This window comes from Actinacidiphila sp. bgisy145, from assembly GCF_057708125.1.
The window spans coordinates 1-57,671 of record NZ_JBYIRL010000009.1; the positions used below are offsets into that span (position 1 = coordinate 1).

Sequence of the window (57,671 nt, forward strand, 5' to 3'; positions counted from 1 at the left end):
TCACCTTGTCCCCGGCCGTCATGGCGTGCTGCACCGGTGCGGCGCCGCGCCAGGCGGGCAGCAGCGAGAAGTGCAGGTTGACCCAGCCGCGCGCGGGCACGTCGAGGGCCGCCTTGGGCAGCAGCGCGCCGTAGGCGACGACGGGGCAGCAGTCCGGGCCGATCTCCCGCAGCCGGGCGAGGAAGTCCTCGTCGCGCGGCCGGGCCGGCTTGAGCACCTCGATCCCGGCCTCCTCGGCGCGCTGCGCGACCGGGCTGGCGACCAGCTTGCGGCCGCGCCCGGCGACGGCGTCGGGCCGGGTGACGACGGCGACGACCTCGTGCCGGTCGGAGGCGATCAGGGCGTCGAGTGCGGGCACGGCGACCTCGGGGGTGCCGGCGAAGACGAGCTTCATCGTGCGGGGGGTACCTCTCGGTGGCAGGCGGTCACAGGGCGCGGCCGAACGTGTCGTGCGGCGAGACCTTCACCTGCGGCGCGCCCTGCGCGCCCCAGTCGGCCTCGCGGATCGCCTTCATCGCGGCCTTGCGCGCCTCGGCGTCGAGCCGGTCGACGAAGATGATGCCGTCGAGGTGGTCGGTCTCGTGTTGGATGCAGCGGGCCATCCGCTGGGTGCCTTCGAGGGTGACCGGGTCGCCGTACATGTTGAAGCCCCGGGCCACGACGCCGTACGCGCGCTCGCAGTCGAAGGTCAGGCCCGGCAGCGACAGGCAGCCCTCGGGGCCGTCCTGCCGCTCGTCGCTGAGGGTCAGCTCGGGGTTGATCAGGTGGCCCAGCTCGCCGTCCACGTTGTAGGTGAACACCCGCAGGGACACGCCCAGTTGGGGGGCGGCCAGGCCCGCGCCGGGGGCCTGGAGCATGGTGTCGGTCAGGTCCTTGACGAGGGTGCGCAGTTCGAGGTCGAAGGTGGTGACCGGCTGCGCCGTCATGCGCAGCACCGGGTCGCCGAACAGGCGGATGGGCTTGACGGACACGGGCGGGGGCTCCTGAACGGTCGGACGGCCCGCGGGCGGGTCTCGGGTCTGCGGGCGCGGGCGGGTCTGCGGGCGGAGGTCAAGTCTAGGGCGGGCGGGGGGCGGACGGTGCACGCGGACGGGGAGTGCGCGCGGACGGCGCGCGCCCCCGAGGGGGTGGCCGCGCCGGTCGGGCGTGACTCGATGGGGCGGTGGCGCGTTGGTCAAGAGAGTGTGACCGAAATCGGCCCCGCCCGCGGCTGGAGCGTGCGGCCCGATCCTTGTCGTCGTCGGTTGGAGAGGCTTGTTGATGCCCGACCACGCAACGCCCGATGCCCAGGCACGGGCCAGCCTGCACCTGCTGGTGCGGGACATCGAACGGGTCCGTCGGCAGGTCGACGCGTTGCGCACGCTGACCGCCCAGCTCGGAAACGTCTACCGGCCGCGGCGCGGCGGGCCCTCCGCGGGGTTCGTGGTGTACGGGCGGGCCCCGGCGCCCACGGTGCGGCTGGCCCAGGAGTTGCGGGACAGCGTGGAGACGCTGGTGACGGCGGCGGTGGAGTTCGACCGCTCGCTCGGGTTCTCCTGGGACGCGGTGGGCTCCGCGCTGGGGGTCACGAAACAGGCGGTGCACCGCCGCTACGGTTCCCGCCGGGCTCCCGCGGAGGCCGCCGCGCCGACCGTGCCCGCGGCCCGCTCCATGGAGGTGGAGCGCGCCGCGCAGGTGCCCCCGCCCGCACCGGCCTTCCCGAGCCCCCGCAACCCGTAGCCGTCGCCGTAGCCCGCCGCCCGGTCAGGGCTCAGCCGATGTCGGGCGGGTCCATGCGGATCTGGAGGGGCGTGGCGGGGCCGGTGCGGGTGGCGCGGGTGACCCGGGCCTGCTTGAGGGCCGCCGCCAGCGCCGCACCGGAGCCCGGCGGCACCCGGAAGAGGATGCGCTCCCAGGGGTCGGTGCCCGCGGGGCGCCGGACAGGGACCGGCCCGAGCAGGTCCGTGTCCGCGGGGAGCCGGGCGAGGTCGACGAACTCGGCCACCGCGGACGGCGGCCCGGACACCGCGGCCATCCGGGCCACCGGCGGGAAGCGCAGCTCGGCCCGCTCGGCCAGCTCCCGCAGGGCGTGCCCGGCCGGGTCCCACCGCACCAGCGCCTGCACCGGCCGCAGCGTCGGCTCGGCCAGCACCACCACGGTGCCGCCCGCCCCCGCCGGGCGGACCAGGGACGCGGCCAGCGCCCACCGCCGCAACGCCTCCTCGGCCGCGCGCAGGTCCGGGCGGCCCAGCAGCGCCCAGCCGTCCAGCAGCAGCGCGGCCGCGTAGCCCTCCTCCGCGACCGGCTCGGCCCCGGGCGTGGCGATCACCAGCGCGGGGGCGGCCCCGACCGTCGCCAGCACGGTGTCGCGCCCCGACGTCCGCACCGGCACCCGGGGGAAGGCCCGCCCCAGCTCCTCCGCGGTGCGCCGCGCCCCCACCACCCGCGCCCGCAGCCGGAACCCCCCGCACTCCTGGCAGTGCCAGTCCGCCGCCGGCCGCGCGCACCACCCGCACGCCGGGGTGCCGCCCTCCTCGCGCACCTCCAGCGGCCCGGCGCAGGCCGCGCACCGGGCCGGCGCCCGGCAGGTGTCGCAGCCGAGCCGGGGTACGTATCCGCGCCGCGGCACCTGCACCAGCACCGGCCCACGGGCCAGCGCGTCCCGGGTGACCTGCCAGGCCAGCGACGGCAGCCGGGCCGCGCGGGCCGCCTCGTCGCGCGCCTGGTCCAGGTCGCCGACCGTACGCACCAGCGGCGCCGCGGCCCGTACCTGGTCGCGGGACGCGGCCAGCGGCAGCGCCCACCCGCTGTCGACGAGCTGGGCGCCCTCGACGGTGGTGGTGACGCCGCCGAGCAGGAAGGCGGTGCGCTCCTCGCGGGCGCGCAGCAGCAGCACGTCGCGGGCGTGCGGCTGCGGGGCGTGCGGCTCGGCGTGGCTGGAGTCGCCGTCGTCCCACAGGGCGACCAGCCCGAGGTCGGCGACGGGCGCGAACATCGCCGCACGGGTGCCGACGACGACCTTGACGCTGCCGCGGCTGACCGCGAGCCAGCGCCGGTAGCGCTCCTGCGGCCCGGCGTCGGCGGTGAGCAGGACGTGGTGTCCGGCGCCGAGCAGTCCGGTCAGGGCGGCGTCCACGCGGGCGGCGCTGCGCCCGTCGGGCAGCACCGCGAGCGCGCCGCGGCCGGCGGCGCGCGCGGTGGCGAGCGCGGTGGCCAGTTCCTGCGGCCAGTGCGGTCCGGGCAGCGCGAGCCACACCGCGCGGGGGGTGTCACCGCGGGCGAGCGCCTGGAGGTAGGCGGGGCCGGTGGCGTACCGGGACCAGGTCGCGGGCGGCGGCAGCGGCGGGTCCGAGAGCGGGTCGGGCGAGGGGTCGCGTTCGGCGCGGGCCATCCGGGGCGGCACCGCGAGCTGCACCACGTCGGCGAGCGCGCCCGCGTACCGGTCGGCGACCTGGCGGCACAGCCGCAGCAGCGGCTCGGTGAGCACCGGTTCGGTGGACAGCACCTGGGCGAGGGGCGCGAGCGGGCCGGCGTAGTCGCTGTCGGCGCGGCGCTCGACCACGAAGCCGTCGTGGAGGGTGCCGCCCTCGCGGCGGCCCTTGACCACGCGCGCGCCGAACCGGACCCGGACCCGCACGCCCGGCTGGGCGTCGGCGTCCATGGCGGCGGGCACCGCGTAGTCGAAGAACTGGTCGAGGTGGACCAGGCCCTTGTCGACGAGGACCCGGGCGACCGGCAGGCCCTCGGCGAGCGCGGCCCCGCGCCAGGTGCGCGGCTTCGCGCGCGGCTGCCTGGCCTTGCGGACCGTCTCGCGGATCAGCGCGAGCTGCTCCCCGCCGCCCGCCTCCGGCGGTTCGGCCGCTCCCTCCCGCTTCGGTCCCTCGTCACCGCTCACCTTGTGATTCTTACCAGACCCCTACGACACCGCGGCCCGGACCGGGAACGTGGCGGGCGTCGCCACCGGCCGGTGGAAAGCCGAACGCGCAGTCCTCCCCCCAGAGGCTTCGCCTGGGGGGGAACTGCGCGTGGCGGGGCGGCGGGCCGCTTACAGGCCGACCGCGGCGCGGAGCGCGTCGACCCGGTCGGTCTTCTCCCAGGTGAAGTCGTCCAGCTCGCGGCCGAAGTGGCCGTAGGCGGCGGTCTGGGCGTAGATCGGCCGCAGCAGGTCCAGGTCGCGGATGATCGCGGCCGGGCGCAGGTCGAACACCTCGCCGATGGCCTGCTCGATCTTCTCGACCTCCACGTTGGCGGTGCCGAAGGTCTCGACGAACAGGCCGACCGGCTCGGCCTTGCCGATCGCGTAGGCGACCTGGACCTCGCAGCGGGCGGCGAGCCGCGCGGCCACCACGTTCTTGGCGACCCAGCGCATCGCGTACGCCGCGGAGCGGTCCACCTTGGACGGGTCCTTGCCGGAGAAGGCGCCGCCGCCGTGCCGGGCCATGCCTCCGTAGGTGTCGATGATGATCTTGCGGCCGGTCAGGCCGGCGTCGCCCATCGGGCCGCCGATCTCGAACCGCCCGGTCGGGTTGACCAGCAGCCGGTAGCCGTCGGTGTCGAGCTTGATGCCCTCGTCGAGCAGGGCCTTCAGCTCGACCTCCACGACGAACTCGCGGATGTCGGGGGTGAGCAGCGACTCCAGGTCGATGTCGGAGGCGTGCTGCGAGGAGACCACGACGGTGTCCAGCCGGACCGCCTTGTCGCCGTCGTACTCGATGGTGACCTGGGTCTTGCCGTCGGGCCGCAGGTAGGGGATGGTGCCGTTCTTGCGGACCTCGGTGAGGCGCTTGGACAGCCGGTGCGCGAGCGTGATCGGCAGCGGCATCAGCTCGGGCGTCTCGTCGGAGGCGTACCCGAACATCAGGCCCTGGTCGCCGGCGCCCTGCTTGTTCAGCTCGTCCTCGTCGGCGGCGCCGCCCTCGACGCGCTTCTCGTACGCGGTGTCGACGCCCTGGGCGATGTCCGGCGACTGGGCGCCGATCGACACGGAGACGCCGCACGAGGCGCCGTCGAAGCCCTTCTTCGAGGAGTCGTAACCGATCTCCAGGATCTTCCCGCGCACCAGCGAGGCGATGTCGGCGTAGGCGGTCGTGGTGACCTCGCCCGCGACGTGCACCTGGCCGGTGGTGATCAGCGTCTCGACGGCCACCCGGGAGGTCGGGTCCGCGGTCAGCAGGGCGTCGAGAATGGTGTCGCTGATCTGGTCAGCGATCTTGTCGGGGTGACCTTCGGTCACGGACTCCGAGGTGAACAGACGGCGCGACACATCGCTCCCTGGGGTTGCAGCGGCTGCTGGCTCTAGCTGGTGGAGTGCACAGGGCTGCGCCCGGCGCTCCGCGGCTAGCTTAGCGTGAGCGCCCCCGGGACGGGCCAGGCATCTCGCTCTTTGGATATGCCACACCCTGCACCCCGATGTCCACTACTCGGCCACTCGCCGCCCGTCCGTCAGCCGATCGCACCCCTCCCGGTGACCGGGAAAGACGGCAGGTGGCGGCGGGCGCGGGCCGGGCGCGGGCCGGGCGGCCGGCGGGCCCGGCGGGCCGGTCGGCGGCTGGCCTGATTTCACCGGTTGTTCACAGGCCGCCCGGGCGTGGCAGGCCGTCGGCCGCCGACGGTACGTAACCGGCGGCCCACACGCCACTCCCCCACCACCGGCCCCGTACGCCCCGCCGGCCCCCGGCGGCGGCTTTCGAAGCGGCCCTCAGGGGGCGTCCGAGGCCGTAGGGGTGACGGGGCCGGGCCGGGGCCTGGTCCAGGCGGGTGGCGCCGCCTGTGGCGGCGCCGTCAGAGGCGGGCGGCGACCAGGTCCCAGACCTGGTCGGCCAGCGCCTCCTTCGGGCCGTGCGGCACCGGCGTGGCGCTGCCGTCGGCGCCGAGCACCACCGCTTCGTTGTCGTCGGTGCCGAAGGCCTTGCCGCCGCCGACCTCGTTGACGACCAGCAGGTCGCAGCCCTTGCGGGCGAGCTTGGCCCGGCCGTTGGCCAGCACGTCGTCGGTCTCGGCGGCGAACCCGGCGACGATCTGCCCGGGCCGGGCGCGGTGCGCCGACAGCTCGGCGAGGACGTCGGGATTGCGGACCAGCTCGACCGGTGCGGGCCCGGCGCCGTCGTCGCTCTTCTTGATCTTGCTGGTGGCGTACGCGGCGGGGCGGAAGTCGGCGACGGCCGCGGCCATCACCACCGCGTCGGCGTCGGCCGCGGCCGCCAGCACCGCCGCGCGCAGCTCCTCGGCGGTGCCCACGGCCACCACGTCGGCGCCCGCCGGGTCGGCGAGGGTGTCGGTGTTGGCGGCGACCAGGGTGACCCGGGCGCCGCGGGCGACGGCGGTGCGCGCCAGGGCGTATCCCTGCTTGCCGGAGGAGCGGTTGCCGAGGTAGCGCACCGGGTCCAGCGGTTCGCGGGTGCCGCCGGCGCTGACCACGACGTGCCGCCCGGCGAGGTCGGGGGCGGCGGTGCCGCGGGCGAGGACGCGCCGGCCGACCTGGAAGATCTCGTCCGGGTCGGGCAGCCGCCCCTTGCCGGTGTCCACACCGGTCAGCCGCCCGACGGCGGGCTCGATGACCACGGCGCCGCGGCGGCGCAGCGTGGCGACGTTCTCCCGGGTGGCGGGGTGCTCCCACATCTCGGTGTGCATGGCGGGGGCGAAGACCACCGGGCAGCGGGCGGTGAGCAGGGTGTTGGTCAGCAGGTCGTCGGCGAGGCCGTGCGCGGCCTTGGCGAGCAGGTCGGCGGTGGCGGGCGCGACGAGCACGAGGTCGGCGTGCTGTCCGATCCGCACGTGCGGCACGTTCTCGACGCCGTCCCAGACCCGGGTGGAGACCGGCCGGCCGGACAGTGCGGCCCAGGTGGCCTCTCCGACGAAGTGCAGGGCGGCGTCGGTGGGCACCACCTGGACGTCGTGCCCGGACTCGGTGAAGCGGCGCAGCACCTCGCACGCCTTGTAGGCGGCGATGCCGCCGCTGACGCCCAGTACGACCTGTGGCCTGCCCATACCCGCTCCGCTCCGCCGCGCCGTCACGCCGCCGTGGTCACCCGATGACACCACCCCATGACACACCACGGGCCCGGCGGTCGCGCCGCCGGGCCCGTGCTGGAGTACCTACCGCCTCACTGGGTGGGCGGTGCCTCGACGGCCTCGGAGGTCAGCAGGCCGGCGTTGATCTCGCGCAGCGCGATGGAGAGCGGCTTCTCGTGGACGTGGGTGTCCACCAGCGGGCCGACATACTCCAGCAGGCCCTCACCGAGCTGGGAGTAGTACGCGTTGATCTGGCGGGCGCGCTTGGCCGCGTAGATCACCAGGCTGTACTTGGAGTCGGTGGCTTCGAGCAGCTCGTCGATCGGCGGGTTGATGATGCCCTCGGGCGTGGTGATGGAAGAGGACACGCTCTACCTACCCCTACTTGTGGAAGGACTTCTGGGACGGGACCCCGGGACCGGGGGCTCGCTGCCGGGCGGCCGCGCGGAAGCGCGAGGTCACCCGATGTTCATCAAGGCTAGCAGCTCGCGTGCTACATCCTCGACGGAGGTGTTGACAAGCGTCTCGTCGAACTCGGACTCCGCGGCCAGTTCGATCCTCGCCGCCGCGAGCCGCCGCTCGATCACCTCGGGCGACTCGGTGCCGCGCCCGGTGAGCCGGCGGACCAGCTCCTCCCAGCTCGGCGGGGCGAGGAAGACCAACCGCGCCTCGGGCATCGAGGTCCGCACCAGCCGGGCGCCCTGCAGGTCGATCTCCAGCAGCACGGGCGCGCCGGAGGCGAGCCGGTCGAGTACGGCGCGGCGCGGGGTGCCGTAGCGGTTGCCCGCGAACTCCGCCCACTCCAGCAGTTCGCCGTTGGCGACGAGCTTGTCGAACTCGTCGTCGTCGACGAAGTGGTACTGCACCCCGTCGCGTTCGCCGGGGCGGGGTCTGCGGGTGGTGGCGGACACCGAGAGCCATACCTCGGGGTGGGACGCGCGCAGATGGGCGACGACCGTGCTCTTGCCGACCCCGGAAGGGCCGGAGAGCACGGTCAGTCGCGGATGTCTGACCGGAGCGGCCGGGGAAGCCCCCTGCGAGGCGGGGGGCGTGGCCGGCCCCGGTGAGGCTGGAGAACTCATGAGGCGATTATCCCCGGTTCCCGAGAGCGGCGGGAACCGGTGTCACCGCCTCGTCTCCGCGAGGACGGCGCCGCCCCACCTGCGGGCGGGCTGCGGCGGCGTCCGGAGACGCGACTCAGGCGGGGGTGCCGCCGAACTCACGTTCCAGGGAAGCGATCTGGTTGGAACCCAGGCCACGCACCCGGCGGCTCTCGGAGATGCCGAGCCGCTCCATGATCTGCTTGGCGCGGACCTTGCCGACGCCCGGCAGGGACTCAAGGAGGGCGGAGACCTTCATCTTGCCGATGACATCGTTCTCCTGGCCCTGCTTGATGACCTCGTGCAGGCTGGCGCCGGAGTGCTTGAGCCGGTTCTTGACCTCGGCGCGCTCCCGGCGAGCCGCGGCGGCCTTTTCGAGCGCGGCAGCGCGCTGTTCAGGGGTAAGGGGCGGAAGAGCCACGCCTACGTCACCTCGGATGTAGATCAATCGGATAAGGAGTAGGAGCCGACCGGAGGCACCGGTCGACCTGCAGCGCACCTGGGCGGCGCGCTCCTGTCGGAGACTAGCGGTCCCAGCGGCCCAAGTCAGCGAGAACAGATGAAAAGTCCAGGTCAGCCTTGATCCGAGGGGATATACGGGACATACCGGAACGGGATTCGGCGTCAATGAGCCCAGTTGTTGAAACCGGCCCTTTTTTCGGCCGTTTTCCCAGCCCATTCACCGGCCGATTCAGCGGCCGATCGAGCGGCGGATCGAGCAGCGGAATCAGGGTCCGATTCAGCGGCCGGCCGACCGTCCCGCGATACCGCCCGGTGCGGCCGCACCGTCCACGGCCGCCCGTACCTCCGCCACATACTCCCGTACCGATTTCAACAAAGCCGCCGGGTCCGGTCCGTGCCGCAGCACGTCCCGGCTCACGCTCGGCAGCACGTTCGGCAGCGCCGCGCCGAAGAGCGCCGGCAGGTCCGCCGGCGTCGCGCCCTGGGCGCCGACACCGGGGGCCAGCAGCGGGCCGTTGACCGCGAGGTCCGCGCCCGCCTCGGCCAGCGTCGCCCCGACGACCGCGCCCACCGAACCCAGCGGCGCCGCGCCCTCGTTCTCCGCCGCGACGGCGTCCAGCATCACCTGCGCCACCGACCGCCCGTCGGCCGCGGTCGCCCGCTGCACCTGGCCGCCCTCCGGGTTGGAGGTCAGCGCCAGGACGAACACCCCCGTGCCCGCCGCCCGCGCCGCGTCCAGCGCCGGGCGCAGCGACCCGAACCCGAGGAACGGGCTGACCGTCAGCGCGTCGCTGAACAGCGGGGCGCCCGGGGCGAGATAGGTCGCCGCGTACGCGTCCATGGTGGAGCCGATGTCCCCGCGCTTGGCGTCCATCAGCACCAGCGCGCCCGCCTCCCGGGCCAGGGCCACCGTCTTCTCCAGCACCGCGACACCGCGCGAGCCGAACCGCTCGAAGAACGCGGACTGCGGCTTGAACACCGCGGTGTGCTCGCCCAGCGCCTCCACCACGGTCAGCGCGAAGCGCTCCAGGCCGGACGGGTCGAAGGGCAGCCCCCAGCGGCTGAGCAGGCCCGCGTGCGGGTCGATGCCGACGCACAGCGGCCCGCGGGTGTCCATCGCCCGGCGCAGCCGCGCGCCGAACGGCTCGGGCGGTGCGACGGACGTCTTGGGGGCGGGCTGCGGGGTGCTGCTGCCGGTCATGCGGTCACCTTCCGGGAGTGGGCGCCGACCGCGTCGGCGAGGGTGGCGTACGGACTGGCGGCCAGCCGGGCGGCCAGCCCCTTGTGCATGCCGCGCATCCAGAACGGGCCGCGGTAGATGAAGGCGGTGTACCCCTGCACCAGGGTCGCGCCGGCCAGGATGCGCTGCCAGGCGTCCTCGGCGTCCTCCACGCCGCCGACGCCGACCAGCGTGACCTGGTCGCCGACCCGCCGGTACAGCCGGCTCAGCACCTGGAGCGAACGGTCCTTGAGCGGCGCGCCGGACAGCCCGCCGGCCTCCGCGGTCAGCGCCGCGGGCGAGCGCAGGCCCTCCCGGCCGATCGTGGTGTTGGTGGCGATGATGCCGTCCAGGCCCAACTCGACGGCCAGGTCCGCGACCGCGTCCACGTCCTCGTCCGCGAGGTCGGGGGCGATCTTCACCAGCAGCGGCACCCGGCGGGTGGTCACCGTGCGGTCCGCGGCCGCCCGCACCGCCGCCAGCAGCGGGCGCAGCGCCTCGGTCGCCTGGAGGTCGCGCAGGCCCGGGGTGTTGGGCGAGGACACGTTCACCACGAGGTAGTCCGCGTGCTCGGCGAGGCGCTCGGTCGAGGTGACGTAGTCGGCGATCGCGTCCTGCTCGGCGACGGCCTTGGTCTTGCCGATGTTGACGCCCACGGTGGTCCGGAAGACCTGCCTGCGGGTGGCCAGGCGCGCGGCCACCGCGGCCGAGCCCTCGTTGTTGAAGCCCATCCGGTTGATCAGCGCGCGGTCCGCGACCAGCCGGAACATCCGCTTCTTCGGGTTGCCCGGCTGCGCCTGGCCGGTGACGGTGCCGACCTCCACGTGGTCGAAGCCGAGCATCGCCATCCCGTCGATGGCGACGGCGTTCTTGTCGAACCCGGCGGCCAGCCCGAACGGGCCGTGCATGCGCAGGCCCAGCGCCTCGGTGCGCAGGCTCGCGTACCGGGGGGCCAGCGCGGCCGCGACGAACGTGCGCACCACCGGTACCCGCGCCGCCAGCCGAATCCACCGGAAGGCCAGGTGGTGCGCCTTCTCCGGGTCCATCCCGCGGAAGACCAGCTTGAAGAACAGGGCGTACATGGCTCGCTTTCGTTCGTCAGGGGGCGCCCCGGTGCGGGGCGCCCCGAAGGCGCACAGGGGCGCCCGCCTACCGGGGCCGCGGCGCCGGCTACCGGGCCCGGGCCTGCTCCAGGGCCGCGGCGTGGTCCTGGAGGGACCGCACCCCGATGTCGCCGCGGGTGAGCGCGTCGATGCCCTGGACGGCCGCCGCCAGCGCCTGCACGGTGGTCAGGCACGGCACGCCGCGGGAGACCGCGGCGGTGCGGATGTCGTAGCCGTCCAGGCGGCCGCCGGTGCCGAAGGGGGTGTTGACGATGAGGTCGATCTCGCCCTCGTGGATGAGGGTGACCACGGTGGGCTCCCCGTCCGGTCCGGTGCCCTCGCTCTGCTTGCGCACCACGCGCGCCTCGATGCCGTTGCGGCGCAGCACCTCCGCGGTGCCGGAGGTGGCCAGCAGTTCGAAGCCGTGCTCGATCAGCGCCCGCGCCGGGAAGATCAGCGCCCGCTTGTCGCGGTTGGCGACGGAGACGAACGCGCGGCCCTTGGTGGGCAGCGCGCCGTAGGCGCCGGCCTGCGACTTGGCGTAGGCGGTGCCGAAGACCGCGTCGATGCCCATGACCTCGCCGGTGGAGCGCATCTCCGGGCCGAGGATGGTGTCCACGCCGCGGCCGGCGGCGTCGCGGAAGCGGCTCCAGGGCAGCACCGCCTCCTTGACGGAGATCGGCGCGTCCAGCGGCAGGGTGCCGCCGTCGCCGGCGGCCGGCAGCAGTCCCTCGGCGCGCAGTTCGGCCACGGTCGCGCCCAGCGAGATCCGGGCGGCGGCCTTGGCCAGCGGCACCGCGGTGGCCTTGGAGGTGAAGGGCACGGTGCGCGAGGCGCGCGGGTTGGCCTCCAGGACGTAGAGGATGTCCCCGGCCAGCGCGAACTGGATGTTGATCAGCCCGCGCACGCCGACGCCCGCGGCGATCGCCTCGGTGGAGGCCCGCAGCCGCTTGATGTCATGGCTGCCCAGGGTGATCGGCGGCAGCGCGCACGCGGAGTCGCCGGAGTGGATGCCGGCCTCCTCGATGTGCTCCATGACGCCGCCGAGGTACAGCTCGTGGCCGTCGTAGAGCGCGTCGACGTCGATCTCGATGGCGTCGTCGAGGAAGCGGTCGACCAGCACGGGGCGGGTCGGGCTGATCTCGGTGGACTCGGCGATGTACGCGGCGAGCCGGGTCTCGTCGTAGACGATCTCCATGCCGCGGCCGCCGAGCACGTACGAGGGGCGGACCAGCACCGGGTAGCCGATCTCGTCGGCGATGGCCTTGGCGCCGGTGAAGGAGGTGGCGGTGCCGTGCTTGGGCGCGGGCAGGCCCGCCTCGGCGAGTACCCGGCCGAACGCGCCGCGGTCCTCGGCGAGGTGGATCGCCTCGGGCGAGGTGCCGACGACGGGCACGCCGTTGTCCTTCAGCGCCTGCGCCAGGCCGAGCGGGGTCTGCCCGCCGAGCTGCACGATGACGCCCGCGATCGGGCCGGCGACGCTCTCGGCGTGCACGATCTCCAGCACGTCCTCCAAGGTGAGCGGCTCGAAGTAGAGCCGGTCGGAGGTGTCGTAGTCGGTGGAGACGGTCTCGGGGTTGCAGTTGACCATCACGGTCTCGTACCCGGCGTCGTGCAGCGCGAAGGAGGCGTGCACGCAGGAGTAGTCGAACTCGATGCCCTGGCCGATCCGGTTGGGCCCGGAGCCGAGGATGATCACTGCCGGGCGGGTGCGCGGCGCGACCTCGGTCTCCTCGTCGTAGGAGGAGTAGAAGTACGGCGTGCGGGCGGCGAACTCGGCGGCGCAGGTGTCGACGGTCTTGTACACCGGGCGCAGGCCCAGGGTGTGCCGGACCTCGCGGACGACGTCCTCGCGCAGGTCGCGGATCGCGGCGATCTGCGCGTCGGAGAAGCCGTGCCGCTTGGCCTCGGCGAGCACCTGCGGGTCGAGCTGGTCGGCGGCGGCCAGCTCGTCGGCGATCTCCTTGACCAGGAAGAGCTGGTCGACGAACCACGGGTCGATCCTGGTGGCGTCGAAGACCTCCTGGGGGGTGGCGCCAGCCCGGATCGCGGTCATCACGGCGTTGATCCGGCCGTCGGTGGGCACGCCCGCGACCGCCAGCAGCTCGTCCTTGGCGGCCGGGTCGACCGGGGTGGCGAAGTCGAACTGCGAGCCCTTGCGCTCCAGCGAGCGCAGAGCCTTGTTGAGCGCCTCGGTGAAGTTGCGGCCGATCGCCATCGCCTCGCCCACCGACTTCATGGTGGTGGTCAGGCTGGCGTCGGCGGCCGGGAACTTCTCGAAGGCGAACCGCGGGACCTTCACCACCACGTAGTCCAGGGTGGGTTCGAAGGACGCCGGGGTCTGCTCGGTGATGTCGTTGGGGATCTCGTCGAGGGTGTAGCCGACGGCGAGGCGCGCGGCGATCTTCGCGATCGGGAAGCCGGTGGCCTTGGAGGCGAGCGCGGAGGAGCGGGAGACGCGGGGGTTCATCTCGATGACGATGACCCGGCCGTCCTCGGGGTTCACCGCGAACTGGATGTTGCAGCCGCCGGTGTCGACGCCGACCTCGCGGATCACCGCGATGCCGATGTCGCGCAGGATCTGGTACTCGCGGTCGGTGAGGGTCATCGCGGGCGCCACGGTGATCGAGTCGCCGGTGTGCACGCCCATCGGGTCGAAGTTCTCGATGGAGCAGACCACCACGACGTTGTCGTGCTTGTCGCGCATCAGCTCCAGCTCGTACTCCTTCCAGCCGAGGATGGACTCCTCCAGGAGCACCTCGGTGGTCGGCGAGAGCGTCAGGCCCTGGCCGGCGATGCGGCGCAGCTCGGCCTCGTCGTGGGCGAAGCCGGAGCCGGCGCCGCCCATGGTGAAGGAGGGCCGGACCACGACGGGGTAGCCGCCGAGGGTGTCCACGCCGGCGAGCACATCGTCCATGGAGTGGCAGATCACCGAGCGGGCGGACTCGCCGTGCCCGATCTTCTGCCGTACCGCCTCCACGACGCCCTTGAACAGGTCGCGGTCCTCGCCCTTGTGGATGGCCTCGACGTTGGCGCCGATCAGCTCCACGCCGTGTTCGGCGAGCACGCCGCTCTCGTGCAGGGCGATCGCGGTGTTCAGCGCGGTCTGGCCGCCCAGGGTGGGCAGCAGCGCGTCGGGCCGCTCCTTGGCGATGATCTTCTCGACGTACTCCGGGGTGATCGGCTCGACGTAGGTGGCGTCGGCGATCTCCGGGTCGGTCATGATCGTGGCGGGGTTGGAGTTGACCAGGACGACCCGCAGGCCCTCGGCCTTCAGGACCCGGCACGCCTGGGTGCCGGAGTAGTCGAACTCGGCGGCCTGGCCGATGACGATCGGGCCGGAGCCGATGACCAGGACGGACTGGATATCGGTGCGCTTAGGCACGCTGGCCCTCCATCGAGACGGTGCTCATCAAAGCGGTGAAGCGGTCGAACAGGTAGGCGGCGTCGTGCGGGCCGGCGGCGGCCTCGGGGTGGTACTGGACGCTGAAGGCGGGCTTGTCGAGCAGCCGCAGCCCCTCCACGACGTTGTCGTTGAGGCAGACGTGGCTGACCTCGGCGCGCCCGTACGGGGTGTCGCTGACCTGGTCGAGGGGGGCGTCGACGGCGAAGCCGTGGTTGTGCGCGGTGACCTCGACCTTGCCGGTGGCGCGGTCCTGCACGGGCTGGTTGATGCCGCGGTGGCCGTACTTGAGCTTGTAGGTGCCGAAGCCCAGGGCGCGGCCGAGGAGCTGGTTGCCGAAGCAGATGCCGAACAGCGGGGTGCCGCGCTCCAGGACCGCCTTGATGACGGTGAGGTCGGCGGTGGCGGGGTCGCCGGGGCCGTTGGACAGGAACACCCCGTCGGGGTTGGTCGCGTAGACCTCCTCGACGGTGGCGGTGGCCGGCAGCACGTGCACCTCGACGCCGCGCTCGGCCAGGCGGTGCGGGGTCATGCCCTTGATGCCCAGGTCGAGGGCGGCGACGGTGAAGCGCTTGGTGCCGATCGCGGGGACGACGTAGGACTCGGCGGTGGCGACCTCGGCGGACAGGTCCGCGCCGGTCATCTGGGGGGCCTGGCGGACCCGGTCCACCAGGGCCGCGTCGTCGGCCGGGCCGGCCTGGAGCGCGGGGCCGGAGAAGATGCCGACCCGCATCGCGCCGCGCTCGCGCAGGTGGCGGGTGAGGGCGCGGGTGTCGATGCCGCTGATGCCGACCACGCCCTGCGCGGACAGCTCGTCGTCCAGGGAGCGCCGGGAGCGCCAGTTGGACGGGACGCGGGCGGGGTCGCGCACCACGTAGCCGGCGACCCAGATCCGGCGGGACTCGGGGTCCTCGTCGTTGACGCCGGTGTTGCCCACGTGCGGGGCGGTCATGACGACGACCTGGCGGTGGTAGGACGGGTCGGTCAGGGTCTCCTGGTAGCCGGTCATGCCGGTGGAGAACACGGCCTCGCCGAAGGTCTCCCCCACGGCCCCGTAGGCGCGGCCGCGGAAGATGCGGCCGTCCTCCAGTACGAGTACGGCGGGCGCGGTGGCCGCCCGGGTGGAGGTCGTCATCGTGCGCCTTCCTTTTCGGTGGTCGTTGCCACGGCTTCGGTGGTGAATGTCACGGCCCGGTCGCCGCTCAGCTCGGTGATCGCCTGGGCCCAGGCCGGGTGGTCCGCGGCGTGCTCGGCGCGGAAGCCGGAGTCGATCAGGGTGCCGCCGTGCTCCCAGGTGACGACCAGCAGGCCGCCTTCGGGCAGCACCTTCCCCGCGATGGCCTGGTCCAGCCGGGCGCCGCGCAGGGCGGCGGCCGGCACCAGGAAGCCGGGGGCGCCGGTGCGCTCGACCAGCAGGCCGCGCGCGGTCAGGGTGAGACGGGCCCTGCTGCGGACGCCCAGGCCGTGCGCGACGATCCGGTCCAGCCACTGCCCGGCGGTGGTCGAGCCGTGGTAGCGGCCGTCGGCGACCAGCAGCGGTGCGCCCAGTTCGGCGGCGTCGGCGGGGGCGGGCGGCAACTCGGGCAGGCCGCCTTGCAGGGTGCGGCGCCACTGCCAGCCCTGCCGCATCAGCCAGTAGACCAGGCCGATCACCAGGGCCAGGCCGACGATCCAGCCGAGCCGGTCGGTCCAGTGGGTGACCTTCGCGGAGTGCTTGCCGCCCTCGGCGGCGGTGGCCGCCAGCGCTGTCAGAGTCGTCACGTGAGCTTCCCGTCCATGACCGTCGCACGGCCCCGCAGGAAGGTCGCGATGACCCGGCCGGGCAGCTCGCGCCCCGCGTAGGGGGTGTTGCGGCTGCGGGAGGCGAAGTCCGCGGGGTTGACGGTTCCACGGTATGCGGGATCGAGCAGCACCAGGTTGGCGGGCTCGCCGGGGGCGATCGGCCGGCCGTGTCCTTCGAGCCGTCCGATGGCCGCGGGCCGGGCCGACATGCGGTCGGCGACACCGGCCCAGTCCAGCAGCCCGGTGTCGACCATGGTGTGCTGCACCACCGACAGCGCGGTCTCCAGGCCGACCATGCCCATGGCGGCCGCGGACCACTCGCAGTCCTTGTCCTCGTGCGGGTGCGGGGCGTGGTCGGTGGCGACGCAGTCGATGGTGCCGTCGGCGAGCGCCTCGCGCAGCGCCAGCACGTCGGCCTCGGTGCGCAGCGGCGGGTTGACCTTGTAGACGGGGTCGTAGCTGCGCACCAGTTCGTCGGTGAGCAGCAGGTGGTGCGGGGTGACCTCGGCGGTGACGTCCCAGCCCTTGGACTTCGCCCAGCGGACGATCTCGACCGAGCCGGCCGTGGACAGGTGGCAGATGTGCACGCGGGAGCCGACGTGCGCGGCGAGCAGCACGTCCCGGGCGATGATCGACTCCTCGGCGACCGCCGGCCAGCCGGTCAGGCCGAGCTCGCCGGAGACGGTGCCCTCGTTCATCTGGGCGCCCTCGGTCAGCCGCGGCTCCTGGGCGTGCTGGGCGACGACGCCGTCGAACGCCTTCACGTACTCCAGCGCGCGGCGCATGATCACCGCGTCGTCCACGCACTTGCCGTCGTCGGAGAAGACCCGCACCCCGGCGGCGGAGTCGGCCATCGCGCCCAGTTCGGCGAGCTGCTTGCCGGCCAGGCCCACGGTGACGGCGCCGACCGGCTGCACGTCGCAGTACCCGGACTCCTTGCCGAGCCGCCAGACCTGCTCCACGACGCCCGCGGTGTCGGCGACGGGGAAGGTGTTGGCCATGGCGTGTACGGCCGTGTAGCCGCCGACGGCCGCGGCGCGGGTGCCGGTCAGCACCGTCTCGGAGTCCTCGCGGCCGGGTTCGCGCAGGTGGGTGTGGAGGTCGACCAGGCCGGGCAGCAGGATGCGGCCGGTGCCGTCGACGACGTCGACGACGTCGGCGCCCTCGCCGGACAGGCCGGCGCCGACCGCCTCGACCTTCTCGCCGTCGATCAGGACGTCCTGGGTCTCGCCGCCGAGCAGCCGTGCACCGCGGATCAGGATCTTGCTCATCGTCACTTGCTCTCCTCGGTACGGGCGGCTTCGGTGGCGGTGCCGGCCGCGCTGCTGACGGCGGGCCGGGCGGGCTCGGCAGGTGGGGCGGGCTCGGTACGGGCCGGGGCGATCGCCGGCTCCGAGCCGCCGAGCAGCAGGTAGAGCACGGCCATCCGGGTGCTGACGCCGTTGGCGACCTGCTCGACGGCGGTGCAGCGGGGCGAGTCGGCGACCTCGGCGGTGATCTCCATGCCGCGGTTCATCGGGCCGGGGTGCATGACGATCGCGTGCTCGGGCAGCGCCGCCATCCGCAGCCCGTCCAGGCCGTAGCGGCGGGCGTACTCGCGCTCGGTGGGGAAGAACGCGGCGTTCATCCGCTCGCGCTGGACCCGCAGCATCATCACCGCGTCGGACGTCGCGAGCACCGCGTCCAGGTCGTAGGAGACCGTGCAGGGCCAGGTCTCGACGCCGATCGGCAGCAGCGTCGGCGGCGCGACCAGGGTGACCTCGGCGCCCAGGGTGGTCAGCAGCTGCACGTTGGAGCGGGCGACCCGGCTGTGCAGCACATCGCCGACGACGGTGATCCGGCGGCCGTCGAGGCCGCGGCCGACGCCCGAGAGGTGGCGGCGCATGGTCAGCGCGTCCAGCAGGGCCTGGGTGGGGTGCTCGTGGGTGCCGTCGCCGGCGTTGACCACGGAGGCGTTGATCCAGCCGGAGGTGGCCAGCCGGTGCGGGGCGCCGGAGAAGTGGTGGCGGATGACGACCGCGTCGGCGCCCATCGCCTCCAGGGTGAGCGCGGTGTCCTTCAGCGACTCGCCCTTGGAGACCGAGGAGCCCTTGGCGGAGAAGTTGATGACGTCGGCCGACAGCCGTTTCGCGGCGGCCTCGAAGGAGATGCGGGTGCGGGTCGAGTCCTCGAAGAAGAGGTTCACGACGGTGCGGCCGCGCAGGGTGGGCAGCTTCTTGATCGGCCGGTCGGCGACGCGGGCCATCTCCTCGGCGGTGTCCAGGACGAGGATGGCGTCGTCGCGGGTGAGGTCCGCGGCCGAGATCAGGTGGCGCTTCATGCAGGGGGCTCCGGGGGCTGGGTGGCCGGGCGGGCGGGTGCGGTGGGGGTTCGCACCCGGGCGCGGTCGGCCGGGCGTGCGGGCTCGGTCGGTACGGGCAGGGGCGGGCGCGCGGGGCGGGGCGCGGCGTGCGGTCCGGCGGCGCGGCCGGGGCGTGCCGCAGCCGGGTGCGGCGGTGCGCTGCGGTGCGCTGCGGGCTCCGGCGCGGGCGGCGCCGCAGGCGGGTGCGGGCGCGGGCCGCCGTGCGAAGGGCGCTAGCCGTCCGCGGTGTGGCCCGCGCGCGGGCCCGGGTCCTTCTGGCCGAGCAGCACGCTGTCGCGGCCGTCCTCCTCCGCGAGCAGCACCTTGACCGTCTCGCGCAGCGAGGTGGGCAGGTTCTTGCCGACGTAGTCCGCGCGGATCGGCAGCTCGCGGTGGCCGCGGTCGACCAGCACCGCGAGCTGGACCGCGCGCGGGCGGCCGATGTCGCCGAGCGCGTCGAGGGCGGCGCGGATGGTGCGGCCGGAGAAGAGCACGTCGTCGACGAGGACCACCAGGCGGCCGTCGACGCCGTCGCCGGGGATGTCGGTGCGGGCGAGCGCGCGCGGCGGGTGCAGCCGCAGGTCGTCGCGGTACATCGTGATGTCGAGCGAGCCGACGGCGGCGGCGCGGCCGGTGATCTCGGCGAGCTTGTCGGCGAGCCGGCGGGCGAGGAAGACCCCGCGGGTGGGGATGCCGAGGAGCACCACGTCGTCGGCGCCCTTGGCGCGTTCGACGATCTCGTGGGCGATGCGGGTGAGCACCCGGGCGATGTCCGGGGCTTCGAGCACGGGGCGGGCGGTGCCGGCACTTTCGGCTCTGGCGCTGCCGCCGGGTGCCGTGCTCGTGGTGGTGCTGCGGTCGTCGACCATGGGTCGGGGACCTCCTTCCCCGCCTCACGGGACGGGCCTTAAAGGACGTCTGGAAGTACGTCCCCCACCGTACCAGGCGACCGGGACGGCCCAGGTCAGGGCCCGGTCGGACGCTTTCCGCTTGACGAGCCCGGATTACGCTGCGTAACCTCACAGTGAGTCACCGAGTTTCCGTCCGGGGAGCCATATGTCCAGCGATTACGCCAAACAGCTCGGAGCAAAACTCCGTGCCATCCGCACGCAGCAGGGCCTGTCCCTGCACGGCGTCGAGGAGAAGTCCCAGGGCCGCTGGAAGGCCGTGGTCGTGGGGTCGTACGAGCGCGGCGACCGCGCCGTGACCGTGCAGCGCCTCGCCGAGCTCGCCGACTTCTACGGCGTCCCGGTGCAGGAGCTGCTGCCCGGGACCACGCCCGGCGGTGCCGCCGAGCCGCCGCCGAAGCTGGTGCTCGACCTGGAGCGGCTGTCCCAGGTCCCGCCGGAGAAGGCCGGCCCCCTCCAGCGCTACGCGGCCACCATCCAGAGCCAGCGCGGCGACTACAACGGCAAGGTGCTGTCGATCCGCCAGGACGACCTGCGCACCCTCGCGGTCATCTACGACCAGTCGCCCTCGGTGCTGACCGAGCAGCTGATCTCGTGGGGCGTCCTCGACGCGGACGCCCGCCGAGCGGTGCAGCACGAGGAGAGCTGACCGTTCAAGCGGCATCGCCGTTGCAGAAACGTCCCCGCGCCCGGCGCGGCGCCCCTCACGGGCCGCCGCGCCGGGCGCGGGCGTTTCCGGCGGCTCCGCCCGGGCGGCTGGGCCTTTCCCGGCCGGGCGGAGCCGCCGTGTACTGACCGTCAGCTCCCGGCACTCGCCGCGCCTGCCGGGGCCGGGGCGTACCCGGCCGGGCGGGTGGTGAAGGTGCCGCGGCCCCGGGTACGGCTGCGCAGGCGCGTCGCGTAGCCGAACAGCTCGGCCAGCGGCACCGCGGCGGTGACCACGGAGGTGCCCGCGCGGGCGGTGGAGCCGGTGACCCGGCCGCGCCGGGCCGCGAGGTCGCCGAGCACACCGCCGACCGCGTCGTCCGGCACGGTCACCGTGACCTCGACCAGCGGCTCCAGCACCACCGCCGCCGAGGCCCGCAGCGCCGCCCGCAGCGCGAAGCGGCCCGCGGCACGGAAGGCCGTCTCGGAGGAGTCCTTGGGATGGGTCGCCCCGTCGGTGAGCGTGACCCGCACCCCCGTGACCGGGTGCCCGCCGACCGGGCCCTCGGCGAGCGCGTCGCGGCAGCCGTCTTCCACCGCGCGCACGTACTCCCGCGGCACCCGCCCGCCGACCACCGTCGAGACGAACACGAACCCCTCCTGCGTACCGTCCTGCTCTCCTTCCCCCTGCCCGGCGGCGGGCCGCAGCGGCTCGACGTCGAGCACGACATGGGCGAACTGCCCGGCGCCGCCGTCCTGTTTGACGTGCCGGTACACCACACCGGTCACCCCGCGGACGACCGTCTCCCGGTAGGCGACCTGCGGCCGGCCGACCGCGACCTCCAGCCCCTGGGCGCGGCGGATCTTCTCCACCGCCACCTCCAGGTGGAGTTCGCCCCTCCCCGACAGCACGGTCTGCCCGCTCTCCGGGTCGGTCCGCACCACCAGTGACGGGTCCTCCTCGACCAGCCGGGCCAGCGCCACCGCCAGCCGCCCGGTGTCGCCGCTGCGGCGTGCCTCGACCGCGACGGACACCACCGGCTCGGCCGCCGAGGGCGGTTCGAGCACCAGCGGGGCCGCCGGCGCGCACAGCGTCGCCCCGGCGCGCGCGGCCTTCACGCCGACGACGGCCACGATGTCGCCGGCCACCGCCTGCTCCGACTCGGTGTGCCGGTCGGCCCGCACCCGCAGGATGCGCCCGACCCGCTCGGTGCGTCCGGCGCCCGCGTCCAGCACCGCGTCCCCCTTCCGCAGCGTGCCCGAGTAGACCCGGAGGAACGTCAGCCGCCCGGTGGCGGTCGAGTTCACCTTGAACACCAGTCCCGCGAACGGCGCTTCGGGGTCGGCCGGGCGCTCCTCGGCGCCCTCCGGCCCGGCCGCGCTCCCCCGCCCGGCGGACGTGCCGCGCACCGGCGGTACGTCCAGCGGCGAGGGCAGGTAGGCCACGGCCGCGTCGAGCAGCGGCTCGATCCCGCGGTTGCGGTACGCCGAGCCGCACAGCACCACCACGGCCCCGCCCCCGCGGGTGAGGTCGCGCAGGGCCGCGGCGAGCGTCCCGTCCCGCAGCGCGGTGTGCGCGCAGAACTCCTCCAGCGCTTCCGGGTGCAGCTCCGCGACGGCCTCCTCCAGCAGCCGGCGCCGCCGCCGGGCCTCCACCAGCAGCCCGTCCGGTACCGCGCCCACGGCCATCCGTCCGGCGTCGTCCCAGGTCAGCGCGTTCATCGCGACCAGGTCCACCACGCCGGTGAAGCCGTCCTCGCGTCCGATCGGCAGCTGTACGGCCAGCGGTACCGGGTGCAGCCGCTGCCGGATCGACGCCACGGCCGTGTCCAGGTCGGCGCCGGCCCGGTCGAGCTTGTTGACGAACGCGATCCTCGGCACGCGGTGCCGGTCGGCCTGCCGCCACACCGACTCGCTCTGCGGCTCCACCCCGGCGACCGCGTCGAACACCGCGATTGCGCCGTCGAGCACCCGCAGGGAGCGTTCGACCTCGTCGGCGAAGTCGACGTGCCCGGGGGTGTCGATCAGGTTGATGCGGTGGCCGGCCCAGTCGCAACTGGCCGCGGCGGCGAAGATGGTGATGCCGCGGTCGCGTTCCTGCGGGTCGAAGTCGGTGACGGTGGTGCCGTCGTGCACCTCGCCGCGCCTGTGGGTGGCGCCGGTCAGGAAGAGGAACCGCTCGGTGACGGTGGTCTTCCCGGCGTCGACGTGGGCGAGGATGCCGAGGTTGCGTACGGCGGCGAGGGGGCCGGCGGGGCGGGGAAGAGGCGTACGCGGAACGGGGGTACGGAGAAGCGGGGTGCTGCGCATGGCCGTCGGGCCTTTCGGGACGGGTCCTGAACAGGGCAGCGCGATGCGCGGACGGCACGGCCGGGCCGGGTGGTGCCGGGGGTGGTGCGGACGTCGGGTGTACGGACGTCAGGCCGTCGTCGCGGACTTCCGGTGCCGGGCGCGCAGCGGGCACCGGGCGGAGGTGGACAGAAGCAGCACCTCGTGGCCGGCCTGGGGAACAGTGGCAGCAGTGCGGTGGCGCACGGCCTGCTCCCCTCTCGCGTCTCCAACGGCTCCTGGCGCGACCGACTGTAGGGCAGCGGTCGCGCCGACCGCACCGGGTTTTCCGGGCGCGGGAAACGCCGACGCCCCTCAGGGGTGCCGTCCTCACGTGGCGGACGGCACCCCGAGGGGCGTCGGGGAGCGGTGCGGGCGGCCCACCACCGGCAGGTGGTCCCGGAGCCGGCGGAAAGCACGGCCCCGGCGGGTCCGGTTACCGCTTCAGGGTGGGCTTCAGCTCCATCAGCCGGCCCAGCAGGCCGTTGACGAACGACGGCGACTCGTCCGTGGAGAACTCCTTGGCGAGCTGCACCGCCTCGTCGAGGACGACCGCGTCGGGCACGTCGTCCTCCCAGATCAGCTCGTAGGTGCCGAGCCGCAGCACGTTGCGGTCCACGGTCGGCATCCGGTCCAGCGTCCAGCCGACGGCGTACCCGGCGATCAGCTCGTCGATCCGCTCGGCGTGCGCGGTGTAGCCCTCGACGAGCTGCATCGTGTACGCGGTGACCGGCGGCTGCCGGTCGTCGGTCCGGGCGAGCCGAATCCAGTCCGCCATCACGACCGTGGGAGTCGCGCCCCGCTGCTCGGCCTCGAAGAGGATCTGGAACGCGCGCTTGCGGGCCTTGTTGCGGGCAGCCACGGTTAGCTGTTCACCCGGCCGAGGTAGTCGCCGGTGCGGGTGTCGACCTTGACCTTCTCACCGGTGGTGATGAAGAGCGGCACCGCGATCTCGTAGCCGGTCTCCAGACGGGCGGGCTTGGAGCCGCCGGTGGAGCGGTCGCCCTGCACACCGGGCTCGGTGTAGTCGATGACCAGCTCGACCGAGGCGGGCAGCTCGACGTAGAGCGCGGAGCCCTCGTACATCGCCACGACCGCGTCGAAGCCCTCGAGCAGGTAGTTCGCGGCGTCGCCGACCACCTCGGGGCTCACGATGATCTGGTCGTACGTCTCGGTGTCCATGAAGACGAAGTCGGCGCCGTCCTTGTAGGAGAACTGCATACCGCGCTTGTCGACGTTGGCCGTCTCGACCTTGAGGCCGGCGTTGAAGGTCTTGTCGACGACCTTGCCGGAGAGCACGTGCTTCAGCTTGGTGCGCACGAAGGCGGGGCCCTTGCCGGGCTTGACGTGCTGGAACTCGACTACGGTCCAGAGCTGGCCGCCCTCGAGCTTGAGCACGAGGCCGTTCTTGAGGTCGTTCGTGGTGGCCACGGTTGCGGAATCTCCTGAAAGTGCTGCTTCGGGACCGAGGACGTGCCGCCCGGCCCGACCACGGGGTGGTCACAGCGCGAGGAGTTCCTTGGTCGTGATGGTGAGTAGCTCGGGTCCGCCGTCCGCCGTGGGGCGTACGACGAGTGTGTCGCCGATGCGGACACCGCCGCGGCCCGGAAGGTGGACTCCCGGTTCGACGGTGACCGGCACGCAAGCGTCCAGTTTACCCACGGCCGCGGGTGACAACTGAGGGTCCTCGTCGATTTCCAGGCCGACACCGTGTCCGGTCCATGCCGCAAGGCCCTCCTCGTGGCCCGCCGCGCGCAGCGGGTCGCGGGTGGCGCGGTCCACGTCGCGGCAGGCCACACCGGGTGCGAGCACCTCGCGGCCGGCCCGCTGGGCGGCGAACACCAGGTCGTACAGCTCGATCTGCCACGAGGCGGGGGCGCTGCCGATCACGAAGGTGCGGCTCACCTCGCAGCGGTAGCCGTGGTAGCACGCGCCGAGCCGTACGGTGAGGAAGTCGCCCTCCTCCACGCGGCGGTCGGTCGGGACGTGGCGGGCTGCCCCCGAGTGCGGGCCGGTGCCGATGCACGTGGCGAAGGCCGGGCCGTCGGCGCCGTGGTCGACGAGGCGGCGCTCCAGTTCCAGCGCGAGGTGCCGTTCGGTGCGGCCGACCAGGATCGACTCCAGCAGTTCGCCCAGGGCCTGGTCGGTGATCTCCGCGGCGATGCGCAGGCTGGCGATCTCGTGCTCGTCCTTGATCAGGCGGAGCTGCTCGACGGCGCCGCCCAGGTCGGTGAGGTGCACCTGCGGCGCCACGGAGCGCAGGGCGCGGTGGCGGGTGACGGTGAGGTGGTGCTCCTCCACGGCGAGGCCGTCGGCGTGCTGCTGGCGGGCGAGGTCCGCGGCCGCGACGGCGGCGTCCGCCTCCGGCGAGGGGAGCACGACGTTGCGCAGGTCGTCCGTGGGCTGCGTGGTGTCGTCCGGTGGGGGGCGCAGGTGGACGAGGGTGTCGTCGGCGCCCGGGCCGACCAGGAGAGCCGCGCCGGGCGGGGCGCAGCCGGTCAGGTACCGCACGTTCGCGGGCAGCGTCACCAGCGCGGCGGCCGCGTCTGCCGCGGCGCAGCGCTCGCGCAGTCGTGCTCTGCGTACCGTATGCACCTCCGCCATGTCGCGAGCCTACGACGCGGTTCGCGGCTTGGCCTCCCCACGAGTCCCTCCGGGGGTAACAGGACCCCCCGCCCAGCCCCGCCCCTCCCCCGGGACCTTCTCTTGGGGGGCGGTCCCCGGCCCCCGCCGCGGGAGTTCCTGCTTGTCCCCCGGGTGCGCCTCGGGTGGGCGCTGCGGCTCCCCGCCGCGAGGGTTCCGATCCGCTCCCGGGTGCGCCTCGGTGGGCGCTGCGGCTCCCCGCCGCGAGGGTTTCTGCTTGGCCGCCGGGTGCCGGACGGTGGAGGGCTGGGCGCGCAGTTCCCCGCGCCCCTTGTTGCGGTTGCCCGCCGTCGCCGGGTACAGGCCGCACATGCCCAGGGGCGCGGGGAACTGCGCGCCCAGCCACAGCGCACCCGCACACAAGCACGCACCGCAACACGCACGGTGCCAGGGGCGCGGGGAACTGCGCGAACAACCACAGCGCACCCGCAGACAGGCACGCACCGTAAGGGGCCCGGGGGCAAGTGCGTGCCGGGAGGGGGGCCGTGTTACCAGATGGGGGGGCCTTGGAGGCTGCGGGTTACTACGCGGTCGAGGGCCGCGGAGGCCGCTTCGACGTCAAGGTGGGAGTTGTCGATGATGGGGAGGCCGGAGCCGTACCAGCCGGCCATGCGCCCGTGGATACGGGCGACCTCCTCGTCGGAGAGCCGGCGGTTGCCGGAGCGTTCGGCGTTGCGGGTGAGAACGATGTCGAGGCCGGGCAGGAGGACGACGGGCAGCAGCCCGGGCCCCACGTGCCGCTTCCAGCCGCCGAGTCCGACGGTGGGCCGGTCGGGGAAGACCGCGTCGTCGATGATGCAGGACACCCCGTTGGCGAGGAAGTTGCGCGCGGCGAAGCCGCAGGTGCGGCGGGCGAGGCGGTACTGCGCCTCGGAGTTCTCGTTCCACCCGGCCTGCGGGTCGGCGAAACCGGAGCGGACCCACTCCCGTACGTCGTCGAGGCTGATGTGGGCGGTGGGGACGCCCCGGTGGTCGGCCCAGTGCCGGGCGATCGTGGTCTTGCCCGCGCCGGCCGCGCCGATGAGCAGCACCGCTATGGGGCCGTGCGCGGCCCCGGGCAGCGAGCCGCCCGCGGGGGCGGTGGGCGCCTGCACGGGGGCGGGCGGCGGCATCGGAAAGTGACCGGTGCTGCCGGTCTGGCTCGGTGCGGGCGCAGGGCCCGGCGGGGGCGGGGGGCCCTGACCCGGGCCGGGCGGCTGGGGCGCCCCCACGGCGTGCTGCATGTCGGCCACTCCATCCCGTACCCGAGGTCTGTGCGGTTCGCTCTGTGTGACCACGGCGCGCCGCGCTTGAACGGTACCGTGCGCCCCGGCTCTCGCCCAACCACCCCTGCCCGCAAGGGAACCCTTCATGGGGCGGCACCCCTGGACGGGGGTGCCGCCCGGGCGGTCAGCCCGCCGCTTCCTCGGCCACCGCGCGCAGCGCCAGCCGGTAGGAACCGATGCCGAACCCGGCGACGACCCCGGAGGCGACCGCGGAGAGCACCGACGTGTGCCGGAACTCCTCCCGCGTGTGCGGGTTGGAGATGTGCACCTCGATCAGGGGCGCGGTGCGCTGCGCCGCGGCGTCGCGCATCGCGTACGAGTAGTGCGTGAACGCGCCCGGGTTGATGACGACGGGCACCTTGCCGTCGGCCGCTTCGTGCAGCCAGCCGATGAGTTCGGCCTCGTCGTTGGTCTCGCGGACCTCGACGTCCAGGCCGAGTTCCGCGCCGAGCTGCCGGCAGGTCTCGACGAGGCCGGCGTACGAGGTGGAGCCGTAGACGTCGGGCTCGCGGGAGCCGAGGCGGCCGAGGTTGGGGCCGTTGAGCACCAGCACGGGGCGGGCGGTCACGCGGTCACCTCACCGTAGGCGGCGAGCAGGACCGCGGGGTCGGGGCCCTCCAGGACGGTGGGCTTGGCCAGGCCGTCCAGGACGATGAAGCGCAGCAGGTCGCCGCGGGACTTCTTGTCGAGTTTCATGGTCTCCAGCAGCCGCGGCCACTGGTCGCCGCGGTAGGTCAGCGGCAGCCCGACGGAGCCGAGCACGGCGCGGTGCCGGTCGGCGGTCGCGTCGTCCAACCGCCCGGCCAGGCGGCCGAGTTCGGCGGCGAAGACCATGCCGACGGAGACCGCGGCGCCGTGCCGCCAGTTGTATCGCTCGTTCTTCTCGATGGCGTGGGCGAGGGTGTGGCCGTAGTTGAGGATCTCGCGCAGCCCGGACTCCTTCAGGTCCGCGGAGACCACCTCGGCCTTGACGCGGATGGCGCGCTCGACGAGTTCGGCGGTGTGCGGGCCGGCCGGGTCGCTCGCGGCCTGCGGGTCGGACTCCACCAGGTCGAGGATGGCCGGGTCGGCGATGAAGCCGGCCTTGATCACCTCGGCGAGGCCGCTGACGTAGTCGTTGCGCGGCAGCGAGGTCAGCGCGGACAGGTCGCACAGCACGCCGGCCGGCGGGTGGAAGGCGCCGACGAGGTTCTTGCCCTCGGCGGTGTTGATGCCGGTCTTGCCGCCCACGGCCGCGTCCACCATGCCGAGCACCGTGGTGGGCACCGCGATCCAGCGCACCCCGCGCAGCCAGGTCGCGGCGACGAACCCGGCGAGGTCGGTGGTGGCGCCGCCGCCGACGCCCACCACCACGTCGCTGCGGGTGAACCCGGTCTGGCCGAGCGCCTTCCAGCAGTACGCCGCGACCTCGGCGGTCTTGGCCTCCTCGGCGTTCGGCAGCTGGATCGCGACGGCCTGGTAGCCCTGCTCGGCCAGATCCTGCCGGATCGCCTCACCGGTGCCGGCGAGCGCCTCGGGGTGCAGCACCGCCACGCGCAGCGCCTTCGGTCCGATCAGCCCGGGCAGTTCGCCGAGCAGCTGGTGGCCGACCAGTACCTCGTACGGTTCGGTGCCGGCGGTGCCGCCGACCTGGATACGGGTGGGCGGTGTCGCGCCGCTCCACTCCTGGCCGGTCTCGCCGTTGCTGTCGCGCGCTTCGTCGTGACTCATGCGTCCTTCAGTTCCAGTGCGTCCAATACCGCCGCCGCCACCTCGTCGGTGCCGCGGTCCGCGGTGTCGACCACCGCGCGGGCCACCTCGGTGTACAGCGGGCGGCGCTGTTCCATCAGTTCGCGCCAGCGCTGCCGCGGGTTGATCGCGAGCAGCGGGCGGGGGGCGTCCAGGCCGACCCGTCGCACCGCGTCGTGCAGGCTGACGTCGAGGAAGACGACGGGCCGCCCGGCGAGCAGCGCGCGGGTGCCGTCGTCCATCACGGCGCCGCCGCCGAGGGAGAGCACCCCGTCGTGTTCGGAGAGCGCGGCGGCGACGGCGGCCCGCTCCAGCGCGCGGAAGTGCGGCTCCCCGTCGTCGACGAAGATGTCCGCGATCGGCTTGCCCGCGGCCTGGACGACGTCCTCGTCCGTGTCGCGGTAGGCGACGCCGAGCAGCGCGGCCACGGCGCGGCCGACGGTGGTCTTGCCCGCCCCGGGCGGGCCGACCAGCACGACGACGGGCGCGGTCACCGGATGGCCAGGTGGTCGAGGAAGTCCCGCACGTTGCGCCGGGTCTGCGCGACGGAGTCCCCGCCGAACTTCTCCGCGACGGCGTCGGCGAGCACCAGCGCGACCATCGCCTCGGCGACGATCCCGGCGGCGGGCACCGCGCACACGTCGGAGCGCTGGTGGTGGGCCTGCGCGGGCTCGCCGGTGACGACGTCCACGGTGGCCAGGGCGCGCGGCACCGTGGCGATCGGCTTCATCGCGGCGCGCACCCGCAGCACCTCGCCGGTGCTCATGCCGCCCTCGGTGCCGCCGGATCGGCCGCTGGCGCGGCGGATGCCGTCGGGGCCGGGCACGATCTCGTCGTGCGCCTTGGACCCGGGCACCCGGGCGAGGTCGAAGCCGTCGCCGACCTCGACGCCCTTGATGGCCTGGATGCCCATGAGCGCGCCGGCCAGGCGGGCGTCCAGCCGCCGGTCCCAGTGCACGTGGGAGCCGAGGCCGACCGGGGCGCCGTAGACCAGCACCTCGACGACGCCGCCGAGGGTGTCGCCGTCCTTGTGGGCCTGGTCGATCTCGGCGACCATCGCCTTGCTCGCGTCGGCGTCCAGGCAGCGCACCGGGTCGGCGTCCAGCCGCGCCTCGTCCGCGGGCACCGGCACGACCCCGTACGGGGCCTTCGCCGCGGCCAGTTCGACGACGTGGGAGACGATCTCGATGCCCGCGGTCTCCTTGAGGTAGGAGCGGGCGACGGCGCCGAGCGCGACCCGGGCCGCGGTCTCGCGGGCGCTGGCGCGCTCCAGCACCGGGCGGGCCTCGTCGAGGTCGTACTTCTGCATGCCGGCCAGGTCGGCGTGGCCGGGGCGGGGGCGGGTCAGCGGCGCGTTGCGGGCCAGGCCGGCCAGGATCTCCGGGTCGACCGGGTCGGCGGCCATCACCTGCTCCCACTTGGGCCACTCGGTGTTGCCGACCATGATCGCGACGGGGCTGCCCATGGTCCGGCCGTGCCGTACACCGCCGAGGAAGGTGACCTGGTCCTGCTCGAACTTCATCCGGGCGCCGCGGCCGTAGCCGAGCCGGCGCCGGGCCAGCGCGTCCGCCACCATCGCGGTGGTGACGGGCACCCCGGCGGGCAGTCCTTCCAGCGTCGCGACGAGTGCGGGTCCGTGCGACTCCCCCGCGGTCAGCCAGCGCAATCTGCTCAACGGTGCTCCCTGGAAAACGGCCGTGCCTGTGGGCCGATCCTCCCACGTTTCGTCCGCGGGTCAGGACGCCTGTCCGGGGAGCGGACCGCCGCGGGCGGCCAGCGCCGCCTCGCCCGCGGCCCGCATCGCGGCGAGCGGGGCGGGTGCGCGGCCGGTGTGCTGCTCGACCTGGAGGACGGCCTGGTGGACCAGCAGGTCCAGGCCGGAGGCGACCTGCCCGCCGCGGGCGGACCACGCGGCCGCCAGCGGCGTCGGCCACGGCTCGTAGAGCACGTCGAAGAGGGTGCCGGGGGCGGCCGGGACCGCGGCGGCCAGGTGGTCGGCGGCGCCCGCGGGGGTGGTGGCGATGACCAGTGGCGCGGCCAGCGCGTCGGCGGCGGCGCTCCAGTCGGCGGTGCGCACGTCCACCCCGAGCCGCTCGCCCCAGCGGATCATCTCCTTGGCGCGGGCCGGGCCGCGTACGTAGGCGGTGACCTCGCCGGTGCAGATCCGGGCGAGGGCGGCGAGCGCGGACGACGCGGTGGCGCCCGCGCCGAGCACGGCGGCCGACGGCACCGAGGTGACGCCGTGCTCGGCGAGCGCCGCGACCATGCCGGGGATGTCGGTGTTGTCGCCGTGCCGCCGCCCGTCGGCGCCGAACACGACGGTGTTGACCGCCTCCACCGAGGCGGCGGTGTCGCTGACCGCGTCGAGCAGCGGGATGACCGCGCGCTTGAGCGGCATCGTCAGCGACAGCCCGGCCCACTGCGCCGGGTCGAGGCCGGCCACGAAGCCGGGCAGCGCCACCTCGTCGACCTCGAAGCGGTCGTAGCGCCGCTCGGAAAGTCCCAGGGCGGCGTACGCGGCGCGGTGCAGCACCGGGGAGAGGGAGTGCGCGATCGGGGAACCGAGCACGGCGGCGCGCGGGGCGCCGTCGTGCGGCCGTGCGGTGCGGTCCAAGGAGAGTGCCCTGCTACTGGGAGTTGTACTGGTCGTAGAGCTTGTCGAACTGGGCCTTGGTCTGGGTGAAGTCGGTGGTCTTGCCGTCCAGCGAGATGAAGTACCACCAGTCACCGCTGTCCGGCGCCATCGCCGCCTTGAGGGCGTCGACGCCGGGGTTGCCGATCGGGCCGGGGGGCAGGCCCTGGTGCTTGTAGGTGTTGTAGGGGCTGTCCAGCGAGTTGACCTCGGCGGTCGAGATGTTCGTCTTGCTGGTGTTCTTGACGTAGTTGTACGTCGAGTCGAACTGCAGCAGCCCCTGCGTCTCCGGGTTGTTCGGCACCATCCGGTTGTAGACGACCTTGGCCATCTTCTTGAAGTCCTCGTCGGTCTTGCCCTCGGCCTGGACGAGGCTGGCGACCGTGACGAGTTCGAGCGGGTTCTTCAGGCCCTGCTTCTTCGCCTCCGCGGCCATGTCGAACTGGGCGTACTGCTTGGTCGCCTCGTCGATCATCTGCTTCAGCAGCACCTCGGGCTTCTCGCCCTTGGCGATGCTGTAGCGGGAGGGGAAGAGGAAGCCCTCCAGCGGGTCGGAGATGTCGGGGTCGGTGTCCGCCCAGGACGGCAGCCCGAGCTGCTTCGCCTGGGAGTGCGCGGTCTTCTCGGTGGTGCCCGCGGCCAGCTTCAGCTTGGCGTCGATGGCCGCGTAGATCTGCTTGTCGCGCATGCCCTCGGCGATGATCAGGGTGTTCTGCGACTTGGGGTCGAGCATCATCGTGACGGCCGCGGTACCGGACATCTGCTTGTGCAGGTCATAGACGCCGGCCTGGATGAAGTTGCCCTTGGGGTCCTTGTTCGCGGCCTTGGTGAAGGCGCCGACGCTCTTGACGACGCCGGCCTGCTTGAGGATGTTCCCCATGGTCGTCGTCGTGGAGCCGGCGGGGATGTTCACCTGGACGTCCCCGCTGCCGTTGCCCGAGAAGTCCGGCGGCGGGCCGAACCGGCTCTCGTACATGTTGTAGCCGACGTAGCCGACTCCGCCGACACCGCCGACCAGGACGGCGAGCACCACCACGCAGGCGCAGCCGCTGCGGCGCTTCTTGGTGGGCTGGCCCTGGGTACGGCCGGACCTGCGGCCGCCGGACCGGTTCTGCTCGGGCGCGTGCCGGTCGTCGTCGTCCTCGTCGTCGCGGTGGTCGGCGAAGAAGGCGTGGTCGCGCGGGTCGTCCGCGGTGTCGGCGTCCCAGTCGGTCTCGGCCGGGGCGGTACGGGCGGCGGGCTGCGCCGGTTGGCCCGGCCGGCCGGCGCCGCCCTGCTGCGGTTGAGGCTGCTGGGGCTGTTGTTGCTGCTGGTGGGGCTGCTCGGGCTGCTGCTGGGGCTGTCCCTGGTACGGGGCCTGCTGCGGGTAGCCCTGCTGCTGGGGCTGCTGCGGCTGTTGCTGCGGCTGGCCGTAGTAGCCGGGCTGCGGCTGCTGCTGCCCGTACGGGTCCTGGGCCGGGTGGCCGCCGTACGGGTCCTGGACGTAGCCGTCGGCCTGGCCGGGTTGGTAGGAGCCGGTGTCGTAGCCCTCGTACGCGTCGTAGCCGTCGTACCCGGTCTGCTGCGGGTAGCCGTGCTGGACGTGCCCCTGCTGCGGGTACTGCTGCTGCGGCGGCTGCTGGTACTGCTGCTGGTCGTACTGCTGCGGGTAGCCGCCCTGCTGGGGCTGCTGCGGGTACTGCTGGTGCTGCTGACCGGTGGCGTACGGGTCCTGCCAGTCGCCCTGCTGCGGGAAGTGCTGGGGCTGCTGCTGGGGGTACCCCTGGTCGTACACGTCGCCGAAGAGGGGGTCCTCGGGGTGCCACGGTTCTGAGCCGGAACCCCGGCCGTAGTCAGTCATCGGCATCCATCAGTCGGTCTTCCTGCTCGCACCCACTGCGGAGGACCGGTGCCCGGTCGTCCGCCACGGCTGCTCGGGCGTAGGCCCTCGGTCCCGTCGGTACGCGGTCGGCATCAGGTCCACCGACCTTGCGAAACGGGCGGCGCCCGAAGGCACCGCCGTGTCGCGCGGAACGTTACCGTATCGCGATCAGATGACCACTTCGACGTTCTCGCCCGGAGGGATGCCGGACACCCGCTCGGCTTCCAGGGCGCTTTGCAGGATAACGACAGCCGCCGCCTGGTCGACCACGGAGCGTCCCTTTTTCGCCCGGACACCCGACGCGCGCAGTCCCTGGGTCGCCGTGACGGTGCTCATCCGCTCGTCCACGAGGCGGACCGGCACCGGCGCGATGATTTTCGCCACAGCGAACGCAAAGGCGCGGACCTTGACGGCGGCCGGGCCTTCTGTTCCGTTCAGCGAGGTGGGCAGGCCGACGACGACCTCGATCGGTTCGTACTCGCCGACGAGGGCCGCCAGCCGGCGCTGCGCGGCGGGCACGTCGCGGCCGGGCACGGTCTCCACGGGGGTGGCGAGGATGCCGTCGGGGTCGCAGGAGGCCACGCCGATCCGGGCGTCGCCGACGTCCACGGCGAGCCGGCGGCCGCGCCTGATCCCGCCGGAGCCGCCAGTGCCGCCCGCACCGCCGGTGCCGCCGCCCGCCGAGCCGCCCGGACCGCCCGGCCCACCCGTACCGTCTGCGGAGCCCCCGCTGCCCGGGCCGTCCGCGCCGAAGGCGCCGGGCCGCGCCGCGCCCCGGCCCGCGGCGGAGCGCCGGGCCCGCGGCCGCTCCCGGCCGCGCTCCGCGCCCCGCCGCCGCTCGGTCATGTCACGCCTTCTCGCCGACGAGCCGCCGCACGGCCTCGATCGCCTCGGGCACCGCGGCCGGGTTCTGGCCGCCGCCCTGGGCGACGTCGTCCTTGCCGCCGCCCCCGCCGCCGAGCGTCTTGGCCGCGGTGCGGACCAGCTCGCCGGCCTTCAGGCCGCGGTCGCGCCCGGCGTCATTGGTCGCGATGACCGTCAGCGGGCGGCCGCCCGCCACGGTGAAGAGCGCGACGACCGCGGGCCGGCCGCCGCCGATCCGCTGCCGCACGTCGAGCACCAGCTTGCGCAGGTCGTCCGCGCCGGTGCCGTCCGGCACCGTGCCGGTGACCAGGGCGACGCCCTTGACGTCCTCGGCGCCGGCGGCGAGCCCGGCCGCGGCCTGGAGCACCTTCTCGGCGCGGAAGCGCTCGATCTCCTTCTCGGCGTCCTTGAGCTTGGCGAGCATCCCCGAGATCCGGTCGGGCAGCTCCTCCGGGCGGCCCTTGACCAGTTCGGTGAGCTGGGCGACCACGGTGTGCTCGCGGGCCAGGAAGTTGTACGCGTCGACGCCGACCAGCGCCTCGACACGGCGCACCCCGGAGCCGATCGAGGACTCGCCGAGCAGCTTGACCAGGCCGAGTTGGGCGGTGTTGCCCACATGGGTGCCGCCGCACAGCTCCTTGGAGAAGTCGCCGATGGTCACCACGCGGACGTGCTCACCGTACTTCTCGCCGAACTCCGCGATGGCGCCCTGCCGTTTGGCCTCCGCGATGGGCATCACCTCGGCGGTGACGTCGAGTTCGCGGGCCAGCACTTCGTTGATCTTCTGCTCGACGTCGGAGAGCACGGTGCCGGGCACCGCCGCCGGGGAGCCGAAGTCGAAGCGGAAGCGGCCGGGCGAGTTCTCCGATCCGGCCTGGGCCGCGGTGGGGCCGAGTGCGTCGCGCAGCGCCTGGTGGGTGAGGTGGGTGGCGCTGTGCGCGCGGGCGATGGCGCGGCGCCGGGTCAGGTCGATCTGGGCGTGGGCGGCGGCGCCCACGGTGACCTCGCCGACCTGGACGACGCCCTTGTGCACGCTGACGCCGGGCACCGGGCGCTGCACGTCGCGGACCTCGATGACGGCGCCGCTGTCCAGCCGGATGCGGCCGGTGTCGGCGAGCTGGCCGCCGCCCTCGGCGTAGAAGGGGGTGCGGTCGAGGACGACCTCGACCTCGTCGCCCTCGGTGGCGGCGGGCGAGGGCACGCCGTCGACCAGCAGCCCGACGACGGTGGCCTCGCCGTGGTCGAGGACGTAGCCGGTGAACTCGGTGGCGCCGGAGCGGTCGGCGACCTCGCGGTAGGCCGACAGGTCCGCGTGGCCGGTCTTCTTCTTCTGCGCGTCGGCCTTGGCCCGGTCGCGCTGCTCCTTCATCAGCCGGCGGAAGCCGTCCTCGTCGACGCTCAGACCCTGTTCGGAGGCCATCTCCAGGGTGAGGTCGATCGGGAAGCCCCAGGTGTCGTGGAGCAGGAACGCCTGCTCGCCGGGGAGCACCCGGCCGCCGGCGGCCTTGGTCTCGGTGACCGCGGTGTCGAGGATGTTGGTGCCGGCCGAGAGGGTCTTGAGGAAGCGGGACTCCTCGGCGAGGGCGACGGACTCGATCCGCTTGCGGTCGGTGATCAGCTCCGGGTACTGCTCGCCCATGGTGCCGATGACGACGTCCACCAGCTCGGCGACGACCGGGCGGTCCGCGCCCAGCATCCGCATGTTGCGGATGGCGCGGCGCATGATGCGGCGCAGGACGTAGCCGCGGCCCTCGTTGCCGGGGGTGACGCCGTCGCCGATGAGCATGACGGCGGTGCGCATGTGGTCCGCGACGACCCGCAGCGACACGTCGGACGCGTCGGCGGCGCCGTAGTGCACGCCGGTCAGCGCGGTGGCGGTGTCGATGACCACGCGCAGGGTGTCGGTCTCGTACATGTTGTGCACGCCCTGGAGGATCATCGCAAGGCGTTCGAGGCCGAGGCCGGTGTCGATGTTCTGGGCGGGCAGGTCGCCGAGGATCTGGAAGCCGTCCTTGCCCTGGCCCGGGCCGCGCTCGTACTGCATGAAGACCAGGTTCCAGATCTCCACGTAGCGCTCGTCATTGACCGCGGGGCCGCCCTCCTCGCCGAACTCGGGGCCGCGGTCGTAGTTGATCTCGGAGCAGGGGCCGCAGGGGCCGGGCACGCCCATGGACCAGAAGTTGGGGCCCATGCCGAGGCGTTGGATGCGCTCGGCGGGCACGCCGACGACGTCGCGCCAGATCCGCTCGGCCTCGTCGTCCTTCTCGTAGACGGTGATCCACAGCTTCTCCGGCTCCAGGCCGAAGCCGCCGTCGGCCTGCGAGCTGGTCAGCAGCTCCCAGGCGTACTTGATGGCGCCTTCCTTGAAGTAGTCGCCGAAGGAGAAGTTGCCGCACATCTGGAAGAACGTGCCGTGCCGGGTGGTCTTGCCGACCTCTTCGATGTCCGGGGTGCGCACGCACTTCTGCACACTGGTCGCGCGGTCGAAGGGCGGCTTGACCTCGCCGAGGAAGTACGGCTTGAAGGGGACCATGCCGGCCGGGACGAGCAGCAGCGTCGGGTCGTCCGCGATGAGGGAGGCCGACGGCACCACGGTGTGCCCGCGCTCCTCGAAGAAGCGCAGCCAGCGGCGGCGGATTTCTGCCGACTCCATCAGTGTTCGTCCTTCCGGTTCTTGTGCTTGCGGTCCCCGCGCCCGGCCCGGGTGGGCAGGGCGGAGCCGCTGTCCGCGGTGGTCCCGGGCTGGGTGGCGCGCGGTGCGGGCAGCGGCTGGGGTGCGTCGGGGGCGCTCTGGGTACGCAGGCCCAGGGCGTCGTGCAGTTCGGTCTCGCGCTGGGCCATGCCGACCCGTACGTCCTGGGCGAACAGCCGCAGCCGCGCGCCGGTCTCCAGCGCGCGGTCCGCGGCGGTCACCGCGAGGCTGTCGGGGTTGAGGCGGCGCACCGCGCGTCCCACCTTGACGGTGGCCCACGCGCCGGTGGCGGCGCCGGTGAAGAACCAGAACAGACGGCGGAACATGGCCTCAGTCCTTAGTGCGGCGGTCGCGGCGGTCCCGGCGCGAGGTGGGCAGCACCCGGCCGGTGAGGGTACGGGCCCGGGCCTTGCCGGAGTCGCCGGCCTGCATGCCGACCGCGCGCCGCACGCCGTAGCCGAAGGCGGCGACCTTCACCAGCGGTCCGCCGAACGTCGAGGCCACCGTGGAGGACAGCGCGGACGCGTTGGCGGTCACCTCGGCGACGTCGGAGGTGATGGTGTCGACCCGGTCCAGCTGGGTGTTCGCGTTGCGCAGCGCGTCCGAGGCCTCACCGAGCAGCGGTACGGCCTGTTCGGTGACGCTGGCGACCAACTCCGTGGTGCGGCGCAGGGTCTGCGCGAGCCGGGCGAGGGCCACGGCCAGGAACGAGACGAGGATCGCCCAGAACACGGCGACGATGAGGCCCGCCACCTCTCCACCGGACACGCTGCCGCACCCCTCTTGCTCCCACCCGACCACGAACACAGGCGAGCTTATCGCGCTCCGCGGGCCGGACCCTCCAGGCTGCCCCGTCCGGTCGGCCCCGGGACCGGCTGCCGGTGGTGGGCGTGCCGCGCAGTTCCCCGCGCCCCTTGGAACCCTCAGCGCGGGGAACTGCGCACCCTCCTACCGCTCAGCGGGCGTAGAACTCGACGACGAGCTGCTCGTCGCAGATCACCGGGATCTCGCGGCGGTTGGGGTCGCGGTCGAGGCGGAACGCGAGGGCCTGGAGGTTGACCTGGAGATAGCGGGGGGTCTCGCCGTCGGGCGCCCAGCCGCCTTCGCGGGCGACCAGGAACGGGGTCTTCTCCCGCGAGCGCTCCCGGACCTGCACGACGTCGTCGGGGCGGACCCGGAAGGACGGCTTGTCGACCTTGCGGCCGTTGACCTCGATGTGGCCGTGCACGACCATCTGGCGGGCCTGGTAGATGGTGCGGGCCAGCCCGGACCGGAGCACCAGCGCGTCAAGTCGGCGCTCCAGCTCGACGATCAGCGCCTCGCCGGTCTTGCCCTCGACCTTCTTCGCGCGGTCGTACGCGCGCTGCATCTGCCGCTCGCTGATGTCGTACTGCGCGCGCAGCCGCTGCTTCTCCAGCAGCCGGGTCTTGTAGTCGCTGTTCTGCTTGCGACCGCGGCCGTGCTCACCCGGCGGGTAGGGGCGGGCCTCGAAGTACTTGACCGCCTTCGGGGTGAGCGCGATGCCGAGCGCCCGCGACTTCTTGACCTTGGGACGCGACTGATTCACGTGCGTCGAACCTCCGTGTAGATTAGGTAAGGCTTACCTTAGCTGAGGAGTACGCATGATTCGACCCGGGAACCCCGCACCCGAACGGCCGTCGTGGCAGCAGGAGAACGGTCAGCCGCGTCCCGAAGAGGAAGAAGCGCCCCGGCAGCCCTCGGCCGCCGAACGCGCGCGCACTCTCGTCGAGGGTAACCCGTCCCTCGCCCTGGCCATTCCCGCGCTGCGCCCCGCACCGGCCGAGCCGATGGTGCCGCTGCGCTGCTCCGTCGGGCCCGACGGGGACGTCTTCCTGCTCTTCCCGCGCGCGGCGCCCGCGGTGCGGGCGGCACGGCACGCCAGCGACGACGAGGTACCCGCTGTGCTGGAAGTCACCGATGTCGCGCCGGTCGCGGTGCCGCACCGCATCCGCGGCCGCGCCTGGGTGGCCGGGTGGCTGACCCACGTGCCCGGCGGCGGGTTCGAGGCCGACGCGGAGTTGCTGCGGCTGGAGCCCGGGGAGATCTCCGTGGACGACCTGTGGGGTGCGGCGCTCGTGGAGCCCGACGAGTTCGCCGCGGCCGGGCCCGATCCGCTCGCGCCCTTCGAGACGGATGTGCTCCAGCACCTGGCCGGGTCGCACCCGGAGGAGGTGGCCCTCCTGTGCGGGCTCGTCGGCGAACCGTGCGTTGCAGGCGCCGCGCAGGCGGTGCCGCTGGCGCTGGACCGGTTCGGGCTGCGGGTGCGCTTCACCGGCGCGGCCGGGACGTACGACGCCCGCTTCGACTTTCCGGCGCCGGTGGAGGGGCCGGCCGCCGCCCGGCGCGCCCTTCGGCACCTTTTCGCTTCCGCGCGGGCGTGACCCCCCGGGGCCCGTACCTCAGCTGTCGCCGGCGAGGCGGCTTCTGACGCGGTCGAGCACATCCGCGTAGCGGGCCTCGGCTCCGTAGCGGGTGGGTTCGTAGTAGCGGCGGTCGGCGAGGTCGTCCGGGAGGTAGCGCTGGGCGGCGATGGCGCCGGGCACGTCGTGGGGGTAGACGTAGCCCTGCGCGTGGCCGAGCTTGGCGGCGCCCTTGTAGTGGCCGTCGCGCAGGTGCGCGGGGACCGGGCCGGCCTTGCCGGCCCGGACGTCGGCGAGGGCGGCACCGATCGCGGTGGTCGCCGCGTTGGACTTCGGCGCGAGGGCGAGCGCGATGGTGGCGTGGCTGAGGATGAGCGACGCCTCGGGGAAGCCGATCATCGCCACCGCCTGGGCCGCGGCGACCGCGGTGGGCAGCGCGGTGGGGTCGGCGAGCCCGATGTCCTCGCTCGCGGAGATCATCAGGCGGCGGGCGATGAAGCGCGGGTCCTCCCCCGCCACGATCATCCGGGCCAGGTAGTGCAGCGCGGCGTCGACGTCGGAGCCGCGGATCGACTTGATCAGGGCGCTGGCCACGTCGTAGTGCTGGTCGCCGTCGCGGTCGTAGGCGACCGCGGCGCGGTCGACGGCCTCCTCGACGGTGGCCAGCGTGATGGTCTCCTCGCCCTTGGCGAGCGCGGAGCCGGCGCCCGCCTCCAGCGCGGTGAGCGCGCGGCGGGCGTCACCGCCGGCGATCCGCAGCAGGTGCTCCTCGGCGTCGGGCTGGAGGGTGACGGCGCCGCCGAGCCCGCGCTCCTCGGTGAGCGCGCGGTGCAGCACCCCGCGGATGTCGTCGTCGGTGAGCGATTCGAGGGTGAGCAGCAGGGAGCGGGACAGCAGCGGTGAGATCACCGAGAAGTACGGGTTCTCGGTGGTGGCCGCGATCAGGGTCACCCAGCGGTTCTCGACCGCGGGCAGCAGCGAGTCCTGCTGGGCCTTGCTGAAGCGGTGGATCTCGTCGAGGAACAGGACGGTCTCGCGGTCGTACCCGCCGGCTTGGCGCTTGGCGGACTCGATGACCGCGCGGACCTCCTTGACGCCCGCGGTGATCGCCGACAGCTCCACGAACCGCTTGTTGGTGGCCTTGCTGACGACGTAGGCGAGGGTGGTCTTCCCGGTGCCGGGCGGGCCCCACAGGATCACCGAGGAGGCGCCGGCGGGTCCGGTGCCGCCCTCCCCCACCAGCCGCCGCAGCGGGGACCCCTTGCGCAGCAGGTGCTGCTGGCCGACCACTTCCTCAAGGGTGCGCGGCCGCATACGGACGGCGAGCGGGCTGTTTCCCGGGTCCCGCTCCTGCCGCTCCTCCGCGGCCGCGCTGAACAGATCTGGCTCCACTCGTGAAGGGTATGCCACCGCTGTGACACACCCCGGATCACGAGGTCAGATGACGGTCTTCCAGTAGTACCAGAAGTGGGTGAGGATCAGCAGGCCGATCACCGCGTACCACATCACCGGCACCACCCAGTGGAACTCCAGCACGGCCGAGCGGACCGGGCGGGGGAGCTTGATCAGGCCGTTGCGGATGTTGTGCACGGCGGTGTACCAGAAGATCAGGATCGTGACGACCCAGGCCAGGCAGCACCACAGGCAGACCGCGTGGATGTTGTAGATCGTCTGGTACTGGAGCCAGGAGATGAAGCAGACGCCGAAGAGGCCGCCGGCCTGGAGCCCGTACCAGAACCACGGCTTGTAGCGGCCGCCGGCGAAGACGCCCATGGCCACGCAGATCACCACGCCGTAGGCGACCAGGCCGATGATCGGGTTCTGGAAGCCGAAGGCGTGGGCCTGCTTGCTCTCCATCACGCTGCCGCAGGCGATGACCGGGTTGAGGCTGCACGAGAAGTGCGTCGGCTTGCCGTCCACGGTGTTCTGCAGCAGGACGAACTTGTCGTTGGTGATCACGAAGGAGGCGAGCAGGCCGAGTGCGCCGGAGATCAGCAGCAGCCAGGTGAACGGCTTGCTCGGCACGATCTCGGAGCCGGCGCGCGGGGTGCGGTCGTCGTCCGTTCGCGTGTCGTCCAACGCGGAAGTCGTCATGATCGCCGATCTCTCATCGAATCCATGGGGCGGGCACAGACATTGTGCACCCGGGGCGGTGAGTACGGTGTAAGGTACGCCGCCCCGGTACACGTTCGAGGGGTTTAAACCAGCCGTTCCTTGACGGTTCCGGCCACCTCGTCCAGCGCCACCGGACCCTGCTCGCCGCTGGCGAGGTCCTTGATCTGCACGACGCCCTCGGCCAGGTCCCGTTCGCCGGCCACGATCGCCAGCCGGGCGCCGGAGCGGTCCGCGGACTTCATCGCGTTCTTGATGCCCTTGCCGCCGAAGGCGAAGTCCGCGGCGATCCCCTCCCGCCGCAACTGCGTGACCAGCGCGAAGAGGGTGCGCCGGGCCTGCTCGCCGAGCGGCACCGCGTACACGTCGGTGGCGGCGGGCAGCGCGAGTTCGACGCCCTCGGCCTTGAGCGCGAGCACCGTGCGGTCCACGCCCAGCGCCCAGCCGACCGACGGCAGCGACGGGCCGCCGATCATCTCCGACAGGCCGTCGTACCGCCCGCCGCCGCCGACCGCGGACTGCGAGCCGAGCGCGTCGTGCACGAACTCGAAGGTGGTGCGGGTGTAGTAGTCCAGTCCGCGCACCAGCCGCGGGTCGTCCTCGTAGGCCACACCCGCCGCGGTCAGCAGTTCCCGGACCTGCTCGTGGTACTCCTTGCACGCCTCGCACAGGTGGTCCACGATCAGCGGCGCGCCGGTGAGTTGGCGCTGCACCGCCTCGCGCTTGTCGTCCAGCACCCGCAGCGGGTTGATCTCGATCCGCTTGCGGGTGTCGTCGTCGAGGTCGAGGCCGCGCAGGAAGTCCTGGAGCGCGGCGCGGTAGGCCGGGCGGCACTCCTTGTCGCCCAGCGAGTTGAGCAGCAGCCGGAAGTCGCGCAGGCCCAGCGAGCGGTACGCGTCGACGGCCAGGATCACCAGTTCGGCGTCCAGCGCCGGGTCCTCCGCGCCGATCGCCTCGGCGCCGACCTGGGAGAAGTGGCGGTAGCGGCCGGCCTGCGGGCGCTCGTAGCGGTAGTAGGAGCCGGAGTACCACAGCTTCACCGGCAGGTTGCCGGCCTTGTGCAGGTTGGCCTGGAGGGCGGCGCGCAGCACCGACGCGGTGCCCTCGGGGCGCAGTGCCAGCTCGGTGCCGCCCTTGGTGCTGAAGGCGTACATCTCCTTGGTGACGATGTCGGTGGACTCCCCGACACCGCGGGCGAACAGCTCGACGTGCTCGAAGCCGGGGGTCTCGACGTATCCGTAGCCGGCGCGGCGGGCCGGGGCGGCGATCGCCTCGCGCACCGCGAGGAAGGCCGCGGAGTCGGGCGGCAGGAGGTCGTAGGTGCCCTTGGGGGCCTGGAACGTGCTCACGGCAGTGACAGTCACAATCCTCGTCGTGGAGCCGGGTCGTCGCCGGTTCCGTGGCCGCCGGCCACCTTGCCCAGGAAGGGGTTGGTGGCGCGCTCGCGGCCGATGGTCGTCTGGGGGCCGTGCCCGGAGAGCACCACCGTCGAGTCGTCGAGCGGCAGGCACACGCGGGCCAGCGACTCGTACAGCTCGGCGGTGTCGCCACCGGGCAGGTCGGTGCGTCCGACGGAGCCGGCGAACAACAGGTCGCCCGAGAAGAACACCGACGGGATGTCGGCGGTCTCGGGCAGCCGGTAGGTCACCGACCCCTTGGTATGGCCGGGCGCATGCGCGACGCCGAACTCCAGACCGGCCAGCGCGAGGGTCTCGCCGTCGGTCAGCTCCCGAAGGTCGTCGGGCTCGCCGACGGTCAGGCCGGCCAGCAGCGGGGAGCCGACGGAGGCGCCGATCGCCGTCGCCGGGTCGCTGAGCATGTACCGGTCGGCGGGGTGCAGCCAGGCGGGCACGTCGTGCGCGCCGCAGACCGGCAGCACCGAGGCGACGTGGTCGACGTGGCCGTGGCTGAGGATGACCGCCACGGGCTTGAGCCGGTGCTTGGCGAGGACGTCCTGGACGCCCTGGGTCGCGTCGACCCCCGGGTCGATGATCACGCACTCCTCGCCTGCGGCGGGCGCGACCACGTAGCAGTTGGTGCCCCACGCCCCGGCGGGGAACCCGGCAATGAGCACGTTCGTCCTTCTGTCGTCCGCTGTGGGCTGCCCCCGAGCCTACCGGCGAGCGGGGCGCGGCTGCGAACCGGTTGCGGGGTGGTGCGCGGACTGGACGGCAGGTGCGGCGTGACGCGAAGATCTGCGGCACGTACATTCGCATACGGCAGCTTCGACACCGGCTGTGTCCCCTTCGATACAGCCGGCGCACAGGAAACATACAACGCAATGCGTCGGTGCGCGGCACGGACGGACAACCGACGCCCAGACAGACGACGGAGACGGCGAAGTGACCACCAAGGATCAGCGGCGGCGGCAGCTCGCCCGGGACAAGTTCGCGCGCCAGCAGCAGCGCCGGGTGAGCGCGCAGCGCAAGACGCGGGTGCGCAACTCGGTGATCGCCGTGGTGGTCGCCGTGGTCGTCGCCTCGCTCGGCGGGGCGTACGCGGCCGGCGCGTTCGACGGCAGCAGCAAGAAGAAGGACGACGCCGCCGCGACCAGTGCGACCGCGTCCGCCTCGGCGAGCCCCACCGTCTCCAAGGGCCCGGACCCGTGCGAGAAGGCGGCGGCGGGCAAGCCCGGCACCAAGCAGTGGAAGAAGGAGCCGGCGATGACCATCGACAAGTCGGCCGGCTACACCTTCGACCTGGCGACCACCTGCGGCGACATCTCGATCGCGCTGGAGACGGCGAAGGCCCCGCACACCGTCAACTCCTTCAAGTTCCTCGCCGACCAGGGCTACTTCGACCACACCAAGTGCCACCGGCTGACCACGACCGGCATCTACGTGCTCCAGTGCGGCGACCCGACCGGCCAGGGCTCGGGCGGCCCGGGCTACACCATCCCGGACGAGAACCTGACGGCGTTCGGCAAGGCCGACTCCTCCACCGGCTCGGTCACCTACCCGGCGGGCACCATCGCGATGGCCAACACCGGCCAGGCGCACACCGGCGGCAGCCAGTTCTTCCTGGTCTACAAGGACAGCCCGCTGCCGCCGAGCTACACGCCGTTCGGCACCGTCTCCAAGGCCGGCATGAAGGTCCTGGACAAGATCGCCGCCGACGGTGAGAGCACCGGTCAGGGCGACGGTGCGCCCAACGCGACCGTGGTGATCAACAAGGCGACGGTCAGCAAGTCCTGACCCGCGGCCGGGTGCCCGGGCTGCCCGCGGGCGGCCGGACCGAGTCCTGATCGGTATCCGAATTCGCGATTGAGCGCGTATCGGATGCGGACAGCCGGGGCGCCGGTCGCCTATGTTGGCCGTTGGAACCGGTCAGGGCGTGCGGCCCGGCCGGAGGGAAACTGTGGACGATGCCCGCCGGCGGTGACGCGGGTGGGCATCACATGAGGGAGGCGCTGTGAGCAGCGACCCGTGGGGCCGCGTCGACGAGACGGGGACCGTGTACGTGCGTACGGCCGACGGTGAGAAGGAGGTCGGTTCGTGGCAGGCGGGTTCCCCTGACGAGGCGCTCGCCTACTACGAGCGCAAGTACGAGGGGCTCGTCGTGGAGATCGGCCTCCTCGAACGGCGGGTGCAGACGACCGATCTGGCGCCCAAGGAGGCGCTGGCCGCGATCGAGCACCTGCGCACCTCGGTGACCGAGGCGCACGCGGTGGGCGACCTGGCGGCGCTGGGCACCCGGCTGGACGCGCTGGTTGCGCTCGTGGACACCCGGCGCGAGCAGCGCCGGGCGGAGCGGGCGAAGCAGGGCGAGGAGGCGAAGGCCGCCAAGGAGAAGCTGGTCGCCGAGGCCGAGGAGCTGGCCGCGAGCGAGCAGTGGCGCACCGCAGGTGAGCGGCTGCGGGCCCTGGTGGACACCTGGAAGGGTCTGCCGCGGCTGGACCGCAAGGCCGACGACGAGCTGTGGCACCGCTTCAGCCACGCCCGTTCGGTCTTCTCCAAGCGGCGCAAGGCGCACTTCGCGTCGCTGGACGCGCAGCGCGAGGAGGCCCGCCGCACCAAGGAGAAGCTGGTCACCGAGGCGCAGTCGCTGTCGGGTTCCACGGACTGGGGGCCGACCGCGGCCCGCTACCGCGAGTTGATGGCGGAGTGGAAGGCGGCCGGCCGCGCCCAGCGCGAGGCGGAGGACGACCTGTGGAACCGCTTCCGCGGTGCGCAGGACGTGTTCTTCGCCGCGCGTTCCGAGGTGTTCGCCGAGCGGGACTCCGAGCAGCGGGAGAACCTCGCGCGCAAGGAGGAGCTGGTCATCGAGGCGGAGAAGCTGCTGCCGGTGACCGACCTGAAGTCGGCGCGGGCGGCGTTCCGTTCGATCAACGAGCGGTGGGAGGCGATCGGCCATGTGCCGCGCGACGCCCGGCCGCGGATCGAGGGCCGGATGCACACCGTGGAGCGGGCGCTCCAGGAGTCCGAGGAAGCGGAGTGGCGGCGCACCAACCCGGAGGTCCGGGCGCGTGCGGCGGGTCTGACCGGCCAGTTGCAGGCCGCGGTCGACAAGCTGCGCGACCAGGTCGAGGCGGCGCGCGCCGCGGGCAACACCGCGAAGGCCGACAAGCTCCAGTCCGAACTGGACGGCCGGCAGGCGCTGTTGGACGCGGCCTTGAAGGGCATGGGCGAGTTCCGCTGAGCGGAGGCTGACGCCGGCATCCACCAGAGAAAGAGGTCCCCCGCGCCCGTGGCGCGGGGGACCTCTTCGTGTCCCGGGTGGCGGGCGGCCGTTCAGCGCTGCTGGCGGCCTGAGGTGACGCGGTAGACGTCGTAGACGCCCTCGACACCGCGGACCGCCTTGAGGACGTGGCCGAGGTGCTTGGGGTCGCCCATCTCGAAGGTGAAGCGGGAGATCGCGACGCGGTCGCGGGAGGTCTGCACCGCCGCGGACAGGATGTTGACGTGCTGGTCGGACAGTACCCGGGTGACGTCGGAGAGCAGCCGGGCCCGGTCCAGCGCCTCGACCTGGATCGCGACGAGGAAGACCGAGGACTGGGTGGGCGCCCACTCGACGTCGATCATCCGCTCGGGCTGCTGCGAGAGCGACTCGACGTTGACGCAGTCGGCGCGGTGCACCGACACGCCGTTGCCCCGGGTGATGAAGCCGATGATCGGGTCGCCCGGGACGGGGGTGCAGCAGCGGGAGAGCTTCACCCACACGTCGCTCTCGCCCTTGACGATGACGCCCGGGTCGGCGTTCTTCCGCCGCTTGGTGCGGCCCTGGGTGGGGGTGGTGATCTCGGCGATGTCCTCGGTGGCGCCGTCCTCCCCGCCGAGCGCGTCGACCAGCTTCTGCACCACGGACTGCGCGGTGATGTGGCCCTCGCCGATCGCCGCGTAGAGCGCCGAGATGTCGGGGTAGCGCATCTCGTGCGCGAGGGTGACCAGCGAGTCGCCGGTCAGCACCCGCTGGATCGGCAGGTTCTGCTTGCGCATCGCGCGGGCGATCGCTTCCTTGCCCTGCTCGACCGCCTCCTCGCGGCGCTCCTTGGAGAACCACGCGCGGATCTTGTTGCGGGCCCGGGGTGACTTGACGAAGCCCAGCCAGTCCTGGGACGGCCCGGCGCCGGACGCCTTGGAGGTGAACACCTCGACGGTGTCGCCGTTGTCGAGGGTCGACTCCAGGGGCACCAGGCGGCCGTTGACGCGGGCGCCGATGGTGCGGTGCCCGACCTCGGTGTGCACCGCGTAGGCGAAGTCGACCGGGGTAGCGCCGGCAGGCAGCGCTATCACGTCGCCCTTGGGCGTGAAGACGAAGACCTCGCTCTGCGACAGGTCGAAGCGCAGCGACTCCAGGAACTCCCCCGGGTCCTCCGTCTCCTTCTGCCAGTCCAGCAGCTGGCGCAGCCAGGCCATGTCGTTGACCGCGTCGTCCTTCTTGTCCGAACGCGGGCTGTCGGTGCGCACCTTGGAGGCGCCGGCCACCGCTTCCTGCTTGTACTTCCAGTGCGCGGCGATGCCGTACTCGGCGCGGCGGTGCATGTCGAAGGTGCGGATCTGCAACTCGACGGGCTTGCCGCTGGGGCCGATCACGGTGGTGTGCAGCGACTGGTACATGTTGAACTTCGGCATCGCGATGTAGTCCTTGAACCGGCCGGGGACCGGGTTCCATCGCGCGTGGATGGTGCCGAGCGCGGCATAGCAGTCCCGGACGGTGTCGACGAGGACCCGGATGCCGACCAGGTCGTAGATCTCGGCGAAGTCCCGGCCGCGGACGATCATCTTCTGGTAGACGCTGTAGTAGTGCTTCGGGCGCCCGGTGACGGTGGCCTTAATCCGGGCCGCGCGCAGGTCCTGCTGGACCTGGTCGGTGACCACGGCCAGGTACTCGTCCCGCTTGGGGGCGCGTTCGGCGACGAGGCGGACGATCTCGTCGTACATCTTCGGGTAGAGGATCGCGAAGGCGAGGTCCTCCAGTTCCCACTTGATGGTGTTCATGCCCAGCCGGTGGGCGAGCGGGGCGTAGATCTCCAGCGTCTCGCGGGCCTTCTTCTCCTGCTTCTCCCGCTTGAGGTAGCGCATGGTGCGCATGTTGTGCAGCCGGTCGGCGAGCTTGATCACCAGGACCCGGGGGTCCTTGGCCATCGCGACGACCATCTTGCGCACCGTCTCGGCCTGCGCGGCCTCGCCGAACTTGACCTTGTCCAGCTTGGTGACGCCGTCGACGAGCAGGGCGACCTGGTCGCCGAAGTCGCGGCGCAGCTGGTCCAGGCCGTAGTCGGTGTCCTCGACGGTGTCGTGGAGCAGCCCGGCCATCAAGGTGGCGGGGTCCATGCCCAGCTCGGCGAGGATGGTGGTGACCGCCAGCGGGTGCGTGATGTACGGGTCGCCGCTCTTGCGCTTCTGGCCGCGGTGCCAGCGCTCGGCGACCTGGTAGGCGGCCTCGATCTGCCGCAGCTGCGCGCTGTCGCCCTTGGGGTCGTTGCCGCGCACGACCCGCAGCAGGGGTTCGAGCACCGGGTTGTACGCGCTGGAGCGCTGCACGCCGAGGCGGGCGAGCCGGGCGCGGACCCGGCTGGAGGAGGCGCCGGGCCGGGTGGGGGCGACGCTGCCGGGGGTACGCACCGGCCGCAGGGCGGCGGGGGTGGGCGCGGGAGCGGGGGCCGGGCCGGACTTGGGCGCGAGCGTGGCGCCCTTGCCCTGGTCGCCCTTGGCCTGGTCGGCACCCTTGGCCTGGTCGGCGGCCTTGCCGGCGCCGCTGTCGGAGCTCGGGTGGGCCCCGGCGGGCGGGGGCGCGGACTCGGGGGTGGGAGCGGGCGCCGGCGCGCCGGTCGCAGGCGTGCCCCGGCGCCCGTCGGCCGGGCCCGTCCCCTGGGCGGTCCCGTCGGCGGCGTCGAGCGGCTGGGCCTGGTCTGGCAAGGGCACTCCTCACGCGGTCGAAGTCCCATGGTAACGAGCGGCGGCACCCGGCGGGCGCGCGGCGGAGCAAGGCGGCTCCGCCCGGCCCGGCCGGCGCACACGCACCGGCGTACGCCGGTCCGTACGCCGCGCCGGGCACGCCGTACGCCGGCGAAGCGCCTCAGGGGCGCCGTACGGGCCTGCGCGGCCCTGCGGCGGCCCGGGGGCGGCCGATCCGCTGCGGACCGCTCAGACCACGACGAGCGCGTCCAGCGGGACATCCTTCAGGACCGGGGCGAGCCGCTCCCGGCCGCCGAGCGCGCCCAGCTCCAGCATGACCGCGACGCCGACGACGCTCGCGCCGGTGCGCGCGATCAGGTCGAGCGCGGCTTCGGCGGTGCCGCCGGTGGCGAGCACGTCGTCGATGACGATCACCCGGTCGCCGGGCCCGAAGGCGTCGGCGTGCACCTCGATCTCGGCGGTGCCGTACTCCAGCGCGTAGCCCTGCGCCAGCGTCGGTCCGGGCAGCTTGCCGGCCTTGCGGACCGGTACGAAGCCGAGCCGGGCGCGGGCGGCGGCGGGCGCGGCGAGGATGAAGCCCCGCGCCTCCAGGCCGACGATCTTGGTGGCCGCGTGGCGGGTGCACAGCTCCGCGAGCGCGTCGACCAGGGCGTTGAACGCCACCGGGTCGGCCAGCAGCGGGGTGATGTCCTTGAAGACCACCCCGGGCTGCGGGTAGTCCGCCACGTCGCGGATACGGGAGAGCAGCAGGTCCCGCAGCTCGGGGGAGGCGGCTTCCGTCGTCGTCATGATGCTTCTTTCGGTGCTCGGTGCGCGGTGCGCGGTGCGCGCGGGCTCGGTACTCGGGCTCGGTGCGCGGGCGGGAAAACGCCCGCCGCCGCCCGGCGGGTACTCCCGGGCGGCGGCGGGCGAGGGCTCAGCGGCGCTTGCCGGAGGGGCGGCCGCGGCCGCGGCTGCCCCGGTTGGACGGCTGGCTGCGGTTCGGGCGGACCCCGGAGTCACTGCTGCCGGTGGCGCGCGGGCCGACGACCGCGGCCGCGGCGTCCTCCTCGCCGTCCTCGGGCTGCTCGTCCTCGGGCTCGTCGGCCGCGGACTCGCCCGCGGCGGCCCGGGCCTTCGCCTTCGCCGCGTCGGACGCGCGCTTGGCGAGCACCCGCTTGCGCAGCGACTTCATCTGCGGGTCGCGCTCCTTCAGCTCCGCCACGATCGGGGTCGCGATGAAGATCGAGGAGTACGCGCCCGCGGTGAGGCCGACGAACAGCGCGAGCGCGATGTCGTTGAGCATGCCGGCGCCGAGGATGCCGCCACCGATGAACAGCAGCGCGGCGACCGGCAGCAGCGCGACCACCGTGGTGTTGATCGACCGCACCAGGGTGCTGTTGAGGCTGCGGTTGGCGACCTCGCTGTAGGTGGAGGTGTTCTTCTTGGTGATGTCCTTGCTGGCTTCCTTCAGCCCGTCGAACACCACGACCGTGTCGTAGAGCGAGTAACCGAGGATGGTCAGCAGGCCGATCACGGTGCCGGGCGAGACCTCGAAGCCGACGATCGCGTAGACGCCGACGGTGATGGTGAGGTCGTGCAGGAGGGCGACGAGGGCGGCCAGCGCCATGCGCCACTCGAAGGCGATGGCGAGGTAGATGACCACCAGCACCAGGAAGATGATCAGGCCTTCCAGTGCCTTGTGGGTGATCTCCTTGCCCCAGCTCGGGCCGACGATCTCGGCGTCGATCTTCGACGCCGGGATCTTCAGGTCCGCGGCGATCTCCTTCTGGACCTTCTTCGACTGGTCGGTGGAGAGCCCGGCCACCTGGATGCGCATGCTGCCGTTGCCGAGCTTCTGCACGGTCGCGTCGCGGCCGTCGGTGTCCCCGGAGATCTTGTTCTGCACGTCGGAGACGGACAGGGACGTCTTCGGGGTGTTGAAGACCGCTCCGCCGGAGAAGTCGATGCTCTCCTTGAGCCCGTTCACCACCAGGCCGATGATCGCGACGATCGTGACCAGGATGGAGATCGAGTACCAGATCTTCCGCTTGCCGACGAAGTCGTAGCTGACCTCGCCCCGGTGCAGCCGGTGACCGAGAGTGCCGAGCTTGGACATCAGGCTTCCTTCGTCTCGGAGGACTGGCGGCGGATACGGCGCAGCGGTGCCTTGACCCCGAGGCTCTCCGGGTTGAGGCCGGACCACTTGTGGCCCTTGGCGTAGAAGGCGCGGCGGGCGAGGATCGTCATCAGCGGCTTGGTGAACAGGAAGACCACGGCGACGTCGAGCAGGGTGGTCAGGCCGAGCGTGAACGCGAAGCCCCGGACCTTGCCGACGGACACGACGTAGAGCACCGCGGCGGCGAGGAAGGACACGAAGTCCGACACCAGGATGGTGCGCCGGGCGCGCGGCCAGCCGCGGGCCACCGCGGGTTGCAGCGTCCTGCCGTCGCGTAGCTCGTCCCTGATCCGTTCGAAGAAGACGATGAACGAGTCGGCGGTGATACCGATGGCGACGATGGCACCGCAGACCGCGGGCAGGTTCAGCGCGAATCCGACCGCCTCACCCAGCAGGCACATGATCGTGTAGGTCAGTGCGGCGGAGACGACCAGGCTGAGCACCGCGACGAAGCTCAGGCCGCGGTAGTAGGCCAGCAGGTAGATGACCACGAGGGCGAGGCCGACGGCGCCGGCGATCATGCCCCCGCGCAGCTGCTCGCCGCCGAGCGCGGCAGAGACGGTGGTCTTGTCGGAGATGTTGAAGGCCAGCGGCAGCGAGCCGTACTTCAGCACGTTCGCCAGGTCGGTGGCGGACTGCTGGGTGAAGCTGCCGGAGATCTGCGCGGTGCCGCCGGACAGGGTCGAGGACACCGAGGGGGCCGACACCACGTTGCCGTCGAGGTCGATGGCGAACTGGTTGTTCGGCGAGGACTGCGCCGCGAGGTTCTTGGTGACGCTGGTGAACTGCGAGGAGCCCTTGGAGTCGAAGCTGAGGTTGACCACCCAGCCGTTGCCGCTCTGGGTGTCGAAGACCGCGTTGGCGCTGGTGACGTGCTTGCCGTCGATCTGGGACGGGCCGAGCAGGTACTTCACCCACTGCTTGTCGATCTGGCCGCAGGCGATCACGTTGTCGGTGGGCTTGGTGCCCTCGCTGGCCTTGGCGCGCTGGGCGGGCTTGGTGCAGTCCAGCGCCTCGTACTTGGCCTGGAGCGCAGCCGAGACGCCGGAGGTGGCGTCGGTGGTGCTGGTGCTGGTGCCGCTGGTGTCGGTCGTGCCGTCCGAGGCGCTGCTCGACGCCGTGGCGGTGGCCTGCGGGGTCGGGGCCTTGTCCGTGCCGGACTTCAGGGCGTCGGTGACCGCGCGGCCCTGGCTGCTGGTGGACGAGGGGGTCGCGGTGGACTTGCCGGTGCTGGAGGCCGTCGCGCTCGAGGTGGCCTTCGGGCTGGCGGTGCTGGACGACTTGCTGGTGGCGGAGCCGGTGGGCGTGGGCGTCGGCGTCGTCGTCGCGGTCGGCGAACCGTCGCCGTCGGCGAGGACCTGCCGGAAGTACAGCTGGGCGGTGGTGCCGACCTGCTGCTCGGCCTGGTCGGCGTTGGTGCTCTTGGGGATGTCGACGATGATGTTGTCGTTCCCCTGGGTCTGCACCTCCGCCTCGGAGACGCCCAGGCCGTTGACGCGGTTGTTGATGATGTTGACCGCGGTGTTCATGTTCGCCTTGGTGACGGCCTTGCCCTGGTCGGGCTTGGCGGTCAGCGTGATCTCCACGCCGCCGGCGAGGTCGATGCCGAGCCGCGGGGTCTTGTGGCCGGAGAGGAAGATCCCCCCGGTCAGCGCCACCAGGGCGATGAGGATCACGGCCAGAGCGCGCCCGGGGTACCCCTGGCTCCCCGAGGACCTACGGCCCTTTTTGGCTGCTGCCACCTTGTTGTCTCTCCCTGTCCTACCGCCCCCGGGCATGCGGGCCCGGGGGCGGCCACGAGTGGATGAAGCAGGACGCTTACTTCGCGGCGGAGCCGTTCGGCTCCTTGGCGGCCCCGTCCTCGGCGGCGGGCGCGTCCGTCGAGGACGGGGCCGCGGCCTCCTCGGACTTGTCGAGGCTGACCTGCTCCTCGCCGCCCTCGGCGGCGTCCGCGTCCGTCGCACCGTCGGCCGGCGCGGCGTCCCCCGCGGCCGCGTCGGCGTCGCTCACGGCGTCGTCGTCGAGCCCCGCGGGCTCCTCGGGCTCGATGCCGTGCACGATCCGGTTGAACTCCTCCTCGGAGAGCACCGTGCCGATGGCGGACTTGGTGAAGTGCGCGTGGACACCGTCGGTGATCTCCAGCAGGACGGTCTCCTCGTTCACCTCCTTCACCACGGCGTACATGCCACCGATGGTGCGCACGCCGGTGCCCGGCTCCATCTTGTTGCGCATCTCCAACGCCTGGCGCTGCTTGGTCTTCTGCGACCGGGTCATCATGAACATGACGCCGATGATCAGGATCAGGGGGAGGAGAATTCCGATGCTCACGGTGTGGACATTCCTTCGCACGGCCAACGTGGGGGATGGCCTGGATTTCGGGATGTGGGTGCCGATCCAGAGGAAGGGCGTCGGCGGAGTCTAAGCGCTGGCTCGCCGATGGAACAACGCCCAGCATTGCATGGGGGTTCCTGATCGTAGGAGTCTAGCGGAGGTCAGGGACCGAACAGGCCGGTCTGTCCGGTTCCGCCCTGACTCGTCCCCCCGCCCTGCTGGGGCGGTACGAGGCCCAGGTGGGACCAGGCCGCGGGGGTCGCCACCCGGCCCCTGGGGGTGCGGGCGAGCAGTCCCTCGCGGACCAGGAAGGGCTCCGCGACCTCCTCGACGGTCTCCCGCTCCTCCCCCACCGCGACCGCGAGCGTGGACAGGCCGACCGGGCCGCCGCCGAAGAGCTTCAGCAGCGCGTGCAGCACCGCCCGGTCCAGCCGGTCCAGGCCGCGGCCGTCGACCTCGTAGACCTCCAGGGCCCGGGCGGCGACCTCGCGGCTGACCACGCCGTCGGCCCGTACCTGTGCGTAGTCGCGGACCCGGCGCAGCAGCCGGTTGGCGATCCGGGGGGTGCCGCGGGAGCGGCCGGCGATCTCGGCGGCGCCGTCGGTGTCGATCGCCACGTCCAGCAGGCCGGCCGAGCGCTGGATGACCCGCTCCAGTTCGGCGGGGGCGTAGAACTCCATGTGGCCGGTGAAGCCGAACCGGTCGCGCAGCGGCGGCGGCAGCAGCCCGGCCCGGGTGGTGGCGCCGACCAGGGTGAAGGGCGGCAGCTCCAGCGGGATCGCGGTCGCGCCGGGCCCCTTGCCCACGATCACGTCGACCCGGAAGTCCTCCATCGCCATGTAGAGCATCTCCTCGGCGGGCCGGGACATCCGGTGGATCTCGTCGAGGAAGAGCACCTCGCCCTCGGTGAGCGAGGAGAGGATCGCGGCGAGGTCGCCGGCGTGCTGGATGGCCGGGCCCGAGGTGATCCGGATCGGCGCGGACATCTCGGCGGCGATGATCATCGAAAGAGTGGTCTTGCCGAGCCCGGGTGCACCCGACAGGAGTACGTGGTCGGCGGTGGCACCGCGCTGGCGGGCGGCCTTGAGCACCAGGTCGAGCTGTTGGCGGACCCGCTCCTGGCCGATGAACTCGTCGAGCTCCTTGGGCCGCAGCGCCGCCTCGACCGCCTGGTCGTCGTGGTCGGCGGCCGACCCGACCAGCCGGTCGGGTGTGTCGGCGGGGGCGTCGTCCCAGTTCATGGCAGGTCTCTCGGGTCGGGCGGTCGGCAGGCGGTCGGGGTTCGCGGCCGGTCTCGGGTCGGTCAGGGTGCGGATCGGTCAGGGTGCGGGTCGGGCGGGGCGTGGGGGCGGCAGGCGGGTCGGGGTGCGGTCAGCGGGTGCGGTTGAGGGTCTGGAGGGCCGCGCGCAGCAGTGTGCCGACGTTCGGCTCGGCGGCGGCCTCGGCCTGCGGGGTGACCGCGGTCACCGCCTCCTCCGCCTCGCGCGGCGCGTAGCCGAGCCCGACGAGCGCGGTGAGCAGCTGCTCGGACCAGGACGGCGGGGCGGCCGCGCGGGCCGCGCTCCCGGCCGCCGGGGCGCCCGCGGCGCCCACCGGCGCCCCCAGCCGGTCCTTGAGCTCCAGCAGCAGCCGCTGGGCACCCTTCTTGCCGATGCCGGGCACGGCGGTCAGCGCCTTCTCGTCCCCAGCCGCGACAGCGGCGCGCAGGGCGTCGGGGCTGTGCACGGCGAGCATGGTCTGCGCCAGCCGGGGGCCGACCCCGCTGACGGTCTGGAGCAGCTCGAAGACCTGCCGCTCGTCGTCGTCGGCGAAGCCGTAGAGCGTCAGGGAGTCCTCGCGGACCACCAGCGAGGTCGCCAGCCGGGCGGGCTCGCCGAGCCGCAGCGCGGACAGGGTGCCGGGCGCGCACTGGACCGCCATGCCGATCCCGCCGACCTCGATGACCGCGGAGTCCGGGGCGAGTGCGGCCACCGGGCCGCTGACGAAGGCGATCACGCGGTGGGCTCCTGGCTGCTGGGTGCGGAAGGCACGGGGTGTACGGGTGCGGCGGGCGGTCGGACGGCGGCGCGGTGGGCCGCGGCGGCCTGCTGGAGGCGGTTCCCGGCCACGGCCCGCTGGAGGCGGTTGGTGGCCGGGGAGCGCCAGATGTGGCAGATGGCGAGCGCGAGGGCGTCGGCGGCGTCGGCGGGCTTGGGCGGGGCGTCCAGCCGCAGCAGCCGGGTCACCATGGCGCCGACCTGCTCCTTGCCGGCCCGGCCGCTGCCGGTGACGGCCGCCTTGACCTCGCTGGGGGTGTGCAGGTGCACCGGCAGGCCGCGCCGGGAGGCGCACAGGATGGCGACCGCGCTGGCCTGGGCGGTGCCCATCACGGTGCGGACGTTGTGCTGGCTGAAGACGCGCTCGACGGCGACGGCCTCGGGGCGGTGCTCGTCGAGCCACTCCTCCAGGCCGCGTTCGATCAGCACCAGCCGGTGGCCGATCTCCGCGTCGGACGGGGTGCGGATCACCCCGACGCCGGCCATCGCCAGCGCCCGGCCGGGCACGCCGTCGACCACACCGACACCGCACCGGGTCAGCCCCGGGTCCACGCCGAGCACCCGCATGCCGCCCCTTCCCGCGCGTCCGCCGCGGTCGGCGGTCGTTCGCCAACCTGTTCGTGCAGGTTAGCGGTTGGCACCGACAAACAGCGGAGGGGCCGGCGGGGTGTGTCCCCGCCGGCCCCTCCCTGACGTCGCGTCAGGCGCCGCGTCAGGCGTCGACCTTCTCCATGACCTCGTCCGAGACGTCGAAGTTGGCGAAGACGTTCTGCACGTCGTCGCTGTCCTCCAGCGCGTCGATCAGCTTGAAGATCCGGCGGGCCCCGTCCTCGTCCAGCTCGACCTGCATGGTGGGCAGGAAGTTGGCGTCGGCGGAGTCGTAGTCGATCCCGGCCTCCTGGAGGGCCTTGCGGACCGGCACCAGGTCGGTGGCCTCGCTGATCACCTCGAAGGACTCACCGAGGTCGTTGACCTCCTCGGCGCCGGCGTCCAGCACCGCGCCGAGCACGTCGTCCTCGCCCAGCTCGCCCTTGGGGACGATCACCACGCCCTTGCGGTTGAACAGGTAGGACACCGAGCCCGGGTCGGCCATCGAGCCGCCGTTGCGGGTCATCGCCACCCGCACGTCGGACGCGGCGCGGTTGCGGTTGTCGGTCAGGCACTCGATGAGGACGGCGACGCCGTTCGGCCCGTAGCCCTCGTACATGATCGTCTGGTAGTCGGCGCCGCCGGCCTCCAGGCCCGCGCCGCGCTTGACCGCGCTGTCGATGTTCTTGTTCGGTACCGAGCTCTTCTTCGCCTTCTGGATGGCGTCGAAGAGCGTCGGGTTGCCGTCCGGGTCGGCCCCGCCGGTCCGGGCCGCGACCTCGATGTTCTTGATCAGCTTCGCGAAGAGCTTGCCGCGCTTGGCATCGATCACGGCCTTCTTGTGCTTCGTCGTAGCCCATTTAGAGTGGCCGGACATCCGACAGTCTCCTTCGCGTCACCAGTACTGTTCTTCGTCGCGCGCCCGATCCTACCGGGATACGGTCAGCTCCCCGCGCGCACGGCGGACACGAAGAGTTCATGCACCCGGTGGTCGCCGGTCAGCTCCGGGTGGAAGGACGTGGCCAGCACGTTCCCCTGCCGCACCGCGACGATGTGGCCGCCGTACTCGGCGAGCACCTCGGTGTCCGCGCCGACCGACTCCACCCACGGCGCGCGGATGAAGACGCCCTCGACCGGTCCGCCGGGCACGCCCCGCACGTCGACGAACGCCTCGAAGGACTCGTTCTGCCGGCCGAAGGCGTTGCGGCGCACGATCATGTCGATGCCGCCGAACGTCTCCTGCCCGGACCTGGGGTCCAGGATCTTGTCGGCGAGCATGATCAGCCCGGCGCAGGTGCCGTAGACCGGCAGTCCGCCGCGGATCGCGTCCCGCAGCGGCTCGGTGAGCCCGAAGAGCGCGGCGAGCTTGGAGATGGTGGTGGACTCGCCGCCGGGTATCACCAGGCCGTCCAGCCCGGCCAGTTCCTCCGGGCGCCGGACCGCCGTGGCCGCGGCGTCCGTCGCGGCCAGGGCCGCCAGGTGCTCCCGGACGTCGCCCTGGAGGGCCAGGACGCCGATGGTGGGAGAGCTCGTCATCGTCGCCTTACCAGCCGCGGTTCGCGTAGTGCTCGGACTCCGGCAGCGTGTCGATGTTGATGCCGACCATCGCCTCGCCGAGGTTGCGGGAGGAGTCCGCGATGACCTTCGGGTCGTCGAAGAAGGTGGTGGCGCGGACGATGGCCGCGGCGCGCTTGGCCGGGTCGCCGGACTTGAAGATGCCCGAGCCCACGAAGACGCCCTCGGCGCCGAGCTGGCGCATCAGCGCCGCGTCGGCGGGGGTGGCCACACCGCCGGCGGAGAAGAGCACGACCGGCAGCTTGCCGAGCTCGGCGACCTCGCGGACCAGCTCGTAGGGCGCGCGCAGCTCCTTGGCGGCGGCGAACAGTTCGTTGTGGTCCAGGCCGCGCAGCCGGGATATCTCGCCCTTGATCTGCCGCAGGTGGCGGACGGCCTCGACGACGTTGCCGGTGCCGGCCTCGCCCTTGGAGCGGATCATCGCCGCGCCCTCGGCGATCCGGCGCAGCGCCTCACCGAGGTTGGTGGCGCCGCACACGAACGGGGTGGTGAACGCCCACTTGTCGGAGTGGTTGACCTCGTCGGCCGGGGTGAGCACCTCCGACTCGTCGATGTAGTCCACGCCGAGCGACTGGAGCACCTGGGCCTCGACGAAGTGGCCGATCCGGGACTTGGCCATCACCGGGATCGACACGGCGCTGATGATGCCGTCGATCATGTCCGGGTCCGACATGCGGGCCACGCCGCCGTCCTTGCGGATGTCGGCGGGCACCCGCTCCAGCGCCATGACGGCGACCGCGCCGGCGTCCTCGGCGATCCGCGCCTGCTCGGGCGTGACGACGTCCATGATCACACCGCCCTTGAGCTGCTCGGCCATGCCGCGCTTGACGCGCGCGGTGCCGGTCTCGGGGGACGCTGCGGAGGACGGGGAAGCGGTGGACAAGGTGACCTCACTCCAGGCTGTGGATGGCTTGTGCATCCATCGTCCGGCGGCGCGTGGACCACCGAAAAGGGCCAATTCGGCGCAGGTGGCTCCCGCGGATGCTCCTATGCGGTGGTGGCGCCCTCCGCGGTGAGCAGGACCGGCGGCTCGTCGTCCATCTCGAAGGCGAGCGGGAACGGGGCGTGGCCGGCCAGTCGCAGCCAGCGCACCACGCGGTGGCGGCGCAGGGCGCGCGCGGCGCGCACCGCGTCGTTGTGGAAGCGCCGGGCCATCGGCACGCGGC

General features: G+C 73.0%; 53 protein-coding genes (1 of these 53 running past the window's edge). 5 read left to right on the forward strand and 48 right to left on the reverse strand.

What is annotated here, in order from left to right:
• Together AC3ERT_RS10040 and def are read right to left on the reverse strand one after the other, a co-directional pair.
• Window positions 1-394 (reverse strand): methionyl-tRNA formyltransferase (locus tag AC3ERT_RS10040; protein WP_435173690.1); only part of this gene is annotated, 394 nt, incomplete at its 3' end.
• A 31-nt stretch (window positions 395-425) separates the two neighbouring features.
• The gene (gene def, locus AC3ERT_RS10045; protein WP_335975939.1) at window positions 426-971 is read right to left on the reverse strand and encodes a peptide deformylase; all 546 of its coding nucleotides are present in this window, start codon (window positions 969-971) and stop codon (window positions 426-428) included.
• A 289-nt stretch (window positions 972-1,260) separates the two neighbouring features.
• On the opposite strand from def, the gene AC3ERT_RS10050 reads away from it, so the two are divergent.
• Window positions 1,261-1,719 carry a hypothetical protein gene (locus AC3ERT_RS10050; protein WP_335975934.1) on the forward strand — a complete coding sequence of 153 codons (459 nt, stop codon included), beginning with the start codon at window positions 1,261-1,263 and terminating at the stop codon, window positions 1,717-1,719.
• 31 nt (window positions 1,720-1,750) lie between these two features.
• Here the strand turns inward: AC3ERT_RS10050 and AC3ERT_RS10055 are convergent, their stop codons facing one another.
• From AC3ERT_RS10055 to pyrR, 14 genes are all read right to left on the reverse strand, one after another.
• A complete protein-coding gene (locus AC3ERT_RS10055; protein ID WP_435173691.1) occupies window positions 1,751-3,874 on the reverse strand; it encodes a primosomal protein N' in 2,124 nt (707 codons plus the stop codon).
• Between the two features lie 150 nt (window positions 3,875-4,024).
• Window positions 4,025-5,242, reverse strand: a complete 1,218-nt coding sequence (metK, locus tag AC3ERT_RS10060) for a methionine adenosyltransferase (protein ID WP_335975927.1) — start codon at window positions 5,240-5,242, stop codon at window positions 4,025-4,027.
• A gap of 518 nt (window positions 5,243-5,760) precedes the next feature.
• Window positions 5,761-6,966, reverse strand: a complete 1,206-nt coding sequence (coaBC, locus tag AC3ERT_RS10065) for a bifunctional phosphopantothenoylcysteine decarboxylase/phosphopantothenate--cysteine ligase CoaBC (protein ID WP_435173692.1) — start codon at window positions 6,964-6,966, stop codon at window positions 5,761-5,763.
• A 116-nt stretch (window positions 6,967-7,082) separates the two neighbouring features.
• A complete protein-coding gene (gene rpoZ / locus AC3ERT_RS10070) occupies window positions 7,083-7,358 on the reverse strand; it encodes a DNA-directed RNA polymerase subunit omega (protein ID WP_103887663.1) in 276 nt (91 codons plus the stop codon).
• A gap of 90 nt (window positions 7,359-7,448) precedes the next feature.
• Complete coding sequence (gmk, locus tag AC3ERT_RS10075) at window positions 7,449-8,072, reverse strand: guanylate kinase (RefSeq protein ID WP_335975914.1); 624 nt, start codon at window positions 8,070-8,072, stop codon at window positions 7,449-7,451.
• A gap of 115 nt (window positions 8,073-8,187) precedes the next feature.
• Entirely contained in the window at window positions 8,188-8,511 is a 324-nt protein-coding gene (locus AC3ERT_RS10080; protein WP_073502779.1) for an integration host factor, read from the reverse strand.
• A 318-nt stretch (window positions 8,512-8,829) separates the two neighbouring features.
• Window positions 8,830-9,753, reverse strand: a complete 924-nt coding sequence (gene pyrF / locus AC3ERT_RS10085; protein WP_435173693.1) for an orotidine-5'-phosphate decarboxylase — start codon at window positions 9,751-9,753, stop codon at window positions 8,830-8,832.
• Window positions 9,750-10,853 (reverse strand): quinone-dependent dihydroorotate dehydrogenase, encoded by a 1,104-nt coding sequence (locus AC3ERT_RS10090; protein ID WP_335975903.1) that lies wholly within the window; start codon window positions 10,851-10,853, stop codon window positions 9,750-9,752. The genes pyrF and AC3ERT_RS10090 overlap by 4 nt, the downstream gene beginning before the upstream one ends.
• A gap of 88 nt (window positions 10,854-10,941) precedes the next feature.
• Window positions 10,942-14,259, reverse strand: coding sequence for a carbamoyl-phosphate synthase large subunit (gene carB / locus AC3ERT_RS10095; protein WP_335975897.1), 3,318 nt, complete (start codon window positions 14,257-14,259; stop codon window positions 10,942-10,944).
• Window positions 14,252-15,412 carry a glutamine-hydrolyzing carbamoyl-phosphate synthase small subunit gene (carA, locus tag AC3ERT_RS10100; protein ID WP_435128138.1) on the reverse strand — a complete coding sequence of 387 codons (1,161 nt, stop codon included), beginning with the start codon at window positions 15,410-15,412 and terminating at the stop codon, window positions 14,252-14,254. Before carA ends, carB begins: the two co-directional genes overlap by 8 nt.
• Window positions 15,409-16,038: a PH-like domain-containing protein gene (locus AC3ERT_RS10105; RefSeq protein WP_435128140.1), complete on the reverse strand. Its 630-nt coding sequence runs from the start codon at window positions 16,036-16,038 to the stop codon at window positions 15,409-15,411. Before AC3ERT_RS10105 ends, carA begins: the two co-directional genes overlap by 4 nt.
• Entirely contained in the window at window positions 16,035-17,330 is a 1,296-nt protein-coding gene (locus AC3ERT_RS10110; RefSeq protein ID WP_335975885.1) for a dihydroorotase, read from the reverse strand. Before AC3ERT_RS10110 ends, AC3ERT_RS10105 begins: the two co-directional genes overlap by 4 nt.
• Window positions 17,331-17,332: 2 nt before the next feature.
• Window positions 17,333-18,379: an aspartate carbamoyltransferase catalytic subunit gene (locus tag AC3ERT_RS10115; RefSeq protein WP_335975882.1), complete on the reverse strand. Its 1,047-nt coding sequence runs from the start codon at window positions 18,377-18,379 to the stop codon at window positions 17,333-17,335.
• A 254-nt stretch (window positions 18,380-18,633) separates the two neighbouring features.
• On the reverse strand, window positions 18,634-19,269 hold the full coding sequence (pyrR, locus tag AC3ERT_RS10120) for a bifunctional pyr operon transcriptional regulator/uracil phosphoribosyltransferase PyrR (protein ID WP_335975878.1): 636 nt from the start codon (window positions 19,267-19,269) through the stop codon (window positions 18,634-18,636).
• Between the two features lie 187 nt (window positions 19,270-19,456).
• On the opposite strand from pyrR, the gene bldD reads away from it, so the two are divergent.
• On the forward strand, window positions 19,457-19,957 hold the full coding sequence (bldD, locus tag AC3ERT_RS10125) for a transcriptional regulator BldD (RefSeq protein WP_335975875.1): 501 nt from the start codon (window positions 19,457-19,459) through the stop codon (window positions 19,955-19,957).
• A 149-nt stretch (window positions 19,958-20,106) separates the two neighbouring features.
• Here the strand turns inward: bldD and fusA are convergent, their stop codons facing one another.
• The 16 genes from fusA to rpsD form a co-directional block, all read right to left on the reverse strand.
• A complete protein-coding gene (fusA, locus tag AC3ERT_RS10130; RefSeq protein WP_435173695.1) occupies window positions 20,107-22,263 on the reverse strand; it encodes an elongation factor G in 2,157 nt (718 codons plus the stop codon).
• 454 nt (window positions 22,264-22,717) lie between these two features.
• Entirely contained in the window at window positions 22,718-23,143 is a 426-nt protein-coding gene (gene nusB, locus AC3ERT_RS10135) for a transcription antitermination factor NusB (RefSeq protein WP_335975867.1), read from the reverse strand.
• 2 nt (window positions 23,144-23,145) lie between these two features.
• Complete coding sequence (gene efp / locus AC3ERT_RS10140) at window positions 23,146-23,712, reverse strand: elongation factor P (protein WP_335975862.1); 567 nt, start codon at window positions 23,710-23,712, stop codon at window positions 23,146-23,148.
• A 69-nt stretch (window positions 23,713-23,781) separates the two neighbouring features.
• Window positions 23,782-24,885: an aminopeptidase P family protein gene (locus AC3ERT_RS10145; RefSeq protein ID WP_335975856.1), complete on the reverse strand. Its 1,104-nt coding sequence runs from the start codon at window positions 24,883-24,885 to the stop codon at window positions 23,782-23,784.
• 527 nt (window positions 24,886-25,412) lie between these two features.
• Window positions 25,413-26,147: an AAA family ATPase gene (locus AC3ERT_RS10150; RefSeq protein WP_335975853.1), complete on the reverse strand. Its 735-nt coding sequence runs from the start codon at window positions 26,145-26,147 to the stop codon at window positions 25,413-25,415.
• Between the two features lie 166 nt (window positions 26,148-26,313).
• Window positions 26,314-26,757: a type II 3-dehydroquinate dehydratase gene (aroQ, locus tag AC3ERT_RS10155; RefSeq protein WP_335975850.1), complete on the reverse strand. Its 444-nt coding sequence runs from the start codon at window positions 26,755-26,757 to the stop codon at window positions 26,314-26,316.
• Entirely contained in the window at window positions 26,754-27,899 is a 1,146-nt protein-coding gene (aroB, locus tag AC3ERT_RS10160) for a 3-dehydroquinate synthase (RefSeq protein WP_435173697.1), read from the reverse strand. The genes aroQ and aroB overlap by 4 nt, the downstream gene beginning before the upstream one ends.
• Window positions 27,896-28,411, reverse strand: a complete 516-nt coding sequence (locus AC3ERT_RS10165) for a shikimate kinase (RefSeq protein ID WP_335975842.1) — start codon at window positions 28,409-28,411, stop codon at window positions 27,896-27,898. Before AC3ERT_RS10165 ends, aroB begins: the two co-directional genes overlap by 4 nt.
• Window positions 28,408-29,592 (reverse strand): chorismate synthase, encoded by a 1,185-nt coding sequence (aroC, locus tag AC3ERT_RS10170; RefSeq protein ID WP_335975837.1) that lies wholly within the window; start codon window positions 29,590-29,592, stop codon window positions 28,408-28,410. Before aroC ends, AC3ERT_RS10165 begins: the two co-directional genes overlap by 4 nt.
• Window positions 29,593-29,652: 60 nt before the next feature.
• A complete protein-coding gene (locus AC3ERT_RS10175; protein ID WP_435173699.1) occupies window positions 29,653-30,531 on the reverse strand; it encodes a shikimate dehydrogenase in 879 nt (292 codons plus the stop codon).
• A gap of 13 nt (window positions 30,532-30,544) precedes the next feature.
• Entirely contained in the window at window positions 30,545-32,389 is a 1,845-nt protein-coding gene (gene mltG, locus AC3ERT_RS10180; protein WP_435173701.1) for an endolytic transglycosylase MltG, read from the reverse strand.
• Window positions 32,390-32,578: 189 nt separating this feature from the next.
• Window positions 32,579-33,043 (reverse strand): Holliday junction resolvase RuvX, encoded by a 465-nt coding sequence (ruvX, locus tag AC3ERT_RS10185; protein ID WP_335976266.1) that lies wholly within the window; start codon window positions 33,041-33,043, stop codon window positions 32,579-32,581.
• 214 nt (window positions 33,044-33,257) lie between these two features.
• Window positions 33,258-35,927, reverse strand: a complete 2,670-nt coding sequence (gene alaS, locus AC3ERT_RS10190; RefSeq protein WP_435128156.1) for an alanine--tRNA ligase — start codon at window positions 35,925-35,927, stop codon at window positions 33,258-33,260.
• Window positions 35,927-36,292 (reverse strand): DUF6167 family protein, encoded by a 366-nt coding sequence (locus tag AC3ERT_RS10195; RefSeq protein WP_435173703.1) that lies wholly within the window; start codon window positions 36,290-36,292, stop codon window positions 35,927-35,929. Before AC3ERT_RS10195 ends, alaS begins: the two co-directional genes overlap by 1 nt.
• 4 nt (window positions 36,293-36,296) lie before the next feature.
• Window positions 36,297-36,734: a DUF948 domain-containing protein gene (locus AC3ERT_RS10200; RefSeq protein ID WP_335975818.1), complete on the reverse strand. Its 438-nt coding sequence runs from the start codon at window positions 36,732-36,734 to the stop codon at window positions 36,297-36,299.
• A 187-nt stretch (window positions 36,735-36,921) separates the two neighbouring features.
• A complete protein-coding gene (gene rpsD, locus AC3ERT_RS10205) occupies window positions 36,922-37,533 on the reverse strand; it encodes a 30S ribosomal protein S4 (protein ID WP_435128161.1) in 612 nt (203 codons plus the stop codon).
• Window positions 37,534-37,588: 55 nt separating this feature from the next.
• On the opposite strand from rpsD, the gene AC3ERT_RS10210 reads away from it, so the two are divergent.
• The gene (locus AC3ERT_RS10210; RefSeq protein ID WP_435173704.1) at window positions 37,589-38,368 is read left to right on the forward strand and encodes a DUF2470 domain-containing protein; all 780 of its coding nucleotides are present in this window, start codon (window positions 37,589-37,591) and stop codon (window positions 38,366-38,368) included.
• An 18-nt stretch (window positions 38,369-38,386) separates the two neighbouring features.
• On the opposite strand, the gene AC3ERT_RS10215 is transcribed toward AC3ERT_RS10210, so the two are convergent.
• From AC3ERT_RS10215 to AC3ERT_RS10230, 4 genes are all read right to left on the reverse strand, one after another.
• Window positions 38,387-39,739 (reverse strand): replication-associated recombination protein A, encoded by a 1,353-nt coding sequence (locus AC3ERT_RS10215; RefSeq protein ID WP_335975808.1) that lies wholly within the window; start codon window positions 39,737-39,739, stop codon window positions 38,387-38,389.
• 45 nt (window positions 39,740-39,784) lie between these two features.
• Window positions 39,785-40,441 (reverse strand): vitamin K epoxide reductase family protein, encoded by a 657-nt coding sequence (locus AC3ERT_RS10220; protein ID WP_335975804.1) that lies wholly within the window; start codon window positions 40,439-40,441, stop codon window positions 39,785-39,787.
• A 104-nt stretch (window positions 40,442-40,545) separates the two neighbouring features.
• Window positions 40,546-41,808: a histidine--tRNA ligase gene (gene hisS / locus AC3ERT_RS10225; protein ID WP_435128165.1), complete on the reverse strand. Its 1,263-nt coding sequence runs from the start codon at window positions 41,806-41,808 to the stop codon at window positions 40,546-40,548.
• A gap of 11 nt (window positions 41,809-41,819) precedes the next feature.
• Window positions 41,820-42,533: an MBL fold metallo-hydrolase gene (locus AC3ERT_RS10230; protein WP_435128167.1), complete on the reverse strand. Its 714-nt coding sequence runs from the start codon at window positions 42,531-42,533 to the stop codon at window positions 41,820-41,822.
• Window positions 42,534-42,801: 268 nt separating this feature from the next.
• Between AC3ERT_RS10230 and AC3ERT_RS10235 the strand changes: the two genes are divergently transcribed.
• Together AC3ERT_RS10235 and AC3ERT_RS10240 are read left to right on the forward strand one after the other, a co-directional pair.
• On the forward strand, window positions 42,802-43,653 hold the full coding sequence (locus AC3ERT_RS10235; RefSeq protein ID WP_435128169.1) for a peptidylprolyl isomerase: 852 nt from the start codon (window positions 42,802-42,804) through the stop codon (window positions 43,651-43,653).
• A gap of 217 nt (window positions 43,654-43,870) precedes the next feature.
• On the forward strand, window positions 43,871-45,097 hold the full coding sequence (locus tag AC3ERT_RS10240) for a DUF349 domain-containing protein (RefSeq protein ID WP_335975792.1): 1,227 nt from the start codon (window positions 43,871-43,873) through the stop codon (window positions 45,095-45,097).
• Between the two features lie 92 nt (window positions 45,098-45,189).
• Here AC3ERT_RS10240 and AC3ERT_RS10245 read toward each other — a convergent pair whose 3' ends face one another.
• The 12 genes from AC3ERT_RS10245 to AC3ERT_RS10300 form a co-directional block, all read right to left on the reverse strand.
• Complete coding sequence (locus AC3ERT_RS10245; RefSeq protein ID WP_435173705.1) at window positions 45,190-47,817, reverse strand: RelA/SpoT family protein; 2,628 nt, start codon at window positions 47,815-47,817, stop codon at window positions 45,190-45,192.
• Between the two features lie 228 nt (window positions 47,818-48,045).
• Window positions 48,046-48,606, reverse strand: a complete 561-nt coding sequence (locus AC3ERT_RS10250) for an adenine phosphoribosyltransferase (protein ID WP_335975788.1) — start codon at window positions 48,604-48,606, stop codon at window positions 48,046-48,048.
• Between the two features lie 127 nt (window positions 48,607-48,733).
• Window positions 48,734-49,915, reverse strand: coding sequence for a protein translocase subunit SecF (secF, locus tag AC3ERT_RS10255; protein ID WP_335975785.1), 1,182 nt, complete (start codon window positions 49,913-49,915; stop codon window positions 48,734-48,736).
• Complete coding sequence (gene secD, locus AC3ERT_RS10260) at window positions 49,915-51,717, reverse strand: protein translocase subunit SecD (protein WP_335975781.1); 1,803 nt, start codon at window positions 51,715-51,717, stop codon at window positions 49,915-49,917. The genes secF and secD overlap by 1 nt, the downstream gene beginning before the upstream one ends.
• 76 nt (window positions 51,718-51,793) lie before the next feature.
• Window positions 51,794-52,303, reverse strand: a complete 510-nt coding sequence (gene yajC / locus AC3ERT_RS10265) for a preprotein translocase subunit YajC (protein WP_335975779.1) — start codon at window positions 52,301-52,303, stop codon at window positions 51,794-51,796.
• Between the two features lie 164 nt (window positions 52,304-52,467).
• Entirely contained in the window at window positions 52,468-53,547 is a 1,080-nt protein-coding gene (gene ruvB, locus AC3ERT_RS10270; protein WP_435128175.1) for a Holliday junction branch migration DNA helicase RuvB, read from the reverse strand.
• 130 nt (window positions 53,548-53,677) lie between these two features.
• Entirely contained in the window at window positions 53,678-54,301 is a 624-nt protein-coding gene (gene ruvA / locus AC3ERT_RS10275; protein WP_335975772.1) for a Holliday junction branch migration protein RuvA, read from the reverse strand.
• Window positions 54,298-54,909 (reverse strand): crossover junction endodeoxyribonuclease RuvC, encoded by a 612-nt coding sequence (gene ruvC, locus AC3ERT_RS10280; RefSeq protein ID WP_435128177.1) that lies wholly within the window; start codon window positions 54,907-54,909, stop codon window positions 54,298-54,300. Before ruvC ends, ruvA begins: the two co-directional genes overlap by 4 nt.
• A gap of 145 nt (window positions 54,910-55,054) precedes the next feature.
• Complete coding sequence (locus AC3ERT_RS10285) at window positions 55,055-55,807, reverse strand: YebC/PmpR family DNA-binding transcriptional regulator (RefSeq protein WP_335975765.1); 753 nt, start codon at window positions 55,805-55,807, stop codon at window positions 55,055-55,057.
• Between the two features lie 65 nt (window positions 55,808-55,872).
• Window positions 55,873-56,466: a pyridoxal 5'-phosphate synthase glutaminase subunit PdxT gene (gene pdxT, locus AC3ERT_RS10290; RefSeq protein ID WP_435173707.1), complete on the reverse strand. Its 594-nt coding sequence runs from the start codon at window positions 56,464-56,466 to the stop codon at window positions 55,873-55,875.
• Window positions 56,467-56,473: 7 nt separating this feature from the next.
• A complete protein-coding gene (gene pdxS, locus AC3ERT_RS10295; protein ID WP_488179795.1) occupies window positions 56,474-57,388 on the reverse strand; it encodes a pyridoxal 5'-phosphate synthase lyase subunit PdxS in 915 nt (304 codons plus the stop codon).
• Window positions 57,389-57,492: 104 nt separating this feature from the next.
• On the reverse strand, window positions 57,493-57,671 hold the 3' end of the coding sequence (locus AC3ERT_RS10300; RefSeq protein ID WP_435173709.1) for a LemA family protein. 370 nt of this gene lie beyond the right edge of the window; the window shows 179 of its 549 coding nt (coding positions 371-549); its start codon lies off the right edge, out of view; its stop codon occupies window positions 57,493-57,495.

Coding starts and splice junctions, on each gene's coding strand:
- fusA (WP_435173695.1), bottom strand. CDS start 22,263: ATGCGCAGCACCCCGCTTCTCCGTACCCCCGTTCCGCGTACGCCTCTT.
- pyrF (WP_435173693.1), bottom strand. CDS start 9,753: ATGACCGGCAGCAGCACCCCGCAGCCCGCCCCCAAGACGTCCGTCGCA.
- alaS (WP_435128156.1), bottom strand. CDS start 35,927: ATGGAGTCGGCAGAAATCCGCCGCCGCTGGCTGCGCTTCTTCGAGGAG.
- ruvC (WP_435128177.1), bottom strand. CDS start 54,909: ATGCGGGTGCTCGGCGTGGACCCGGGGCTGACCCGGTGCGGTGTCGGT.
- pdxT (WP_435173707.1), bottom strand. CDS start 56,466: ATGACGAGCTCTCCCACCATCGGCGTCCTGGCCCTCCAGGGCGACGTC.
- mltG (WP_435173701.1), bottom strand. CDS start 32,389: ATGACTGACTACGGCCGGGGTTCCGGCTCAGAACCGTGGCACCCCGAG.
- AC3ERT_RS10145 (WP_335975856.1), bottom strand. CDS start 24,885: ATGGCGGAGGTGCATACGGTACGCAGAGCACGACTGCGCGAGCGCTGC.
- aroB (WP_435173697.1), bottom strand. CDS start 27,899: ATGAGTCACGACGAAGCGCGCGACAGCAACGGCGAGACCGGCCAGGAG.
- coaBC (WP_435173692.1), bottom strand. CDS start 6,966: ATGGGCAGGCCACAGGTCGTACTGGGCGTCAGCGGCGGCATCGCCGCC.
- bldD (WP_335975875.1), top strand. CDS start 19,457: ATGTCCAGCGATTACGCCAAACAGCTCGGAGCAAAACTCCGTGCCATC.
- AC3ERT_RS10090 (WP_335975903.1), bottom strand. CDS start 10,853: ATGTACGCCCTGTTCTTCAAGCTGGTCTTCCGCGGGATGGACCCGGAG.
- AC3ERT_RS10250 (WP_335975788.1), bottom strand. CDS start 48,606: ATGACGACGACGGAAGCCGCCTCCCCCGAGCTGCGGGACCTGCTGCTC.
- ruvB (WP_435128175.1), bottom strand. CDS start 53,547: ATGAACTGGGACGACGCCCCCGCCGACACACCCGACCGGCTGGTCGGG.
- AC3ERT_RS10110 (WP_335975885.1), bottom strand. CDS start 17,330: ATGAGCAAGATCCTGATCCGCGGTGCACGGCTGCTCGGCGGCGAGACC.
- secF (WP_335975785.1), bottom strand. CDS start 49,915: ATGTCCAAGCTCGGCACTCTCGGTCACCGGCTGCACCGGGGCGAGGTC.
- gmk (WP_335975914.1), bottom strand. CDS start 8,072: ATGAGTTCTCCAGCCTCACCGGGGCCGGCCACGCCCCCCGCCTCGCAG.
- pyrR (WP_335975878.1), bottom strand. CDS start 19,269: ATGGTCGACGACCGCAGCACCACCACGAGCACGGCACCCGGCGGCAGC.
- AC3ERT_RS10210 (WP_435173704.1), top strand. CDS start 37,589: ATGATTCGACCCGGGAACCCCGCACCCGAACGGCCGTCGTGGCAGCAG.
- AC3ERT_RS10285 (WP_335975765.1), bottom strand. CDS start 55,807: ATGTCCGGCCACTCTAAATGGGCTACGACGAAGCACAAGAAGGCCGTG.
- AC3ERT_RS10050 (WP_335975934.1), top strand. CDS start 1,261: ATGCCCGACCACGCAACGCCCGATGCCCAGGCACGGGCCAGCCTGCAC.
- AC3ERT_RS10115 (WP_335975882.1), bottom strand. CDS start 18,379: ATGAAGCGCCACCTGATCTCGGCCGCGGACCTCACCCGCGACGACGCC.
- AC3ERT_RS10220 (WP_335975804.1), bottom strand. CDS start 40,441: ATGACGACTTCCGCGTTGGACGACACGCGAACGGACGACGACCGCACC.
- AC3ERT_RS10150 (WP_335975853.1), bottom strand. CDS start 26,147: ATGCAGCACGCCGTGGGGGCGCCCCAGCCGCCCGGCCCGGGTCAGGGC.
- carA (WP_435128138.1), bottom strand. CDS start 15,412: ATGACGACCTCCACCCGGGCGGCCACCGCGCCCGCCGTACTCGTACTG.
- AC3ERT_RS10195 (WP_435173703.1), bottom strand. CDS start 36,292: ATGTTCCGCCGTCTGTTCTGGTTCTTCACCGGCGCCGCCACCGGCGCG.